This window comes from Ensifer sp. ENS11 (assembly GCF_014851895.1).
GTDB classification, from domain to species: Bacteria; Pseudomonadota; Alphaproteobacteria; order Rhizobiales; family Rhizobiaceae; genus Ensifer; species Ensifer canadensis.
This window is the reverse complement of record NZ_JACVAN010000006.1, coordinates 285,213-341,092: the sequence shown is the minus strand read 5'-3', so window position 1 is coordinate 341,092 and position 55,880 is coordinate 285,213. Positions and strand designations below refer to the sequence as shown.

General features: G+C 62.4%; 55 protein-coding genes and 1 pseudogene (1 of these 56 only partly in view). 25 read left to right on the top strand and 31 right to left on the bottom strand.

The annotated features are described in order from the left end of the window. Positions 1-61: 61 nt before the first annotated feature. Entirely contained in the window at positions 62-943 is an 882-nt protein-coding gene (locus IB264_RS14910) for an NAD(P)-dependent oxidoreductase (RefSeq protein ID WP_038576230.1), read from the top strand. A gap of 163 nt (positions 944-1,106) precedes the next feature. Here IB264_RS14910 and IB264_RS14905 read toward each other — a convergent pair whose 3' ends face one another. Together IB264_RS14905 and IB264_RS14900 are read right to left on the bottom strand one after the other, a co-directional pair. Next, positions 1,107-2,144 carry an MBL fold metallo-hydrolase gene (locus IB264_RS14905; RefSeq protein ID WP_025427577.1) on the bottom strand — a complete coding sequence of 346 codons (1,038 nt, stop codon included), beginning with the start codon at positions 2,142-2,144 and terminating at the stop codon, positions 1,107-1,109. Positions 2,145-2,405: 261 nt separating this feature from the next. Continuing rightward, a complete protein-coding gene (locus IB264_RS14900; RefSeq protein WP_025427578.1) occupies positions 2,406-3,065 on the bottom strand; it encodes a peroxiredoxin in 660 nt (219 codons plus the stop codon). Positions 3,066-3,487: 422 nt separating this feature from the next. Between IB264_RS14900 and IB264_RS14895 the strand changes: the two genes are divergently transcribed. Next, positions 3,488-5,272, top strand: a complete 1,785-nt coding sequence (locus IB264_RS14895) for an adenylate/guanylate cyclase domain-containing protein (RefSeq protein WP_057206253.1) — start codon at positions 3,488-3,490, stop codon at positions 5,270-5,272. 206 nt (positions 5,273-5,478) lie between these two features. Here IB264_RS14895 and IB264_RS14890 read toward each other — a convergent pair whose 3' ends face one another. Beyond that, a complete protein-coding gene (locus IB264_RS14890) occupies positions 5,479-7,788 on the bottom strand; it encodes a rhodanese-like domain-containing protein (protein WP_025427580.1) in 2,310 nt (769 codons plus the stop codon). Between the two features lie 228 nt (positions 7,789-8,016). Here IB264_RS14890 and IB264_RS14885 point away from each other — a divergent pair. Then, a pseudogene (locus IB264_RS14885) lies at positions 8,017-9,391 on the top strand (transposase). 398 nt (positions 9,392-9,789) lie between these two features. On the opposite strand, the gene IB264_RS14880 reads toward IB264_RS14885, so the two are convergent. From IB264_RS14880 to IB264_RS14870, 3 genes are all read right to left on the bottom strand, one after another. Further along, positions 9,790-10,746, bottom strand: coding sequence for an MYG1 family protein (locus tag IB264_RS14880; RefSeq protein WP_025427581.1), 957 nt, complete (start codon positions 10,744-10,746; stop codon positions 9,790-9,792). A gap of 335 nt (positions 10,747-11,081) precedes the next feature. Then, positions 11,082-12,044: a helix-turn-helix domain-containing GNAT family N-acetyltransferase gene (locus tag IB264_RS14875; RefSeq protein WP_025427583.1), complete on the bottom strand. Its 963-nt coding sequence runs from the start codon at positions 12,042-12,044 to the stop codon at positions 11,082-11,084. An 83-nt stretch (positions 12,045-12,127) separates the two neighbouring features. Continuing rightward, positions 12,128-12,760, bottom strand: a complete 633-nt coding sequence (locus IB264_RS14870) for a LysE family translocator (protein ID WP_025427584.1) — start codon at positions 12,758-12,760, stop codon at positions 12,128-12,130. A gap of 325 nt (positions 12,761-13,085) precedes the next feature. Here IB264_RS14870 and IB264_RS14865 point away from each other — a divergent pair, with 325 nt between their 5' ends. Then, entirely contained in the window at positions 13,086-13,469 is a 384-nt protein-coding gene (locus IB264_RS14865; protein ID WP_025427585.1) for a hypothetical protein, read from the top strand. A 401-nt stretch (positions 13,470-13,870) separates the two neighbouring features. Then, the gene (locus IB264_RS14860; RefSeq protein ID WP_025427586.1) at positions 13,871-14,116 is read left to right on the top strand and encodes a helix-turn-helix domain-containing protein; all 246 of its coding nucleotides are present in this window, start codon (positions 13,871-13,873) and stop codon (positions 14,114-14,116) included. Between the two features lie 289 nt (positions 14,117-14,405). On the opposite strand, the gene IB264_RS14855 is transcribed toward IB264_RS14860, so the two are convergent. The 3 genes from IB264_RS14855 to IB264_RS14845 all read right to left on the bottom strand — a co-directional run bounded on the left by IB264_RS14855 (position 14,406) and on the right by IB264_RS14845 (position 17,036). Further along, on the bottom strand, positions 14,406-15,083 hold the full coding sequence (locus IB264_RS14855) for an NUDIX domain-containing protein (protein ID WP_225906316.1): 678 nt from the start codon (positions 15,081-15,083) through the stop codon (positions 14,406-14,408). A 37-nt stretch (positions 15,084-15,120) separates the two neighbouring features. Then, positions 15,121-16,140, bottom strand: a complete 1,020-nt coding sequence (ilvC, locus tag IB264_RS14850) for a ketol-acid reductoisomerase (protein ID WP_025427588.1) — start codon at positions 16,138-16,140, stop codon at positions 15,121-15,123. 248 nt (positions 16,141-16,388) lie between these two features. Continuing rightward, the gene (locus IB264_RS14845) at positions 16,389-17,036 is read right to left on the bottom strand and encodes a TetR/AcrR family transcriptional regulator C-terminal domain-containing protein (protein WP_025427589.1); all 648 of its coding nucleotides are present in this window, start codon (positions 17,034-17,036) and stop codon (positions 16,389-16,391) included. 487 nt (positions 17,037-17,523) lie between these two features. Between IB264_RS14845 and IB264_RS14840 the strand changes: the two genes are divergently transcribed. Both IB264_RS14840 and IB264_RS14835 read left to right on the top strand, forming a co-directional pair. Beyond that, a complete protein-coding gene (locus IB264_RS14840) occupies positions 17,524-18,432 on the top strand; it encodes a tyrosine-type recombinase/integrase (protein ID WP_025427591.1) in 909 nt (302 codons plus the stop codon). A 3-nt stretch (positions 18,433-18,435) separates the two neighbouring features. Next, positions 18,436-19,629: an IS91 family transposase gene (locus IB264_RS14835; RefSeq protein ID WP_057217712.1), complete on the top strand. Its 1,194-nt coding sequence runs from the start codon at positions 18,436-18,438 to the stop codon at positions 19,627-19,629. A 521-nt stretch (positions 19,630-20,150) separates the two neighbouring features. Here IB264_RS14835 and IB264_RS14830 read toward each other — a convergent pair. The 5 genes from IB264_RS14830 to IB264_RS14810 form a co-directional block, all read right to left on the bottom strand. Next, positions 20,151-21,389 carry an NAD(P)/FAD-dependent oxidoreductase gene (locus IB264_RS14830; protein ID WP_025427593.1) on the bottom strand — a complete coding sequence of 413 codons (1,239 nt, stop codon included), beginning with the start codon at positions 21,387-21,389 and terminating at the stop codon, positions 20,151-20,153. A gap of 243 nt (positions 21,390-21,632) precedes the next feature. Beyond that, a complete protein-coding gene (locus IB264_RS14825; protein WP_025427594.1) occupies positions 21,633-21,899 on the bottom strand; it encodes a DUF2277 domain-containing protein in 267 nt (88 codons plus the stop codon). 174 nt (positions 21,900-22,073) lie between these two features. Next, positions 22,074-23,006: a ribose-phosphate pyrophosphokinase gene (locus IB264_RS14820; RefSeq protein WP_025427595.1), complete on the bottom strand. Its 933-nt coding sequence runs from the start codon at positions 23,004-23,006 to the stop codon at positions 22,074-22,076. A 223-nt stretch (positions 23,007-23,229) separates the two neighbouring features. Further along, on the bottom strand, positions 23,230-23,679 hold the full coding sequence (locus tag IB264_RS14815; protein WP_025427596.1) for a VOC family protein: 450 nt from the start codon (positions 23,677-23,679) through the stop codon (positions 23,230-23,232). Between the two features lie 290 nt (positions 23,680-23,969). Further along, positions 23,970-24,302: a TetR family transcriptional regulator C-terminal domain-containing protein gene (locus tag IB264_RS14810; RefSeq protein WP_025427597.1), complete on the bottom strand. Its 333-nt coding sequence runs from the start codon at positions 24,300-24,302 to the stop codon at positions 23,970-23,972. Between the two features lie 201 nt (positions 24,303-24,503). On the opposite strand from IB264_RS14810, the gene IB264_RS14805 reads away from it, so the two are divergent. From IB264_RS14805 to IB264_RS14790, 4 genes are all read left to right on the top strand, one after another. Further along, positions 24,504-25,838 carry an efflux RND transporter periplasmic adaptor subunit gene (locus tag IB264_RS14805; RefSeq protein ID WP_025427598.1) on the top strand — a complete coding sequence of 445 codons (1,335 nt, stop codon included), beginning with the start codon at positions 24,504-24,506 and terminating at the stop codon, positions 25,836-25,838. Positions 25,839-25,846: 8 nt separating this feature from the next. After that, positions 25,847-27,790 carry a MacB family efflux pump subunit gene (locus tag IB264_RS14800; protein WP_025427599.1) on the top strand — a complete coding sequence of 648 codons (1,944 nt, stop codon included), beginning with the start codon at positions 25,847-25,849 and terminating at the stop codon, positions 27,788-27,790. Between the two features lie 52 nt (positions 27,791-27,842). Next, a complete protein-coding gene (locus IB264_RS14795; RefSeq protein ID WP_225906317.1) occupies positions 27,843-28,361 on the top strand; it encodes a hypothetical protein in 519 nt (172 codons plus the stop codon). 77 nt (positions 28,362-28,438) lie between these two features. Further along, a complete protein-coding gene (locus tag IB264_RS14790) occupies positions 28,439-29,131 on the top strand; it encodes a Type 1 glutamine amidotransferase-like domain-containing protein (RefSeq protein WP_210335626.1) in 693 nt (230 codons plus the stop codon). A 148-nt stretch (positions 29,132-29,279) separates the two neighbouring features. On the opposite strand, the gene IB264_RS14785 is transcribed toward IB264_RS14790, so the two are convergent. Beyond that, positions 29,280-29,528: a DUF1127 domain-containing protein gene (locus IB264_RS14785; RefSeq protein WP_128090489.1), complete on the bottom strand. Its 249-nt coding sequence runs from the start codon at positions 29,526-29,528 to the stop codon at positions 29,280-29,282. A 74-nt stretch (positions 29,529-29,602) separates the two neighbouring features. On the opposite strand from IB264_RS14785, the gene IB264_RS14780 reads away from it, so the two are divergent. Continuing rightward, positions 29,603-30,508, top strand: coding sequence for a LysR family transcriptional regulator (locus IB264_RS14780; protein WP_025427603.1), 906 nt, complete (start codon positions 29,603-29,605; stop codon positions 30,506-30,508). 49 nt (positions 30,509-30,557) lie between these two features. Here IB264_RS14780 and IB264_RS14775 read toward each other — a convergent pair whose 3' ends face one another. Together IB264_RS14775 and IB264_RS14770 are read right to left on the bottom strand one after the other, a co-directional pair. Continuing rightward, positions 30,558-31,091, bottom strand: a complete 534-nt coding sequence (locus IB264_RS14775; protein WP_025427604.1) for a hypothetical protein — start codon at positions 31,089-31,091, stop codon at positions 30,558-30,560. A gap of 135 nt (positions 31,092-31,226) precedes the next feature. Further along, positions 31,227-31,634, bottom strand: a complete 408-nt coding sequence (locus IB264_RS14770; protein ID WP_025427605.1) for a GFA family protein — start codon at positions 31,632-31,634, stop codon at positions 31,227-31,229. Positions 31,635-31,946: 312 nt separating this feature from the next. On the opposite strand from IB264_RS14770, the gene IB264_RS14765 reads away from it, so the two are divergent. Together IB264_RS14765 and IB264_RS14760 are read left to right on the top strand one after the other, a co-directional pair. Then, positions 31,947-32,948 carry a threo-3-hydroxy-L-aspartate ammonia-lyase gene (locus tag IB264_RS14765; protein ID WP_025427606.1) on the top strand — a complete coding sequence of 334 codons (1,002 nt, stop codon included), beginning with the start codon at positions 31,947-31,949 and terminating at the stop codon, positions 32,946-32,948. A gap of 587 nt (positions 32,949-33,535) precedes the next feature. Continuing rightward, positions 33,536-34,285, top strand: a complete 750-nt coding sequence (locus IB264_RS14760) for an SDR family oxidoreductase (RefSeq protein ID WP_025427607.1) — start codon at positions 33,536-33,538, stop codon at positions 34,283-34,285. A gap of 112 nt (positions 34,286-34,397) precedes the next feature. Here IB264_RS14760 and IB264_RS14755 read toward each other — a convergent pair whose 3' ends face one another. Beyond that, complete coding sequence (locus tag IB264_RS14755) at positions 34,398-34,850, bottom strand: Lrp/AsnC family transcriptional regulator (RefSeq protein WP_025427608.1); 453 nt, start codon at positions 34,848-34,850, stop codon at positions 34,398-34,400. A gap of 114 nt (positions 34,851-34,964) precedes the next feature. Between IB264_RS14755 and IB264_RS14750 the strand changes: the two genes are divergently transcribed. Next, complete coding sequence (locus IB264_RS14750) at positions 34,965-35,948, top strand: nucleoside recognition domain-containing protein (RefSeq protein ID WP_025427609.1); 984 nt, start codon at positions 34,965-34,967, stop codon at positions 35,946-35,948. A 21-nt stretch (positions 35,949-35,969) separates the two neighbouring features. Here IB264_RS14750 and ftrA read toward each other — a convergent pair whose 3' ends face one another. After that, positions 35,970-37,025 carry a transcriptional regulator FtrA gene (gene ftrA, locus IB264_RS14745; RefSeq protein WP_051509172.1) on the bottom strand — a complete coding sequence of 352 codons (1,056 nt, stop codon included), beginning with the start codon at positions 37,023-37,025 and terminating at the stop codon, positions 35,970-35,972. Between the two features lie 73 nt (positions 37,026-37,098). Here ftrA and IB264_RS14740 point away from each other — a divergent pair, with 73 nt between their 5' ends. The 3 genes from IB264_RS14740 (at position 37,099) to IB264_RS14730 (ending at position 38,996) form a co-directional block, all read left to right on the top strand. Further along, a complete protein-coding gene (locus IB264_RS14740) occupies positions 37,099-37,530 on the top strand; it encodes a rhodanese-like domain-containing protein (protein ID WP_025427611.1) in 432 nt (143 codons plus the stop codon). Between the two features lie 177 nt (positions 37,531-37,707). Further along, positions 37,708-38,178, top strand: coding sequence for a GNAT family N-acetyltransferase (locus IB264_RS14735; RefSeq protein WP_025427612.1), 471 nt, complete (start codon positions 37,708-37,710; stop codon positions 38,176-38,178). A gap of 398 nt (positions 38,179-38,576) precedes the next feature. Continuing rightward, positions 38,577-38,996, top strand: a complete 420-nt coding sequence (locus IB264_RS14730; RefSeq protein ID WP_025427613.1) for a DUF1801 domain-containing protein — start codon at positions 38,577-38,579, stop codon at positions 38,994-38,996. 350 nt (positions 38,997-39,346) lie between these two features. Here IB264_RS14730 and IB264_RS14725 read toward each other — a convergent pair whose 3' ends face one another. The 5 genes from IB264_RS14725 to IB264_RS14705 form a co-directional block, all read right to left on the bottom strand. Beyond that, positions 39,347-40,579: an HlyD family secretion protein gene (locus tag IB264_RS14725; RefSeq protein WP_025427614.1), complete on the bottom strand. Its 1,233-nt coding sequence runs from the start codon at positions 40,577-40,579 to the stop codon at positions 39,347-39,349. Between the two features lie 3 nt (positions 40,580-40,582). Then, complete coding sequence (locus IB264_RS14720; protein WP_025427615.1) at positions 40,583-41,047, bottom strand: hypothetical protein; 465 nt, start codon at positions 41,045-41,047, stop codon at positions 40,583-40,585. Positions 41,048-41,306: 259 nt separating this feature from the next. Further along, positions 41,307-42,575: an NAD(P)/FAD-dependent oxidoreductase gene (locus IB264_RS14715; RefSeq protein WP_025427616.1), complete on the bottom strand. Its 1,269-nt coding sequence runs from the start codon at positions 42,573-42,575 to the stop codon at positions 41,307-41,309. A 430-nt stretch (positions 42,576-43,005) separates the two neighbouring features. Beyond that, positions 43,006-43,947 (bottom strand): HlyD family secretion protein, encoded by a 942-nt coding sequence (locus IB264_RS14710; protein ID WP_025427617.1) that lies wholly within the window; start codon positions 43,945-43,947, stop codon positions 43,006-43,008. After that, positions 43,944-44,189 carry a DUF3302 domain-containing protein gene (locus tag IB264_RS14705; RefSeq protein WP_025427618.1) on the bottom strand — a complete coding sequence of 82 codons (246 nt, stop codon included), beginning with the start codon at positions 44,187-44,189 and terminating at the stop codon, positions 43,944-43,946. The genes IB264_RS14710 and IB264_RS14705 overlap by 4 nt, the downstream gene beginning before the upstream one ends. 587 nt (positions 44,190-44,776) lie before the next feature. On the opposite strand from IB264_RS14705, the gene IB264_RS14700 reads away from it, so the two are divergent. Further along, positions 44,777-46,465, top strand: coding sequence for an autotransporter outer membrane beta-barrel domain-containing protein (locus IB264_RS14700; protein ID WP_156408091.1), 1,689 nt, complete (start codon positions 44,777-44,779; stop codon positions 46,463-46,465). A 159-nt stretch (positions 46,466-46,624) separates the two neighbouring features. On the opposite strand, the gene IB264_RS14695 is transcribed toward IB264_RS14700, so the two are convergent. Further along, on the bottom strand, positions 46,625-47,116 hold the full coding sequence (locus IB264_RS14695) for a MarR family winged helix-turn-helix transcriptional regulator (protein WP_025427620.1): 492 nt from the start codon (positions 47,114-47,116) through the stop codon (positions 46,625-46,627). 154 nt (positions 47,117-47,270) lie between these two features. Between IB264_RS14695 and IB264_RS14690 the strand changes: the two genes are divergently transcribed. The 4 genes from IB264_RS14690 to IB264_RS14675 all read left to right on the top strand — a co-directional run bounded on the left by IB264_RS14690 (position 47,271) and on the right by IB264_RS14675 (position 49,866). Continuing rightward, positions 47,271-47,666 (top strand): Ohr family peroxiredoxin, encoded by a 396-nt coding sequence (locus IB264_RS14690; RefSeq protein ID WP_025427621.1) that lies wholly within the window; start codon positions 47,271-47,273, stop codon positions 47,664-47,666. Positions 47,667-47,738: 72 nt separating this feature from the next. Then, positions 47,739-48,767: a DUF3095 family protein gene (locus IB264_RS14685; protein WP_025427622.1), complete on the top strand. Its 1,029-nt coding sequence runs from the start codon at positions 47,739-47,741 to the stop codon at positions 48,765-48,767. A gap of 438 nt (positions 48,768-49,205) precedes the next feature. Then, positions 49,206-49,472 carry a hypothetical protein gene (locus tag IB264_RS14680; protein ID WP_025427623.1) on the top strand — a complete coding sequence of 89 codons (267 nt, stop codon included), beginning with the start codon at positions 49,206-49,208 and terminating at the stop codon, positions 49,470-49,472. A gap of 124 nt (positions 49,473-49,596) precedes the next feature. After that, on the top strand, positions 49,597-49,866 hold the full coding sequence (locus IB264_RS14675) for an antibiotic biosynthesis monooxygenase (RefSeq protein WP_025427624.1): 270 nt from the start codon (positions 49,597-49,599) through the stop codon (positions 49,864-49,866). A 17-nt stretch (positions 49,867-49,883) separates the two neighbouring features. On the opposite strand, the gene IB264_RS14670 is transcribed toward IB264_RS14675, so the two are convergent. After that, complete coding sequence (locus IB264_RS14670; protein ID WP_038577231.1) at positions 49,884-50,465, bottom strand: isochorismatase family protein; 582 nt, start codon at positions 50,463-50,465, stop codon at positions 49,884-49,886. 8 nt (positions 50,466-50,473) lie between these two features. Further along, a complete protein-coding gene (locus tag IB264_RS14665) occupies positions 50,474-50,938 on the bottom strand; it encodes an Lrp/AsnC family transcriptional regulator (RefSeq protein ID WP_025427626.1) in 465 nt (154 codons plus the stop codon). Positions 50,939-51,137: 199 nt separating this feature from the next. On the opposite strand from IB264_RS14665, the gene IB264_RS14660 reads away from it, so the two are divergent. Continuing rightward, positions 51,138-51,857 carry an aspartate/glutamate racemase family protein gene (locus IB264_RS14660; RefSeq protein ID WP_025427627.1) on the top strand — a complete coding sequence of 240 codons (720 nt, stop codon included), beginning with the start codon at positions 51,138-51,140 and terminating at the stop codon, positions 51,855-51,857. Between the two features lie 267 nt (positions 51,858-52,124). Here the strand turns inward: IB264_RS14660 and IB264_RS14655 are convergent, their stop codons facing one another. From IB264_RS14655 to IB264_RS14645, 3 genes are all read right to left on the bottom strand, one after another. Continuing rightward, positions 52,125-52,499, bottom strand: a complete 375-nt coding sequence (locus IB264_RS14655) for a VOC family protein (protein ID WP_025427628.1) — start codon at positions 52,497-52,499, stop codon at positions 52,125-52,127. A 201-nt stretch (positions 52,500-52,700) separates the two neighbouring features. Further along, a complete protein-coding gene (locus tag IB264_RS14650) occupies positions 52,701-53,972 on the bottom strand; it encodes an NAD(P)/FAD-dependent oxidoreductase (RefSeq protein WP_025427629.1) in 1,272 nt (423 codons plus the stop codon). An 18-nt stretch (positions 53,973-53,990) separates the two neighbouring features. Further along, complete coding sequence (locus IB264_RS14645; RefSeq protein ID WP_025427630.1) at positions 53,991-54,395, bottom strand: helix-turn-helix domain-containing protein; 405 nt, start codon at positions 54,393-54,395, stop codon at positions 53,991-53,993. A 162-nt stretch (positions 54,396-54,557) separates the two neighbouring features. On the opposite strand from IB264_RS14645, the gene IB264_RS14640 reads away from it, so the two are divergent. Continuing rightward, positions 54,558-55,445: an NmrA family NAD(P)-binding protein gene (locus IB264_RS14640; RefSeq protein WP_025427631.1), complete on the top strand. Its 888-nt coding sequence runs from the start codon at positions 54,558-54,560 to the stop codon at positions 55,443-55,445. A 270-nt stretch (positions 55,446-55,715) separates the two neighbouring features. Here the strand turns inward: IB264_RS14640 and IB264_RS14635 are convergent, their stop codons facing one another. Beyond that, a protein-coding gene (locus tag IB264_RS14635) for a multidrug effflux MFS transporter (protein WP_025427632.1) crosses the window boundary here: on the bottom strand, positions 55,716-55,880 show its 3' portion. It continues 1,050 nt past the right edge of the window; only the last 165 of its 1,215 coding nucleotides appear in the window; the start codon falls outside the window, past its right edge — the gene reads right to left on this strand; it ends in the stop codon at positions 55,716-55,718.

Below are 55,880 nucleotides of genomic sequence, written 5' to 3'. Positions count from 1 at the left end.
ACCATACCTCTGGCCAGCGACGGCAAAAAAAGCGTCGCGCCAACGGATATGGAGTTTTGCAATGAAGCCATCAATGAGTGTTTTGGGAACGGGACGCATGGGATCGGCGCTGGCGCGCGCCCTGCTCCAGGCCGGGTATCGCACCACGGTCTGGAACAGGACAAGGGAGAAAGCCGAGCCGCTCACGGCACTCGGCGCCACCTTAGCGCCGACCGTCCGCCAGGCGATTGACGCGTCCGAGATCGTCATCGTCAATGTCAGCGACTATGCCGCCACCGCAGCGTTGCTGCGCGCAAACGACGTTGCGCCCGGCCTGGCAGGCAAGCTGATCGTTGAGTTGACCTCGGGGACGCCTGAGGGCGCGCGCGAAACCAGCGGGTGGGCCGCGACCCATGGCGCCCAATACATCGATGGCGCCATCCTGGCGACGCCCGACTTCATCGGCACCGATGCGGGCACGATCCTGCTATCGGGCGCGCTTGAACCCTTCACCGCCAACGAGACTGTGTTTCGCGCGCTCGGCGGCAATGTCCAGCACATCGGCACCGAACCGGGGCGCGCCAACGCGCTCGATAGCGCCCTCCTCGCGCTGATGTGGGGGGCGCTCTTCGGCGGGCTGCACGCGATCGCCGTCTGCCGAGCCGAAGACATCGACGTTGGCGAACTGGGACGCCAATGGAAGGCGACCGCGCCCGTCGTCGAAGGGCTGGTCGCCGACCTGATCAAGCGGACCGGTGCCGGACGGTTTGCCAGCGACGCGGAAACGCTGTCGTCGATCTCGCCGCATTACGGCGCGTTCCAGCATCTCAAGGACCTGATGGAAGCGGGCAGCATCGATCGGACCGTAGTCGACGGTTATGACGCGATCTTCAGCCGGGCGATTGCATCGGGCCATCTGCATGACGACTTCGCCGCCCTCTCCCAGTTCATGGGCAAGGCGTAGCGCCCTCAAGCAAACAGGGAACATCTCACCTATTCCCGGACCGGCCGCCATTCCGAGCTGGCTAGGGATCAGCCCTTGGATCGGATCCGATCCAAGGAGAAATCATGCAGTAACTTTAAAGCGTTACAGCGTCGTTCGCGCGTCATGTTCGACGCGCGGCGCCTTAGCGCACCAGCGGCCCGTTTGCCTTTTTCCAGGCATCGATGCCGCCCTCGATATGGCAGGCGCTGATCAGTCCGGCGGCTTGCGCCGCCTGGACCGCCATCGCCGAGCGTTCGCCGAAGGCGCAATAAAAAACGATGCGCTTGCCCGTCGCAAGCGCCAGTTCATGCAGCATGCCGCCAGCGCCGATGTTTTCCCGCAGTTCCGGATAGGGTGCGTGCAGCGCACCGGGAATGGCGCCGTGCTTTTCCCGCTCCGCCTTCTCGCGCAGATCGACGATTGCGACATCCGAACGGCCCCTGAGCGCCAGGGCTTCCACCGCCGAAACCGCCCAGCCCTTGGCGGCGATCTCGTCCTGATGCAGGCCGACATGGATATTGGCCGGCACTGCCACATCCATCATCTTCGGGTTCGGCAGGTTGAGATTGTTCATCAGGTCGACATATTCGTCGACCGATTGCACCTTGAGGCGCGGATTGAAGCGCTTTTCCTCGCCGATGGTCGAGACCGTGTCGCCCTTATAGTCGTGGGCCGGATAGACCAGCGTGTCGTCGGGCAGCTTCAAGAGCTTGTTGAAGATCGAATCATATTGCTGGCGCGGGTCGCCGTTCTGGAAATCCGTGCGCCCCGTGCCGCGGATGAGCAGCGTGTCGCCGGTAAACACCCGCCCACCCGTCAGGAACGAATAGCTGTCGTCCGTATGGCCAGGCGTGTAGAGCACGTCGAGGCTGAGGCCCTCGATCGAAACACGGTCGCCCTCGGCCACCCGCATCGAAACCACATCGGCCGCCGTTTGCTCGCCCATGACGGTGATGCAATGGGTGCGATCGCGCAGCGCCCCGAGCCCGGTGATGTGGTCGGCATGCAGATGCGTGTCGACCGCCTTGACCAGTTTCAGGTCAAGCTCGCGCACCAGCTGCAGATAGCGGTCGACCTTTTCCAGAACCGGGTCGATGATCAGCGCCTCTCCCCCCTGCCTGGAGGCAATGAGGTAGGTATAGGTGCCGGACGTACTGTCGAAGAGTTGGCGGAAGATCATCGGTTTCTCCCTAGAGCATGTCGCGCAAAAGTGCTCAGCGGTTTTGCGATGACGACATGCGCAAAAACAAGAGCGTAAAGCGCAGCAAGCGAATCCTAGAGATCGCGACGCGCTTTAGTGCAAGCCCGCTGCATCCCGCGGGACAAATCTCATCCGCGGGATGTCTCGTACTTCAAGAAGCGGCTGCATGATCCTTGCCGAGACCGGCTCCGGCCCAGGGCGTCATGCAGTGGCGCGGGCGCGGCAGGCCGCCTCCCGCGATTACTTCGGCTGCGGCACGATCCGGATATAGGGTTTTGGTGCGCGCCAGCCTTCCGGATACTTCTGCTTGGCTTCCTCGTCGCTGACCGAGCCGGCGATGATCACGTCTTCGCCGTTCTTCCAGTTCACCGGCGTTGCCACCTTGTGCTTGGCCGTCAGCTGCAGCGAATCGATCACCCGCAGCACCTCGTCGAAGTTGCGACCGGTGGTCATCGGATAGATCAGGATCAGCTTGACCTTCTTGTCCGGCCCGACGACGAAGACGTTGCGCACAGTCTGGTTATCGGCGGCGGTGCGCTGCGTCGGGTCGCCCGATACCGGCGCCGGCAGCATGCCGTAGAGCTTCGACACGTTGTAGTCGACGTCGGCGATCATCGGAAAGTTCGGCGTGGCTCCCTGCGTTTCCGCGATGTCGCTGACCCAGCCGGCGTGGCGGTCGAGCGGATCGACGGAGAGCCCGATGATCTTTACCCCGCGCCGGTCGAATTCCGGCTTGATCTTGGCCATGTAGCCAAGCTCGGTGGTGCAGACTGGCGTGAAATCCTTCGGATGCGAGAACAGCACGGCCCAGGAATCGCCGATCCAGTCGTGAAACTGGATCTTGCCTTCCGTGGTTTCCGCCTGGAAATCCGGTGCGATGTCGTTGATTGCAAGTGTCACGATAGACCCCATCATTTGAATATGCTGGCTTCAGCCATACAAGGCGGGAAGTGTGCCACTTTTGGTGCGATAGGCAACTTCTAAAGATGAGGTAGAGAGACGAGAGGCGGCCGCCTTGCCGCTGTGGTAATCTGCGTCATATCAGTCTGTGCTGATATGACCGATTGCGTGGGACCGTGTGCGGTCATCCGGCGAGGAGCAGACCTCGGAGCGATGCCTTGGCATCGGTTAAGGATTGCGACGCGGCCGGTGGTCGACAGGCGGCCCACCCGAAGGGCCGGACACTTTTGGCCCGCTGATGGCGTCGACAATCCTTACCGGACCGCTTGGGTCCGGCTCCGGTTGTCTTCTTGCCGGAGAACAAAATCGCTCCGGCGCAGGAGGTCAATATCGGTGCAGGTTGGTATCAGGTCGGAGCTGCCATGAGCGATACGCGAAAAATTGCGGCCATCCTTGTCGCCGACGTGGTCGGGTACAGCCGGCTCGCCGGCGCCGACGAGGAGCGTATCCTGGCGCGGCTGCGCACGCTGCGCAGCGACCTGATCGACCCCACCATCGCCGTCTACAACGGCCGCATCGTCAAGCGCACCGGCGATGGCAGCCTCATCGAGTTCCGCAGCGTCGTCGATGCCGTGCGCTGCGCCATCGAGGTGCAGAGCGCCATGCTGGAGCGCAACGCCGGCGTGCCCGAGGACCGGCGCATCGAGTTCCGCATTGGCATCCACCTCGGCGATGTCGTCGAGGAAAGCGACGGCGACCTGATGGGCGACGGCGTCAACATCGCCTCGCGGCTGGAAGGCATCGCCCGCCCCGGCGCGATCTGCCTTTCCGAGGATGCCTACCGTCAGGTCAAGGCGCGGCTGGACCTTACGGCAACCGACCTTGGTGCCACGCAGCTGAAGAACATCGTCGAGCCGATCCGGATCTACGCGCTGGAGATCGGCGTTGCCCGCGCGGCCAATGGCCCCGCCCCTGCCCCGACGCCGGCAAAGGCGCAGCCGCCGAGCCCGTACCGCCTGCCGGAAAAGCCTTCGATCGCCGTGCTCGCCTTCGACAACATGAGCGGCGATGCCGAGCAGGAATATTTCTCCGACGGTATCAGCGAGGACATCATCACCGACCTTTCCCGGCTGTCGGAGCTGCATGTCATCGCCCGCAACTCGTCCTTCGTCTACAAGAACGCGGCGGTGTCCGTGCCTGAGGTCGCCAAGGCGCTCGGCGTGCGCTACGTGCTCGAAGGCAGCGTGCGCAAGGCCGGCAACCGCGTGCGCGTCACCGCGCAATTGATCGACGCCAACGATGGCGGCCACGTCTGGGCCAATCGCTTCGACCGCGATCTCACCGATATCTTCGCGGTGCAGGACGAACTGACGCGGGAGATCGTCACTGCGCTGAAAGTCCAGTTGACCGGCGGCGACAAAAGCTCACTTGCCGGCGGCCGCCCGGTCGACGTCAAGGCCTACGAGCTGCTCTTGCGCGGCCGCGAGCAGGCGTCTGCGCACACGCTGCTCGCCAATGCTGCCGCACGCAGCCTCGCCGAAGCCGCTGTTGCCATCGACCCCGACTATGCCGCCGCCCATGCGCTCATCGCCTTCACCCATGTGCTCGACTATATCAACGACTGGAGCGCCGATCCCGAGCAGTCGCTGAGCACCGGCCGTGCGCTTGCCGAACGGGCAGTCGCGATGGCGGACGACCAGCCCGACTGCCACTGCGCGCTCAGCGTCGCCTGCATGTGGATGAGAGAGCTGGACCGGGCGCGGGACGAGGCGCATCTGGGGCTGGCGCTGGCGCCCAACTCGGTGCAGCTCCACATGGCGCTCGCCCATGCGCTGATCTTCTCCGGCGAACCGAAGGCAGCGCTCGACGAACTCGACATCTCCATGCGGCTCGACCCGCTCTATCCCGAAGTGCTTTTACAGTTCCTCGCCGACGCCCACTTTTCGCTCGGCGCTTACGAAACGGCGATCCTGGCGATCGAGGCCCGACTGATGCGAAACCCGCATTCGGAAACCGCCTTTGCCCTGCTCGCCTCCTGCCACGGCCATCTCGGCCATCTGGACCAAAGCCGCCAGGCCTGGAACCGCGCGCTGGAACTCAACCCCAATTTCTCCATCCCCCGCCGCCGCCGCGTCCTGCCCTTCCGCAACCCGGATGATTTTGAGCGTCGAGTGGAAGGGTTGCGCAAGGCGGGGCTGGTGGAGTGAGAGGCCGGGAAGCACTTTGCGTGCCTGGCTCGGCACATTCAAGACATACAGACTGTTTGCGAAAGTAGCGCAGCTAACCGTTCGGGTCACAACACGTGTGAAGGTCATCTCTGCAAGACATTGAACGACTGGATTGCGCCAAAGGTGGTCACAATGATCCGGATTGCGTTTGGTGGCCACATGGTTTCATGTGGCTCTTGCTCAATCTATCTCTTGACCTCGATTACAAGTGGATAGCCCTCGTCGTCCCACTCCAAAAAACCGCCGGCAAAATAGTAGATGTGCGTGTAACCCCAGGCGATCGCCTTGGCCGAAGCATAAGCGGCATAGGTGCAACTCTTGCCCTGACAATAGAAGGCGACCTCACCTTCCTTTCCCCCCACCATGGCAAGGCTTTCCTTTGATAGGCCGGTGACGAGGGATAGGTTGATGGCCTTGGGGATATGGCCATTGTCATAGTTAAGCGAAGCACGCACATCGATGAAGGGCACGCCGCGTGCGAGCAGCGCCTTTGCTTCCGTGACATCGATTTTTATGGTTCTGTCGACACTGAGTTCGCCCTTGGTCAGCGCCATAAACTTCACGTAGTCGTCAAGGGCGAGGTCTGTGCCAGCCCCCTCGGGCAATCCGGCCTTGCGGAGTCCCTCCTGCAGGCGCGTGATGTAAGGCCTATGGTAGCTGAATGCGCTACCATACCAATCATAAGCACTTTCCTGGACGGTGAGCGGATCGCCCAAGAAGGACATGGCCAGCGTGTTATACTGGTCGATCAGCGTCTGAATGCCGTCAGTGCGCCCGAGATGTCCGTAGCTTGCTATCAGGGTGGCGTAATCTGCCCGGAGATCGGACTTTTTGCCGATCACGCGTTCAAAGGTGTCGACGGCTTCGACATATTTTCCCTGGGAAAAGAACGAGACTGCGAGCATGCGCAGCGTTGCACGCGAGGGATGGGGATCGAACCTCATCGCCAGGCGGGCCTGCTGTTCCGCCTCAGTTGCGCGTCCCTTCGCGTTGAGAATCCGCGCCAGGCCGACATGGTTGTCAGGATCATTCGGCGCAAGCTTCATCGCCCGGTCGATGGCAGTGAATGCTTCGTCATAGCGACCCTGCTGCGCAAGCACCTGCGCCGATATCGCATAGGCAAGCGGCGTCGGCTTCTCCATAGCCTTTGCTAGATTTCTGATGAGGTTCTTTGAAGCGGTCTCCCGACGGTAAAAATCCCAGGACAAGATGCTCGTCCGCCAGTTTGCTGCTGCCAGTGACGCATAGGCGCGGCTATAGTTTGGATCGAGTACGATCGCCTTCTGGAAGAAGTCGGAGGCCGTGGCCGTTTCGGCCTCGCTGTCCCGGCGAAGATGATCCCAACCCCGCAACAGCGAATCGTAGGCTTGCGGATTCGTCGTTTCCGGCACCGCTGCCACGCTTCGCTCGGCACTCGTCAGCTTCACTGAAAGAGTTGAAACGATCTGTCCGATCACCCTGTCCTGCAGCCCGAACACGCCGCTCATTTCCCCATCATAGCGCTCGGCCCAGAGGTGATGTCCGTCGATCGCGTCAATCAACTGGGCATTGACACGAACATGGTTTCCCTCTCGACGTACGCTGCCCTCCAGGATGTAATGGACGCCCAGTTCCTCGGCCACCTGCTGAACTTTGGTGGGCTTGCCCTTGTAGGTGAAGGTCGAGTTGCGCGCGATCACGAAGATGCCAGACAGTTTTGAGAGTTCGGTGATCAAGTCGTCGGTCATCCCGTCGGCAAAATAGCTCTGCCCCGCATCAGAGCTGAGATTGTCGAATGGCAGGACGGCGATGGAGGGCGTTTGGGGTAGCGGAAAAGCCATCCGCGCAACGGACGCCGCGTCAGCACTTTCGCGCGTTTGGGCCAGCCAAACTGCTGGAACGCTTATCAGGAGCAGGAAGGCCAAAGCAGCCGGGATTCTCCAACGGCGAAAGCTTTTGAGGTTGAAGCGTCGCAGCCGAGTATTTCCCTCGAACCTCACCCGGTAGACACGGACGGGCCGCTGGATATTCTTCACATGCTGCTCGCCGATAAATTCCAGCGGCAATTCGAACTTGCCCTGCAAGTGATCGAAAGCAGTGCCAGATACGAAAAGTCCCCCTGGCTCACACATCTGCTCAAGGCGAGCCGCGACGTTGACGCCATCGCCCAGCAAATCATCCTCGTCGACAACCACATCTCCGAGATTGATGCCCATGCGGAGGAGAAGTCGACGCTGGACTGGGACATCCACTTGGCACGCAGCGACCTTACTTTGTGACGCGACTGCGCAAGCCACGGCGTCGACGACGGAGCCAAATTCCACGATCGCACCATCGCCCATGAGTTTCACGATGCGTCCGTGATAATCTTCCATAAAGGGATCGAAGATTTCGGAACGCCATGCCTTGATTGCAGCCAGGGTCCGGGCCTCGTCGGCTTCGATGAGTCGCGAATAACCGACAATGTCGACGGCAAGAATTGCCACCAGCCGCCGTTCTGCGCGAACTGCTTCCATAGCCACCTCTCCCAAAGGTGTAGAGAAGGCCTCGCTCTTGCGTTGGTCAGGGGCGGGAACTCTAGCTTCCGAAGCTACGCTTGTTTCCTCGCTCGTGCCAGATTTATTGCCTGACTCGGGACCTTGCCGGAATGGCCGCTTCGGGCCGATACTGTTGAAAAACTCGGTATTGCCGGTACTTGGGACGCGTGATTCAATCCTCTGAGTGATTTGCAGGGGATCAGGTGAATGATGGGATGTCAGGCGGCTCCGGCGCAGCTCTTCTACGACTTCTGCCTCAAAGATCACGTCCCTGCTGACCATCTGCTGCGCGGGATAGACCGCCATCTCGACCTCGACAGCGTGCGAGCACCGTTGAAGCCGTTCTACAGCAACACAGGTCGTCCTTCGGTTGCCCCTGAGCTGATGATGCGGATGCTGATCATCGGCTATTCGATGGGTATCCGCTCGGAACGGCGACTTTGCGAGGAAGTCCACCTCAACCTTGCCTATCGTTGGTTCTGCCGCCTCGGACTGGACGGCAAGGTACCGGATCACTCCAGCTTCTCGAAGAACCGTCATGGCCGGTTCCGGCAAAGCGACATCCTGCGGCACCTATTCGAGACGGTGGTGGAACGCTGTCTTGCCCAGGGACTGGTGGGCGCGGAAGGGTTTGCCGTCGATGCCTGATCGCCGCAGACGCCAACAAGCAGCGTTCTGTGCCTGGTGCGGAGTGGGAAGTCAAAGACGATGCCAGCCGCTCGGTCCAGGAATACCTTGCAGTTCTTGATGATGCCGCTTTCGGTGCGGCATCGCCGGTGACGCCGAAGTTCATCTCGCCTTCCGATCCAGCAGCGCAGTGGACGGGTGCCCACAAAGGCCATGCCTTCTTCGCCTACGCCACCAACTATCTGATCGATACCGATCATGGCGTCATTCTGGACGTGGAGGCGACACGTGCGATCCGCCAGGCAGAGGTCGGAGCATCCCGCACAATGCTCGACAGGACCGAGAACCGCTTCGGCTTGAAGCCAGACTATCTGGCAGCCGATAGCGCTTATGGTTCTGCCGACAATCTGGCCTGGCTGGTCAAGGAGAAGAAGATCGCGCCGCACATTCCTGTCTTCGACAAATCGAACCGGACGGACGGGACCTTCTCGCGTTCGGACTTCACCTGGGAGGCCGAGAATGATCGCTACGTCTGCCCTGCGGGAAAGGAATTGAAGCAGTTCCATCGAACCTATGCAACGCCCAGATCAGGGATCACGAGCGAAGGAACACGACTCTATCGCGCCAGCAAAAAGAACTGCGACCCGTGCGAATTAAAGCTTCGCTGCTGCCCGAACATGCCTATGCGCAAGGTGCCGCGTGATCTCAACGAGGATGCCCGCGATGTTGCCCGAGCTATTGCCACCACACCTGAATACGTGCAGTCCGACATCGTCGCAAGAAGGTAGAAATGCTCTTTGCCCACCTCAAGCGCATTCTGCGGATGGCGCGTTTGAGGCTAAGAGGACCGTGCGGTGCGCGAGACGAATTCTTGCTGGCAGCAACCGCCCAAAACCTCAGGAGGCTCGCGAAACTCAGGCCGCAAAGGTCGCTATACCGCGCCATCGCCGCATGAGCGCGGCATACATCGATACCTTGCGCTAAGGCGCAGGGCAGATAACCGATGACCCCGCGCCCAAAAGACCAAATCGGGCGGATGGGCGGAAATCCATCGAGTTTTTCAACGAAATCGGCCGACTGCGGACGTAATGATTGCAAAGCGCCAGAAAGAAAGCCAGTCCGGCAAAGACGACGACAGGCAGATACTGCGGCCGCTTCGCGAATAGGTTGGTGCCATCAGCCGGCTGCGGGCGGGAACTCTCTCCCCACATAAGCCGTATCCCGCATGCCGGACACAGAGAGTGCTTGGCCGTTTCTGGTCACTTCGGCCAAGTCCGACGAGTGGTGCAGCGCTTCCTCAACAAGCCCATGGCAGCAAGTGGTCGGACTGCACCACAATCGTCACTCGATGGCTCACGCCACCTGAGCAGCCGTCGCTTGCCCTTGCGCGACAGAGACAGCCTCCGTTACCGCCAGTTCCGCCATCGCCAGCGCTGCCTCGCGGGTTTTGGCGGCGGCGATGAAGCGGCCGTTGTGGCAGAAGGTGGCGCCCGCAACGCCGCAGGCGGCCTCGAGGTCGGCGTTGGTGAGGCCGGCCCAGGCGGCCGGCAGGTCGGCGCGCAGCTCGAAGCCCTCGTCGGCGCGGCGGATGCCGGTCAGGCACCAGTCCTTGTCGCGCGGGTGGACGACAAACAGCAGGTGATCGGCGCCTGCCTTGACGATGGCGGGACGGAACGGCATGCCCATCGGCAGCTCCAGCACACGGGCCTCGCCGGTATCGACGATCGCCTGGTGCACGACGGCTTCCGCACGCAGTTTTGCGGCGCTACGGCCGATGCTGGCCTCGACGAAACTGCGGGCGATGGCGAGGGCTGAATGGAAGGCGCGATCATCGGCGCCGGGATCGGTCTCGTCGAAAACCGGTTTCAGGGTTTCGAGCAGCGCCGGCAGCGTCAGTCCGGCGAGCGGCCCGGCAACGGAGGGGCTGAGCGCGCCATTGTCCACCAGATCGATTGGCAGCACGAAGCTCTTGTCGAAGGAGGCGTGCACCGCCTCGACATGCGCTTCCGGGACACCGGAGGCGGCGAGATAATCGCGGCCATAATGCTTCCAGATCAGGCCGAACGAGCTGTAGGGCTGGCCATCATCGCGCAGCGGTGCGCCGCGCTGGTGATGGTCGAAGATCCTGGTTTCAGCGTCATAGGCGCCGCCGACGTCGTAGATGATGCGGTCGGTGCCGGGTGTGATCCACTCCGGCGCCCGGCTGCGCACGATCTTCGCCTCAGGGAACAGCCGGGTCAGGATGACGCTCGACATGAGCTCATCGGCATGGAAGCCACCGGAATGGGTGACGAGGAATTCTGGGCTCATGCCGGGATACGCCTTGTGGTTTTCTGAAGAAAGTTCGCCCGAGGGGCGTTTGCGATGGCACCAGATAGCCTTTGCCAGACGCCATCTCAACCCTCTGATCGCTTATTCCGGGGTTCGCGCCCTCATCCGGCACGGCCTTGCGTTTCAGACGGAGGTGCTTTCGGTTCCGGCCCGGAACACCAAGCGGCGGCCCGATCCGGAGGATTTCGCCGCACGCGGATAGGCCGCCGTCAACCCACAACGGATCTGCCGCCGGGGCGCAGCCCCGCGCCGTTGCCCCGCTATGCGGGACGATGGATGGGAACCACGCGGCGCGGACAGAAGACCTGTGCCTCTTATCGCTCGCCGGCCACTTTCCGTTTCACCCCCTGCCCGAGATCGAGCGACCAGGTCTGGCCCACCAGGTCCTTGCCGAAGGAATGGTGCGGCGCCTCCTCGGTGAGCGTGAAGCCGGCGCGCTCGTAGATGCGCCGGGCCGAGGTCAGCACGCTGTTGGTCCACAGCACCAGCGTGTGATAGCCGACAGTGCGGGCGCGCTCGATGCAGGCGGCAACCAGCGCCGCCCCGACGCCGCGTCCGCGCGCATCCGGCTCGACATAGAGCAGCCGCAGCTTGGCCACATCAGGCTTGTCGCCGGCCACGAGGAAGATCGAGCCGACGACGCGGCCGTCGATTTCGGCGATCCAGGCGGCCTCGCGGGCCGGGTCGAAGGATTTTACGAAATCCGCGAGGATGCCCGCAGCCAGCGCCTCATACTCCTGGTTCCAGCCATATTCCTGAACATACAGCACGGTCTGGCGATGGATGATCCAGCCGAGATCGCCCGGCTTCAGATCGCGCAGCATTAAGTCCCCGCCTGCCTTGTCCTCAAGGATCTCGCTGATGGTGCTGGTGGCCGCGATCAACCGCTTGCGCTCGGTCGATGGCAATGTATCCAGCAGCTTGCCGATCGCCTCGCGGGTGTTCTGCTCCAGGGCGGTGAACGCCTTGCGCCCGGCAGGGGTGAGCGAAATCGGCTGGCGGCGGCCACCCTCCGGATGGTCCGACTTCTCGACCAGCCCGCGATCGGAGAACCGCTTTAGCGTGCGGCTGAGCTGGGCACGGTCGACTTGAAGCGTCCGCATCAGCTCGGCCGCCGTCGTCTCTTGCCGATGGGCAAGCTCGTAGAGGATACGCGCTTCGGTGAGCGTGAACGGGCTCTGGTCGAGATGGGCGTTCAACAGGCCCAGACGGTTGGTGTAGAGACGGTTGAAGGCGCGCAGCGCCGCCACATCAGGGTGATCGTTGGTGAGTGCCATGGGAAATGATCCAGCATGAGTTGACTCAATCAACAACGGTTTGTTGATTGAGTCAACATAAAATGGCAATCGGTCGAGGCGTATTAGTTCCTGGCCCCGAGCGCCAGCCGGCAGGCAAGGCCAGCAAAGACGGTGGCGAGCAGATATTGCGGCAGCTTCTTGAAGCGGGTGGGCGACGTGAACCGGCTGCGGATCCGGCCGCCAAGCAGGATCACCGCGCCATTGACGAGAAAGCCGATGCCGTTCAGCACCGTCGCCAGCACCAGCGTCTGCACGATCATCGCGCCGTTTTCGGGCCGAATGAACTGCGGAAACAGCGCCAGCACGAACAGCGCCATCTTCGGGTTGAGCAGGTTGGTGAGCAACCCCTCGCCAAAAATCCGCCGGAGTGACAGCCGCTTCAGCGACGCGGACGGCGAAAAGTCGATCGCCTGCGAGCGCAGGGTCTTGAAGGCGAGATAGAGCAGATAGGCGCAGCCGACCCAGCGCACGATCTCATAGGCGATCGGCACGGTGGCGATCAGCTGCGACAGTCCGAGGGCGGCGGCAAGCGCATGGCAATAGGTGCCGAGCGCGATTCCGGCATAGGTGAGGAACCCCGCCCCCTGCCCCTGGCTGACGCTGCGTGAAGCGATCAGCAGCATATCGGGACCGGGCGTGGCGGTTAGCACCAGCGACGCGGCGGCAAAAAGTGCAAGTGTGGAAAAATCCGGCATGACATCTTCCTTTGAGGTGGCCGGAATTTCGGTTTAGCCGGATTCGTGGGAATGGCAAGGCCGGCGTGAAAGCCGCCTTACGGCCTGTGGGGATGCGGGGTCGGCAAAAGCGGGTGCATCATGCGGTTGCGAGCTCAAGTGCCAGCATTGTGGAATATCGGGCGCAAGGCTGATGATCGCCGTTCGCCCATCACTTGGACGCTTGCTTGCCGCGCGAAGAACCAATGCGGATTTCGGCATTCGACAACAAGACAGATCCAAGTTGTATTCGACATGATTTGACCGTAGGAGACGTTGTCATATTGTAATCAGGGGTTGAAACTTAATGACCATTTCATTCAAGCGATTGCTCGCAGCCACGCTGATCGGCTTTACCCTCATGCCGGGTCTGGCCCACGCGGAATCCTTGGCCCAGCTCGAAAAGCAGGGCTATAAGGTCAGCAAACTCACCAAGAACAAGGCCGGCCTGCATGGCTGGGTCGCATCGAACGGCGACAAGCGCTTCTTCTGCCGCATGAATGTCAGCATAGCCGTTGTCAGCAAGAAAGAGCTGGTCAGCATCACCTCGGCCGGTAACCTGGTCAAGCTGAACCGCGCCACCTTCGAAGCGACATTGGGTGGGCCTGATCCGTCCCTGCCCCTCTGGAGCGACCTTCAGGCCGGCCGCGTCAAGGCGCCTCACGTCAAGGGCTGCACGCCCCTTCGCTGACCGACACGGGGCAGGCCTGCTCCCTGCTCTGGGCGCGGGTCTGCTGCAGGATTGCCCGGCAGTACCCTCCGCAGACAGTGACGACGCAAAGCCAGCCACCGGCGATGTTCCTTTCACCGCAAAAGTCATGCCCGCACCAGTTTTTTTGAGCGGGCACACCCGTCGCCTCAGGCACTATATCATAAGGTTTCCAAACGATTTTTCATTGCGGCAGACGCTTGCCTGCCAAAGGGCCCAGCGGCTCTGTCCACTCAAAAATGCCGGGACCAGCTTGCCTTGGCGATCGCCCTGACTATATTAGCGAGGCCTGAACGCCTCTCATTATTCGAGTCGCACGATATTTTCGGGCCCCCTTCACCCGACGAAACTCCTTGTCGGTGGACGAACGAAGGAGACACTTCATGTCCTTTAAGAAAAATCTGAATAAGGCTTCCGACGCCACTGTTTCGCGTGTCAGCATCGGAGCCGCTGTAAAGCGTTCGCGTGAATCCCACGGCTACACCGTCGATGATATGTCGGTAACCACAGGCCTGACGGAAACGGAAATCTCCAAGGTCGAACTTGGTGCCGATACCGATCCCGTCAAGCTGCAGCGCATCGCTGCCGCCCTGCAAGTCTCGCCTACCACCTTCACCGCCACACACTAACGGCGGTGCCGGGCACATAGTGTCCGGGCCGGGCACATGCCCACCCCGAAATGCGACCTACGATAGACCATTCTCTTGCAGCAAGGCTCAACCGCCGCTGCTTCAAGCCGAGAGTCTGGACTGAAATCTGGCCCAGCGGCCATTGGCTCAAAAAGGGAAAGCCGGGGTTTTCGCCCCGGCTTCCTTCGTTTTTGGAAAGCTCTTCCGCAAAGACGTTCATTGCCGCAACGGACCCACCGTCATGCTCACCGCAATGTTTTGCCTCCCGTGACGTCGATCAGTGCTCTCCTCACCGTCCCGGTGAACGGACAAGGCGATTGGATCCCTGGGAGAAAAACGTGGAAACCGGATAAGGCAATGCGAGTGGCGGCATCTCGTCCGGCCCGAAATATCGAAGCGATCTTGTCTCGCTGTCTGTCCACTCCCCGCAGTCGTCAACGATCCGGCACCCGAACAGTGTGACGATGTATTCGACGTGATCGCCATTCGGATAGGTGTAGCGAAATTCCCGCCCACCGAAGACGCCGAGAATGGTTGCAGGCACAACCGTAAGGCCGGTCTCCTCCACCACCTCGCGAATGACGGCCTCCTGCGGCGTTTCGCCGGGCTCGATAGCGCCGGCAGGCAGGCTCCACCCCTCGCCCGAAGATTTCTCCTGCAGCAGCAGATTGCCCGCGTGGTCATGGATGACGGCGGCGACGGAGGGAAGCAGGAGCAAGCGGTTTCCGATCAAACCGCGCAGTTCCGCCAGATACGATCTCATCGGGCTCATCGGGGCGCTTTCCATGAGGTAGCGGGCCAATGTCGAACACCGGGACGAATTAGGCAAGTGCCTCCATGAGGCGTGGTCGCGCCCGACGTCGATCCTGGCATCCGTTTCCTCGACAGCACGCCGCGCAATGGTCGAGCCCGCCTGCGGCGGCGCGGCGACGATCGCTTGCTGCAGCAACGAAAAAAGCCGGAGCATGCGCCCCGGCCTTTCCTATGCATTTGATCGCTAAAACTTAGTTCTTCGCCTTGTCGACCAGCTTGTTCTTGCCGATCCACGGCATCATGCCGCGCAGCTTGGCGCCGACTTCTTCGATCTGGTGGTTGTCGTTGACCCGGCGGATGCCCTTGAAGCGGGCCGCACCCGACTTGTATTCCTGCATCCATTCCGAGGTGAACTTGCCGGTCTGGATGTCGGTGAGAACGCGCTTCATCTCGGCCTTGGTTTCTGCCGTGATGATCCGCGGGCCGGTGACGTATTCGCCCCACTCTGCCGTGTTCGAGATCGAGTAGTTCATGTTGGCGATGCCGCCTTCATAGATCAGGTCGACGATCAGCTTGACTTCGTGCAGGCACTCGAAATAGGCCATTTCCGGCGCGTAGCCGCCTTCGACCAGCGTTTCGAAGCCGGCGCGGATGAGCTCGACGAGACCGCCGCACAGAACTGCCTGTTCGCCGAAGAGGTCGGTTTCGCACTCTTCCTTGAAGTTGGTTTCGATGATGCCCGAACGGCCGCCGCCGACGCCGCAGGCGTAGGAGAGCGCGAGGTCAAGGGCGTTGCCCGAAGCGTCCTGGTGAACGGCAACGAGGCAGGGAACGCCGCCGCCCTTCTGGTATTCGCCGCGAACCGTGTGGCCCGGGCCCTTCGGTGCGATCATGACGACGTCGAGCGTCGCCTTCGGCTCGATCAGGCCGAAGTGAACGTTGAGGCCGTGTGCGAATGCGATGGCAGCACCGTCACGGATGTTGCCGGCGATGTCAGCCGTGTAGATTTCGGCCTGCAGTTCGTCCGGCGTTGCCATCATGATCAGGTCGGCCCACTTGGCAGCTTCGGCGACCGAAAGAACCTGGAGGCCATCGGCCTCGACCTTGGCAGCCGTTGGCGAACCCGGCTTCAGCGCGACGCGGATTTCCTTGGCGCCGGAATCCTTCAGGTTCAGCGCGTGGGCGCGGCCCTGGCTGCCGTAGCCGACGATGGCGACCTTCTTGGACTTGATGAGGTTGATGTCGGCATCACGATCGTAATAGACGCGCATTTGAATGGTCCTTCCCGTTGCTATCAGTTGTATTTCCGCTGCACGATGCCTGAACCGGGATCGATCCAGGCGCCATGCAGCAATTCCGTTTCTGCAGCGGCCTTTGCGCGTCTTCAACACGCGGCGCTGCAATTCAGTTCTGCAGCGGCCTTTGCGTGTCTTCGACACGCGCCGCTGCAATTTCAGTTCCGCAGCGACCTTTGCGTGTCTTCGACACGCGGCGCTGCAGGCGGAGATCTCCCCCGCCGTTAAACCTTCCGGCCGTAGAGCGTGAGAAAGGCGCTGACCGCCTGCTCCGCCTTGCGGCCGAAACTCTTTTTCATCTCGCCGGCCTCTTCGCCGAGCAGCATCTTCAGGTGCCAGTCGGAAACGACCAGCCCGTAAAGCGCGCCATAGGCTTCGTCGGCATCGTCAAACGCGAGCAGCCCCGCCTTGCGGCCGGCCTCCAGCAGAGCGGCAGCACGCCGCCCGATCTGCCGGCGTCCGCGCTCCTGCAGCATGTGGCCGAGCTTGGAGCCTTCGCGGCTCGCCTGGCCGATCGCCAGCCGGTTCAGCGCCAGCGACACGTCGCCGGCAAGAACCTCGAGCAGATCCTTGGCGAAGACAACCAGATGCCGGCTCAGGCTTTCGGCGTCGAGCGCGCTCGCGGCGACATCCAGCGTGCGCACCTTGCTCGCCTGGAAACCGATCATCGCCGATAACAGCCCGTCGCGATCGCCGAACCACTTGTAGAGGCTTTCCTTCGAACAGTTGGCAGCCCGCGCGACACCGGCGGTCGTCAGCGCCTTCTCGCCGCCGTCAACAAGCAGACGCAACGCCTCTTCGAGGACGACACCCTGACGCTCGGTCAGGCCGCTCCCGGCATTCGCCTCTTTTGTCGCAGCAACGCTTTGCACCTGGCTCCACCCATTTGAGTACCGTACGGTACGGTTCGCAGTGTTCTAATCAAGCGCGACGGAAGCGTCAAGGCGATTTTGTCGAGTGGGCGAAATTTCGACAGCGGCAGCGGATGTGGATCCTCATGGGCTGAGGATGCAAAACTGGAAGAGCTCGACGCCCCGCGGGATAGAAGGATGTCGTCGTGATCTTGTGCTTAACCAACGCTCCGAGTTTCAGGGACACCCGCTATTTCCGGCACGACAGCGACGCAATCTCTGCATGCCGCTGCGCGCTTGCCGGCGTTGGTGCGATGGCAACCATGCGCCACCAGCAGACATTCAGGTCCTCGCTTATCTTCGACTGGCTCGGGCCGTTGAACGAACCCGCTGCGCGGGAGGGCGTCTGCGGTTGAGGTAGAGGGCACAGGCTGAAGGTTGCGCCTGGATTGAACGTCGTCCGGCAAGGGCGGAGCATGACGAGCTTCTTCAACAAGGGAGCCTGACCATGCAGTACCCCCATCTCGACACGCCCGTCAGCCCGCTGCGCCAGCGGTTGATCGACGACATGAACATGCGACGTTTCTCACGCGAAACGCAGCGCAACTATCTCCGCGACATCGGTCGCCTGGCAACCTTCCTCGGGCGTTCACCAGACACGGCGACCGCCGACGACCTGCGCCGGTTCCAAATCGAGCAGCAGGAGGATGGCGTTCCCGTTCCGACGATGAACAGCATCGTGTCGGCGCTACGGTTCTTCTTCACCCAGACCCTCGACCGCCCGGACCTGGCGCGCAGGCTCGTCCGGCTGGCGCATCCTCGGAACCTGCCTGTGGTGCTGAGCCGCGACGAGGTTGCCCGGTTACTCAATGCCACCACCTGCCTCAAGCACCAGGCAGCATTGTCGGTCGCCTATGGCGCCGGCCTACGTGTTGCGGAGGTCTCCATGCTGAAGGTCGCCGACGTCGACAGCGAGCGGATGCTGCTGCGCGTCGAACGTGGCAAAGGCGGGCGCTATCGCAATGCCATGCTTTCGGAGGGCCTGCTCACCCTGCTGCGCCAGTGGTGGAAGGTGGGGCGGCAGCAGGGTGTGATGCATCGCGACGGCTGGTTATTCCCTGGCCAACACGCAATGAAGCCGATCAGCACGCGGCAGCTCTATCGCATCGTCGTTGAGGCGGCCCAGGCCGCCGACATCGCCAAGCGGGTCGGGCCGCATACGCTGCGCCACAGCTTCGCCACCCACCTGCTGGAGGACGGCACGGACATTCGGATCATCCAGGTCCTGCTCGGGCACGCAAAACTCAACAACACCGCCCTCTACGCCAAGGTGGCGACCAGGACGGTCCGCACAGTTACGAGTCCGCTCGACAAACTCGGCCTGTTCAAGCCGGAAGAAGCCTTCCCCGACGGTTGAGCCTTGCGTGCCTCGATCGAGGTCGCCGACATCTTCCGTGTTGCCGGGGCAGCGTACCGGCGCGCGCATGCAGGACATCTGAGCCTGCCGCAACTGAAGGTGATGTCGGCGATCGAGAACTGCCGCACTGCGGCCCTCGGCGGTCACGTCGAGGCCTGCGAGGACTGCGGCCAGTGGCGGATCGCCTACAACTCCTGCCGCAATCGGCATTGCCCAAAGTGCCAGGGCGCAGCGGCACGGACATGGCTTGCCGAACGCGAGGCTGATCTGCTTCCAGTCGGCTACTTCCACGTCGTGTTCACCCTGCCGGCCGAGGTCGCCGACATAGCGTTCCAGAACAAGGCGCTTGTCTATGACCTGCTGTTCAAGGCGGCGTCGGAGGCGATGCTGACCATCGCGGCCGATCGCAAGCACCTCGGCGCGCGCATCGGCATCACCGCCGTGCTCCACACCTGGGGATCGGCGATGACGCACCATCCGCATGTGCACATGATCGTTCCGGGCGGCGGCATCACGCCAGACGGAAGCCGATGGATATTATCGCGCCCGGCCTTCCTGCTTCCGGTACGCGTACTCAGCAAACTGTTTCGACGACTGTTCCTCACCCGGCTGGTCGCTCTGCACGACGCCGGGCGGCTCAGATTTTTTGGCGCACTTGCTCATCTCGCCGAGCGGCAGGCATTCTTGCGGCATCTATCTCCGGTCCGAAAGAAACGCTGGGTGGTCTATGCGAAGGCGCCGTTCGCGGGTCCTGAGGCCGTCCTTGCCTATCTGTCGCGCTATACCCACCGGGTGGCAATCTCGAACCGCCGCCTGATCACCTTCGACGAAACTGGCGTCACCTTCCGCTACAAGGACTACCGCCGCGGCTGCGCGGACCGGCAGCAGATCATGACGCTCGCGGTCGATGAGTTCATCCGCCGCTTCCTGCTCCATGTCTTGCCGCGTGGCTTCCATCGTATCCGGCACTACGGCCTGCTCGCCGGCTCAGCCCGCAAGACCAGCCTCGCGCTCGCACGCGAACTCCTGCACGTCGCCGCACCAGCCGACAACGGCACACCAGGCGAACCGGATGACTTCCGCCCGCCATGCCCCTGCTGCGGCGGACGAATGATCGTCATCGAGGTGTTTGAACGCTGGAGGCAGCCGCGCGGGCCGCCGGATGCGCCGGCGACGAACCGGGAGACAGCTTCATGACCCGGCATGGCATGGTCAAGACTTCAGTCGCAGGCGCCCCGCCTCCGGCAACCGACCCGCACGCGTCCTTGGTGATCATCGCCGCCGACAGGGTCGCGGCGAGCCTCGGCCAGGCCCGGAAAGCAACGCGGGCGCGCAAAGAAGCGACCTGCCCGCCATCTATCATCCCACTCCCTGACTGCGATCCTGGTACCGCGCACATGAGCCGCAGACTGAAATCTCCATAGCCTTCGACTGGGGTCCGCGGGTTCCTTCCTCGGGGACTTTCGTACGCCTCGCGGCGCCCGAAACTCTTCACGGAAGTGGACGCACTGCTTCCAGCGGTAATCGATGGCAGATATTCCCGCGCAGAAGCGAAGTCCTTGGCTGATCCCTGGAGACCATTGCCTTCGCCCAGTCGGAACGTCGCCAAGGGGCGAGACGTGACACTGGTGGTGGCGGCGCAAAACAGCGGCTGACAATCTGTCGGCCTCTGATCCCGGCCCTGACCGTCAGGAACTTCTTGACCATGCCGAAGGCGGTCACGAATGCCCCGCGATATGGTCGACAAGGCGAGGCGCTTCCTCGGCGATCGCCAGGATGATGCCTGACTTGCGTGTGGAGGCGAAGTCCAGCCCTGCGAAATAGAGGCCCGGCAGGGCGGCCACGCCATCCTCATGAACAGGCTGTCCCGCGCTGTCGAGCACACCGGGAAGCCTCATCCAGCTGAAATCGCCCTTGAACCCGGTGCACCACACCACGCTCGCTATGCCGGAGCGGGAGAGATCGAGCGAACCGATCGGCGGGTTCTGTCGACGCAGCGCGACCGTCTCCGCCGGGTCGGGCTCGGCAGGGGGCGCATCGATCCCGGCGCGGCTGATATAGTCGTCGACATGGCGTTTGACAGTGTCGGAGGCTTCATCCGCAAAGCGGACATTCGCTTCGAGATCGTCGGCAAACGAGAGGTTGCCGCCATCCTCGATGCCGGTGAGACGCCCAAGAAGCGCGACACCTTGGGCGCTCAGCGCCTGAAGGCTTATCGTATGCACCGAGCCGAGCACACCGCGCGGCGGGATGCGTCCCGCAAGTCGAATGACCTCCTCTCGCCGCACGTCGAGAAACCCGCTTTCGAGCAGCCAGACCATGATGTCGCGACCCCGGTAGCGCCGCGGGAGCCGCCCGACACGACTGGTCGCAAGGAAGACCTTTCGGCCCGCTTCCGCCAATTCCTCGGCGATCTGAGCACCCGATTGGCCGCTTCCGACCACCAGTACCGATCCATCTGGCAAATCAGCAGTGCTGCGGTAGCCGGAAGCGTCGATCTGATGGAGAGCCGGCGACAACGCGGGCGCCCAGACCGGGCGCACCGGGCAATTCAAGCAGCCGCTTGCGACGATAACGTTGTGCGCCCAAAGCGTGCCGTGTGAAGTGGTGAGCCGATAGGCGCCATTCTCGTGCGCGAGTTCGCTTACCGCGGTATCCGGTTCGATCGGCAGCGTGTTGCGCCGGGCGAAATCCTCAAGCAGAGCGACGAACTGCTCGCCCGTCATGGCACCATCCGGATCCGGACCGTCATAGCAGTCGCCCGGCATGACGGTCTGCACATTGGGAGTATTCATCCGAAAGCAGTCCCATCGCTGTGTGCGCCAGGTCTCTCCGATGCGGCCCCGCTCCAAGACACTGTGGCGCAGGCCCCGTCGTGCCAGCCAATAGCTGACACCCAGGCCGGCCCAGCCGGCCCCGATGACGACAGCATCGAGAACATCGCCGTCATCAGTCATCTGCTGCGGTGATCCCATAATCGCCCCCGGCAATCCCGCCATCCCCGCGCAGCATTAAGCCCTGTCGACGGCAACGAGTCCAGCACCGCCGATTTCCGCGCGGCTGGCCGTTCGCATTCCGGTTCGCGGCCCTCTCGCCAGACCGCAAGGCGATCCCGCCTGATGCGAAGCAGATCGCTTCGTCGCTGGTGCGGTGACTGTGAAAGAGCTCCCGTCGATCTCCGGTGCGTGACAGGACTCCCCTTACGCGAACCGGGCCGCTGTTCTCGCGCGCGCCCTTGCCGCGACTTCCTCGCGATCGCGAGGGGGTTGAGAAGTCTCCAGCGAATCCAGCAGCTCGCGGGCGCATGCCGCGACTGAATTGACCGCGCGCTCGAACGCAGCCTCATTGCGTTTCGATGGTTTGTTCGTGCCGCTCACCTTGCGCACGAACTGTAGCGCGGCGTCACGAATCTCCTCGTTCGTCGCAGGCGGATCAAAATTGAACAAGGGTTTGATATTCCGGCACATGACTTGCTCCCGGGCGTGTCACTGACAGGAGGGTGGCGAAGCATACGAAAATAGTCGCGTGAGCGCCAATTGCAACGGACGGGCCAAGCCGGGCCGCGTGGGAACGCTGCGCACTGCATGCCCGGAAAACGAGCGTGATCTTGGCTGACGGTTGCAATCGCGCCATGAGCCGGATCAGTTGAAAAGGGTTGAAACGCTTTGCTCCCTGGCGGTGCGAGCGAGGGCTTCGCCGATCAGCGGCGCAATTGTGACGCGTCGGATATTGGCGGTCTGGCGGTGAGCTTCGGTTTCCTGAATGGAATCGGTCACGACCAATTCCTTGAGGTTGCTGGCGCCAATGCGTTCACAGGCGCCTTCGGAAAGCACACCATGGGTGATGTAGGCAGAAACCTCCTTGGCACCAGCCTCCAGCAGGGCTTCCGCCGCATTGATCAGCGTGCCGCCGCTATCTGCGATGTCGTCGATCAGAAGACAACTTTGCCCGGACACATCGCCAATGATGCCCATCACTTCCGAGACACCGGCGCGGGGTCGCCGTTTATCGACAATGGCAAGATCGGCACCAATGCGCTTGGCGATGGCGCGAGCCCGCGCCACGCCGCCCACGTCGGGCGAAACGATCGTCAAGTTCTTGGTGTCGTAGTGCTTTTCAATATCGCGGGTCATCACCGGCGCTGAATAAAGATTATCGGTCGGTATATCGAAAAAGCCCTGAATCTGGTCGGTATGGAGATCGACGGTGATGACGCGGTTAACACCTGCACCGGCAATCATATTGGCGACCAGCTTGGCCGAGATCGGAGTGCGGCCGGTGGCGCGGCGATCCTGGCGAGCATAGCCGAAATACGGGATCACGGCCGTGATCCGGCGGGCAGACGAGCGGCGCAGTGCATCGGTCAGGATCAGCAACTCCATCAGATTGCCGTCGGCGGGGGCGCTCGTTGACTGGAGAATGTACACGTCCTCGCCGCGCACATTCTCATGGATTTGAACGTAGATTTCCTGGTCGGCGAAACGCTTGACCGTACAGTCTATGAGGGGAAGTTCCAGGTGGCTGGCAATAGCCTGGGCCAGGGCGCGGTTCGAGTTACCGGTCACCAGCTTCATCAGCGCGATCCTGTTTCAAGGGGCCTTCGAGAGGAAAAGACCTTCCAGTTTCGCGGGGCACCTTCAGAGCCTTCCCCCAGACTCGCAACACGGCACCTCGCATTGCTTGCGCAATAGGGCGAAAACGTCGGGAGAAATCAAGATTTATCTGCCGCAGAGGCCTGTGCTTCGAGACTGATTTTTGCGGCAGCCCAATGACCGGTTTGGGCTCCACAAGCGGTCGTCAGCATCTCGGTCGATTACCTATCTGCTCAAGCTCAAGGACGTTTCCCTCCGGATCGCGCGCATAAGCAATAAGAAATGGCTTATCCGGCGTCCCAAAGTCCGTGATTTCGCCGATCTGCGCCCCGCCGGCTTGGATGATTTCCGCGAGCACCACGCTGATATCTTCCATCTGGAATGACAGGTGCCCGAAACCGGGCTCATTCACCCTTGGCTGGTCTCGATCATGAGTGACCTTGTGCTCATGTATCTCCAAGAATGGGCGTTCGAGTTCGGGGAATGTCAGCCAGATCGTATATATCTCAGAGTTCGAAATACCATTGCCGCGCGACACTTTTTCCCCGGACACCATCTTGGGTTCACGAAGGGATTCGCATTTCATGACATTCATGTAGAACGCTGCGAGCGCTTCCGCATTTCGGGCTACCAAGTTGATGTGGGCAAGTTTCATGACGGTCGATATCCTCGGCTATGAGGCAACCATATTCATTGGTCGGGAACAACGAAAGAAGTCTCCTTCAGGCCGTCAACGGTCATTGGAGGCATTTGCCAGGCAGGACCGCATTCATGCGCCTGGGGCTCGGCGTTTGTACCCCTGATCCGCCTGCCGGCATCTTCTACAACGAGTGTGGCGAGCTTGTCGCCAGATCCTCGCAACCTGAGCGCAGAGGACAGCCGCGTCCCCTCTTCCCGCCTGAGGCCAGCGCAAATCTCGCAAGGCTTTTGAAGCGCGCCCGCGCCTCAGGCGCCGGTGCGCCGGTGGGCTGGAATGACGCCGCCAAGGATGCCGCGCACCAGAATGCGTACCGCCTGCGCCCGGCCAGCATCATCCGCTGAACGCTCCAGAAGCTGAACCAGCGATAGCCCCTCCAAACCGGCGAGCAAGGCTTGCGCGTGGACGCGCGCCCCGCCCTCGCTCACGCCATCGCCACCCAACCGCTGCAAAACTGCCGCGAGCGCCTCGGTCCCCCGCGCCAGCCGGGCGGAGAAGATCGCTGCAATCCGCTCGCTGCGGTGGCTGGCGCCGACGATCTCGAGCCAGGCCGCCGCCTCGCCGGCGTTCCAATCCCGCATCTGACGGTCTCGGGGCTGAAGGGGTAACACCAGGGGCATCCTGGTTGCGGGGAGCACTCCGCCTCCCCGCAGCCAAAACATTACAATAATATAATGATCTCAATGCTTCCCGCTCCGGCCGTTTGTGCCTATTTGCTGCTAGGATGAATCGCGCCTGGAACGATGGCGCTGGCAAGGCCAGGTATGGGGCCGGGTATGGGCATGAACAAGACAGGCAAGACGGCACGCACCGAGACCACCGCACGCGAGGAAGCGACGCCCAACGTCACCTTCATTCCCGGTGCCACCCCCATCCGGCGCAAGCGACGCACGCGCACCTGGCTGTGGATCCCCGTCGTCCTCGCCGTCCTCGGCGCCGGCTATTATGGCTGGACGCGCTATGCGACCAATCCGACCGGGGCTGCCATGGTCACCCAGGCCGTTATGCGCGGCGACATCGAAAACAGCGTCACCGCCGTCGGCACACTTGATGCGGTCAAATCGGTCGATGCCGGCGCCCAGGTCTCCGGCCAGTTGAAGGCCCTGCATTTCGATATCGGCGACAAGGTCGAGCAGAACCAGCTCGTTGCCGAAATCGACCCCGCCACCATCGAAAACCGGATCGAGATCGACCAGGCCGAGCTTGCCAATCTCCAGGCGCAGCTCGTGTCGAAGAAGGCCCAGCTCGTGTTGAAACAGGCCAATATCGATCGCCAGCGCAATCTGGTCGCCGCCAACAGCATCGCCCAGTCGACGCTCGACCAGGCAATCGCCGATCTTGCCGCCGCCGAGGCCGACGTCAACGCCATCGAAGCGCAGATCCGCAAGCAGCAGGCGACCCTTGCCGGCGACAAGGTCGATCTCGGCTACACCAAGATCTTCGCGCCGATGGGCGGCACCATCGTCGCCAACCCGGCCAAGGAAGGCCAGACGCTGAACGCCAACCAGACGACGCCGACCATCGTCACCATTGCCGATCTCTCGACCATGACCGTCAAGGCGCAGGTGTCTGAGGCCGATGTCGGCAAGCTCAAGGTCGGCATGGACGCCTATTTCACCCTGCTCGGCCAGCCGGGAAAACGCTTCGAAGGCAAGCTGCGCCAGATCCAGCCGATGCCGGACACGGCAAACAACGTCGTGCTTTATTACGCCCTGTTCGACGTTCCCAATCCTGATGGCGAGTTGATGATGTCGATGAGCGCCCAGGTGTTCTTCGTTCAGTCATCAGCCAAGGACGTGCTGATCGTGCCGAGTGCTGCGCTGCGCATGACCGGCGAGAAGGATGGCGGCCAAGCGGCCGGCAAGCGTGGCGGCAATGCGAACGCCGCCGGTGGCAAGGCAGGCGCTGCCGGCGGCAGCGCCGAGCTCACCGTGGTCACACCCTCGGGCGCGCCCGAAACCCGCGCCGTCGACGTCGGCATCCGCAACCGCGTCAACGCCGAGATCACGAGCGGCCTCAATGAAGGCGACACCGTCGTCGTCGCCACCGGCACCGATACCCCGGCGGCGAGCACCCGTGGCAGCCAGCGCGGCATGCGCATGCCGCCGATGTTCTGAGACCGGCCATGACCCCGCTCCTCTCGCTCCGGCACGTCAGCAAGACCTATTTCAACGGCGATCTCGCCGTCGAGGTGCTGCATGGCGTCTCGCTCGACATCGAGGCCGGCGAGTTCGTCGCGATCATCGGCCAGTCCGGCTCGGGCAAGTCGACGCTGATGAACATTCTCGGCTGCCTCGACCAGCCGACCGAGGGCGACTATCTCATCGACGGCGAGCGGGTGTCGGGCTTCGACACCGACGAACTGGCGGCGCTCAGGCGGCGCACCTTCGGCTTCGTCTTCCAGAGCTACAATCTCATCCCCACCGCAAGCGCACAGGAAAACGTCGAGGTGCCGGCCGTCTATGCCGGCATGTCGGCACGAGACCGTCACGATCGCGCAGGCGCCCTGCTGCATCAGCTGAAGCTCGGCGAGCGGCTCGACCACCGCCCAAACCAGCTTTCCGGCGGCCAGCAGCAGCGGGTATCGATCGCCCGCGCGCTGATGAACGGCGGCCGCGTGGTGCTGGCGGACGAACCGACCGGCGCGCTCGACAGCCAGAGCGGCTCCGACGTCATGGCGCTCTTGCGCGACATGAACGACAATGGCCATACGGTCATCGTCATCACCCACTCACGCGAGGTCGCCGAACAGGCCGACCGGCTGATCGAGATCCATGACGGCCGCATCGTCGCCGACCGCACCAAGAAGAGCCGCAGCAATCCGGACGCAGCCCATGCGCTCAGCCGGACGGTGAGCGAGGGCTCGGCTGCGATCGCCGACGTCACCGAAGCGGTGAAGATGGCGTTCCGGGCGTTGCGCGCCAATCTCTTCCGCACCATCCTCACTTTGCTCGGCATCGTCATCGGCGTCGGCTCGGTCGTCGCCATGCTGGCGATCGGCACCGGCGCGCAGGATTCCGTGCTCAGCCGCATTTCCTCCATGGGCTCCGACCTCCTGGTGGTCAGGCCGAGCATGGCCAATTTCCGCGGCAGCGCCGGCGGCAGCAATGTCACCCTTGTTCCTGCCGATGCCGACGCCATCCTCGAGGTACCGAATGTCGCCTTCGCCGTGCCCGAGTTGACCAGCACCGTCACGGTCCGGCGCGGCAATGTCGACTACCAGACCAGTGCCAACGGCACGGTGCCGCAGTTCACCACCGCCAAATCCTGGAAGATACAGCAGGGCGAATTCCTCACCCAGGACGACATGGACACCTATGCGCCGGTGGCGGTCCTCGGTCAGACCGTGGTCAAGACGCTGTTTCCTGAAGGAGACAATCCGCTCGGGCAGTATGTGCTCGTCAACAAGATCCCCTTCCAGGTCATCGGCGTGATGGCGGAAATGGGCGCCACCTCCTTCGGCAACGACCAGGACGACGTCGTGCTCGTGCCGCTGACGACGGGCAGCATGCGCCTCTTCGGCCAGCGCAACGTGCGCACCATCACCGTGCAGGTGAAGGACGCGGCCGCCATCGACATCACGCAGCAGACCATCCAGGCGCTTCTCAACCAGCGGCACAAGCGCGAGGACACCCAGATCACCAACATGTCGTCGGTGCGCGAAGCCTTCACCGAAACCTCCAATACGATGAAGCTGTTTCTCGGCTCGGTCGCCGCCATCTCGCTGCTCGTCGGCGGCATCGGCGTGATGAATATCATGCTGGTCTCGGTCAGCGAGCGCACCCGCGAAATCGGCGTGCGCATGGCAACCGGCGCGCGCCAGCGTGACATCCTCCTGCAGTTCATCATCGAGGCGCTGGTCGTCTCGGCGATCGGCGGCACGCTCGGCGTCGTCCTCGGTCTCGGCACCGGAGCGCTCGCCGGCCAGTTCGGCATGCCCGTTTCGTTCACGCTCGGCCCCGTCGCACTCGCCTTCGCCTGCGCCTTTTTGACTGGCCTCGTCTTCGGCTTCCTCCCCGCCCGCAATGCTTCCCGCCTGCAGCCGGCGGTGGCACTCAGTGCCGATTGAGGCAAGCGGAGATTTTTCAACGAAATCCGCCCATTGCCGACACTCTTGTGTCATGCAACAACAACGCGAAATCCCTTATCAGGCGCATTTAGCACTCGGCATGCAACGCAAGAAACCGCTTTATCGCAAGGTGAACACCCGAACGCACGGTGTGCGGCACGGTGACGGCGGCGAGTGGCGAGAGTCACGAGGCACAAAGGCCGTCAAACTGGATCTGTCTCATAACGGCTCGATGCACTCTCACCACCGGCATGGATTGGACTACACACCGCTGTTCCGGTTTCTCCTTTCACGCGTTGGCAACGATTGGAACGAAACCTACAGCGAAGCCGTCGCTCGGATTGATCGCTCTGATCCCATCTTTTGGCTGGTCGCCCGAAGCGAAGATGAACGACAGCCGTATGTGCGCCTCGGCGAGAGCTCATACTACAGCGGCCTATATGTTGATGAGAACAAGCACCTGGCATTGGTGGACCCGACGCTCACCGTCGACAATATGAAGCCCACTTGCAGATGCTGTACACACACTTTCAACGGGGAACGCTTCACACAGCCGTATGACGAGAGTTGAAGCGGCATCATGTAGCCACCGAGACTTTGCCAATCTTTGCATTCTGACCGGATCGCTTGACAAACCAAGAGGATTACTTGCTCAACCTCATATTCTACAGCAACCAGCTTTTCCCCGAATGTTCGGCAATCGACCTCCGGCTCGTGGACTTGCTGAAGGCCCGCGGCGGCGGAAACCGCATCGCCTATGTCGCCTCCGGCCCGGAACCGGACCGCAGCTTCTTTCTGGCCGGCCAATCCTATTATGGCAGACACGATCTCGATCTCGCGCTGTTCTACGATCTCGACGAGCCGCATCCCGCCGAAGATATCGCCGGGCTCTTCGCCTCAGACGCCATTCACCTCGCGGGCGGCCACACCGGTGAATTTCTGCAACGGCTGAAACGAAGCGGGATGCTCGGGCCGCTCCGCAATTGGGCGCCCTCCGGCGGCATCCTCATCGGCGTCAGCGCCGGCGCCATTCTCATGGGCCCGACGATCGCCACCGACGCGCTCTTCATCGGCCGCAGACCGGAGGAGATAACGGACGGCAATGCCCTCGACCTCATGCCATTCGAGTTCTTCCCGCATCTTAGTGACGAGGACACCTACCTGCCCGACCTGCTGCGTTACAGCACCGGCACGGCGAGGCCGATCGTAGCATGCAACGATGGCGACGGTGTCGTTGTTGCGGGTGGAAAGATTGAGTGCGTGGGAAATCCGCTGTGGATCTCCGGTGGCGCCGTACGCGCGCCAGGCGAAATCGAGCTTGGCGGCTTTTCGATAGCGTAGCCCTCAGTTCGCGGCACTCGCGCTGGCGCTACGGCATGCCGCGCAAAACTGAACAGCGAAAAAACAAGAGCCGCGAGCGCGGCAAGAAGATCCTGAGATCGCGGCGCGTTTTCGCGCCGACGAGGCCGTCGCAGATGCCTTTCGTCGTCTACATCGCCCCCGCACGCGCGGCTTCGGAATATCGCGCAGTCGCTGCGGTTCCTCGCGACGACGCCGGCGCGCTTTCGGTGCGCCTTCCCTGCCACGCTTCGGCAGGTGTGACGCCGATGTCGTCCAGACGCTCCGCGTCCAGTTCGCGCAGATTTTGCAACTGCCAGAGCCGCGAGCGCGGCGAAGCGGCGAGAAAGAGGCCAAGTTCCCTGAGCATGTCGAACACCCATGTTTTGCTGCTGATCATGCTCGCATTGTGCAAGGCATCGATCTATAAATGAAGCTTGGATGTTCTATGCAATGCATAAGGATTTCTTTGGTATGGCAACCCTCAACCTGGACTACCTCAAAACCTTCGCGCTGGTCGCCGAACTCGGCAGCTTCTCCGCCGCCGCGGAGCGCCTGGGGCTGACGCAGCCGGCCATCAGCCTGCAGGTGCGCGCGCTGGAAAAGCAGCTCGGCGTGCGCCTCGTCGAGCGCGTCGGCCGCACTGCAAGGCCAAGTGCCGCCGGCGCCGAACTGCTTGCGCATGTTGGCCGCATCGAGGCCGCGACAAACGAGGCTGTCGACGCGGTGGCACGCCACTCCAAGGGCGTTCTCGGCCGCGTGCGGCTCGGCACCGGCGCCACCCCTTGCGCCTTCATGCTGCCGCCGCTTCTCGCCGATCTCAATTGCCGCTTTCCCGATCTCGACATCACCGTGGCGACGGGCAACAGCGCCGACATTGTCAGGGCTGTCGACGACAATCTGCTCGACATCGGGCTGGTCAGCCTCCCCGTCTCCGGCCGCATGTTCGAAGTCACCCCGCTTTTCGACGAGCGCTTCGTCGCCATCGCTCCGGCGGAGACCTCGCTCCCCGACACCGTGACGGCGGAGACATTGGCGCAACGACCGTTGATCCTTTACGAGCCGGGCGCCAACACCCGCCGGCTCACCGATGAATGGCTGGCGGCAGACGGCGGCACCGCCGTCAAACCGGTGATGGCGCTTGGCAGCGTCGCCGCGATCAAGGAGATGGTCGCCGTCGGCCTCGGCGCGGCGCTCGTTCCGGAGATCGCCTTGCGCGCGCATGATCGCGAACGGCTGGTCGTGCGACCGCTGTCGCCGCCACTCTCGCGCCGCTTCGCCCTCGTGCTGCGCCGCGACAAACGGCTTGATCGAGCCCTGCGCGAAACGCTGGCTGCCTTGAAGACGCTGGCGGCGCTGGAGCCGGAGCCCCTGATATAGGCTGCAAGGTTGCGGCCACGAGACCGGCGCATTGTTCCAGCCTTTCAAATCATGCAAGCGCGTCCAGTTGCCGCAAGAGCTTGAAGCCTACGTAGTCGCTGCACCGGAACTGCCGACGGTAGTAGCAGTCCCAATAGCTCATCACCCGGTCACAGGTGAGCTTATAAAACGCCGGATTTGCCTTGATAAATGTTGAGACAACGTCCCGCTCCAAGTCGGGCAGAGCCGCGTAGATGTCATGGATGATCTCGACGACGTATTCGCCGATCAACGCGATGACGAAAGGAATGGACCAGGGCTTATTGATGTGAAGGATTTCTTGCAGAGCGGCCTGACGTCCGAAGCCATCGGAACTGCGCGTCAGCATGCACAGTGCAATTTGGCGCCGTTGCAGGTTCAGCCCTACAAACTCCGGCTTTGTCGAGGGAAGAACCCGACCAGGTATGTGCAGGATCTCGCCGAGAACGTTGACCGAAAACGGTTCGGAAACGTAGTCGGAATTCAGTTTGAGTGCTGAAACAGCAATCGCGGACTGGGAGCGGAGTGCACTCGGGAAGGCTTCTGGAAACGTCTTTTCCACCATCAATCAACTCCAGAAATGCAGCCCCACCAGGGACATGTGGCCGCAACATTATCCGCGAGGCAATATCCCCGCAAAAGCTGACGGCTGCATCAAGAACTGCGTAACACAAGGGGTCAGGATTTTCAGAAACGAGCCCTACAGATGCCGCACCTCTGATGGTGTCGAGCCCCAGTCATCGTGCAGTCCGTCGAAGTAGGTGACGGGTGCGGCCATCAGTTCGTCGATATCGACGCCGTCGAGGCAGGCGACGTTGATGTTGTAATAGGTGTGTCCCGTCATGTTCGGTGCGTCGATCCGCTCGAACGGGCGCACGCCGCAATGGCTGCAGAAGAAATGATGGGCGACCGGGTTGCGACCGCGATAATCCGCTAGCGCCTCTTCGCCGGCGATCAGACGGAAAGCCGACGGCGCCACCTCCACCGACCACAGCCGCATCTTGGTACAGAGCGTGCAGTTGCACTTGCCGGTCCCGGCGCTGAGATCGACATCTGCCTCGATGTAAACTGCGCCGCAATGGCAGCTGCCAGTGTAGGTCTTCAGCATTCCGCCCCTCCCGCCTTGCCTGAAAATCCCAAATCCAAGGTCCTGCGGCGTGTGTGCGTCCCATCTGACGCGACGCTGCCAAGCCGCGCAAACTATGCCACCGGCCGCCGTTGTTGAAAATCGCGGAACTGTGCAGCAGATGCCTTAAAGCCGGTACAATGCGGCCTGGCCCGTGTCAGCGGTGTCATAAGGCAGATGGCGCCAATGGTTCTTCAACCTGGCTCGTGCAAACGCCGGCGCGATGCTACATTGCCGTGCCTTGGAAAATTCCCTCTCGGCCCAGGGCCACCGCGTGCGCAATGGAGGTTTCTCGTGGTCAATCCTGCACCGGCACCCGCTTCGCTGCGCATCCCGACCTTCGACGATGTCCAGACCGCCCGAGCACGCATCGCCGGCGCGGCGCACCGCACGCCTGTGTTGACATCGCGAACTGCCGACGCCCAAGCCGGAGCGACCGTATTTTTCAAGGCGGAGAACCTGCAGCGTGCGGGCGCTTTCAAATTCCGTGGCGCGTACAACGCCATCGCTGCGCTGGACGCACGCTCCCGGCAGAATGGTGTCGTCGCCTTTTCCTCAGGCAATCACGCCCAGGCACTCGCCTATGCCGCGAGACTCCAGGGTGTTTCGGCGACAGTGGTCATGCCGCGCGACGCTCCGGAGATAAAGGTGGCGGCGACCAGGGGCTATGGAGCCGAGATCGTCTTTTACGATCGATATACGGAAGATCGTGCGGAGATAAGCCTGCGCCTTGCCGCCGACCGGGGCGCAGCGCTGATCCCTCCCTATGACCACCCGGATGTCATCGCCGGACAGGGTACCGCAGCACTGGAACTGATCGAGGATGTCGGGGAGATCGATTTGCTCGTCGTTCCGCTGGGCGGCGGCGGTTTGCTTGCCGGCAGCGCGCTCAGCGCCAGGGCGCTTTTGCCCGCCTGCTCCATTGTTGGCGTCGAGCCCGAGGCGGGAAACGACGGCCAGCAATCATTGCGCAAGGGCGAAGTGGTTCAGATCCCGGTGCCGAAGTCGATCGCTGATGGCGCGCTTGTCACCCATGTCGGCAACCACAACTTCGCCATCCTGAAAGACACGGTCGATGACATCGTCACGGTTACTGATGGGCAACTGGTCGAGACGATGCGGTTCTTTGCCGAGCGCATGAAGATCGTCGTGGAACCGACCGGCTGCCTGGCCGCGGCGGGCGTTTTGCAGGGGGCAATCGCCTGTGGCGGAAAGCGGGTGGGTATTCTGTTGAGCGGCGGCAACATCGATCTGAAAACCTTCAGCGCACTTCTAGAGCGCCGTGCGTTCAGATGAACGCACAAAGGACGCTCTAGCACTTTGATCCTAGAGCATCTTATCCGATTTCAGCGATTCCACTTGAAAGCAGGATGCTCTAGGCGGGCACTGAAGCGCGCACCCGCTTACCCTTCGGTTGCATCAATGCTAATATGCCCTCGATCGGTGAATGGGGATCGCCGCCATGATCGAGGGTCAAGCTTTCTACTATGTCCTGGTTTGGATGCTGGCTTTTGCCGTCTGGTTTTTCTTCTTCCGATGAATGTGAAGGATAGTCGGCCCTACAGCGCCGCGCGTCTTTTAGGATGCGCCAAGGTCGCTGTAGCACTTTGATTGACTGCATGTTTTTGCCCTTTGATCGGATAGGAGTAAAGGAAACATGCAGGTGCTTGAGCAGTCATCTTTGCCGCGGCGAACTTTCCAGGGTGCAGGGCAAACACGAGATCGTGGCAGATGCTACGCTTCGATCCGCTCAACCCTGACATCCGGACCGACCCTTCAAATTTTCGATGACCACCATCATTCAGTTGTCCCCATCGCAAATCGGGTGGGCGCTGCTTCTTGTCGGCGATACTCAGTGCGCCTCAACCAAGAGGAGCAAGTCCATGTCCATGCTGCAAGATAAGATCGCAATCGTCACCGGCGCGTCGTCGGGTATCGGCCGCGCGGTCGCAGAACTCTTCGCCACCGAAGGCGCGAAGGTGGTTTTGAACGCCCGCACCCAAGCACCACTCAATGCCGTGGTGGAGGCTATCCGTGCCGAGGGCGGCGAAGCGATCGCCGTCAGCGGCGATGTCGCTGACGAAGATACCCATGCCCGGCTGATTGAGGCCGCCATCAGCCGGTTCGGCGGCCTCGACATTGCCGTCAACAATGCCGGCGCCGTCGGCGCGGTCAGGCCGCTTGCCGAGATCACGGCCGCAGAATGGCAGGAGGTGCTGGCCGCCAACTTCACCTCCGCCTTCCTCGGCGCCCGCCACCAGATCCCGGCAATGCTCAAGCGCGGCGGCGGATCGCTGGTCTTCACCTCGACCTTCGTCGGCACCAGCGTCGGCATCCCCGGCATGGGCGCCTATGGCGCCTCCAAGGCGGGGTTGATGGGGCTGGTCAAGGGCATCACCGCCGACTATGGCGCGAGCGGCATCCGCGCCAATGCCCTGCTCCCGGGCGGCGTCGACACGCCGGCTGCCGGCAGCCAGGAGCAGAAGGAATGGGCCGCAGGCCTGCATGCGATGAAGCGGATCGCCCAACCGGAGGAAATCGCCCGGGCGGCGCTATTCCTGGCAAGCCCGATGGCAAGCTTCGTTGCCGGCACCGCGCTCTACGCCGATGGCGGCAACGCCGCGGTCAAATGACCATAGCGGCAACGCCGTTGTTGCGCGCCGGAGTAGATCGCCCCGGCGCCTTCGTTTGATGCCGCAGATCGGGGTGCAGTGCCTGCGAAGCTCGTCCAGTTACATCGAAGCTTCAAAGCGGGATTGCCGTCGTCTCCTTGCCGGTGCGGATCACGAAGCTGGTGTAGTATCGCGCGACATTGCTCCCTTCCCCGAACAGTCGCTCGGTGAGCGCGTCGAGTTCGTCCATGTCCTTCAGGCGCAGCATCAGAAGCGCATCGGTCGCGCCGCTGACGCTATAGGCCTGGGTCACCGCCGCCTCGGCGGCGACCATATCGAGAAAACGGCGCACATATTGTTCGCCGTGGCGCTCCAGCTCGACGGTGATGATCGCCTTCACCCCTCGGCCCGCTTTTGCGGGATTGAGAACGGCAACGACGCGGTCGATGATACCAGCGGATCTTAAGCGCCTGATGCGCCGCAGGCAGCTCGACGGCGACAGCCCGACCTCGGTGGCAAGATCAGCGTTGGTTCGCGACGCATCCTCCTGCATCAGCTTGAGCAGCTTTCTGTCGATCCGATCCATTCCATCCCCCAATTTATGCGCGTGCAATTTTATTGCACATATTCGCATATTTTGACCACAACTGCGAATGGCCCCGCGCTAGTCCTTGGACAACCCATTCAAGGAGGCATCGCCATGACCGTTCACATCATCCTCTACCGCAAGACGCTCGCCACTCTCGAAATCTACTGGGACCTGGTGCGCATCATCGTTCCCGTCACGATCGTCACCCATGTCCTGCAGGAACTCGGCGTGATCCGGGCGGTCGCACCGGCCTTCGAACCGCTGATGACGCTCGTCGGGCTGCCGCCCGAGCTCGCCTTCGCCTGGCTCACCGGCCTCTTGGTCGGCATCTGGGGCGCGGTCGTGGTCGTCTTTGCGCTGGTGCCGGTTTCGGAACTGACGACCGCCGACATGACCATCTTTTCGGCGCTGATGCTGGTGGCCCACGCCATCCCGATCGAACAGCGCATCATCCAAAAAGCAGGCCCTGGCTTCCTGGTCACAGGGGCGCTCAGGATCGGCGGCGGCCTCATCTTCGCGGCACTGCTACACCAGGTCTTCGCGGCAACCGGCTGGCTCGCCACGCCGCTCAACCCCACATGGATACCGGTCAACGAAGGCTCCGGCTGGATCGCTTTCGCGCTCAGCACGCTGAAGACGCTCGCCACCATGCTCGTCGTGCTCTTGGCCTTGAGCTGGACGATCGAGATCCTCAAGCTGGTGGGCCTCCTCGGCTGGCTGAACCGGGGCATGGCGCCGCTCTTCCGCCTTGCGGGCATAAAGCCGCAGACGGTGCCGTTTGCCGCCGTCGGCGTACTCTTGGGGATCTCATATGGCGGCGCGCTGCTGATCCGTGAGGCACGCGAGGCGAATGTCGAGCCGCGCCAGGTCTTCCTCGCGTGCGTCTTCATGGGCTTTGGCCACAGCCTGGTGGAGGATACGCTGGTCGTGGTTGCCCTCGGCGCCGATTTCACCAGCGTGTTCTTCGGTCGCCTAGTCTTTGCCATAGCGGCAACGGCGATCGTCGCCCGGGTCATCGTCTCGGCGCCGGACGCCGTGTTCTTCAAGTCGTACTTCCGCAGGAACGGCAGCGAACTTGCCCCGTCGGAGGCGTAGTGGCAGCAGGGCGCGGTCCGGCTACTCGGCCGCGACCTCGGCCGGCGCACCCGCTTGCGCTGCCACCCGCCCGAACATGGCGCGATAGGCGGCGGGCGTCGTCGAAAGCTGCTGGCGAAAGTGATGCCGCAGCGTCTGGGTCGAGCCGAAGCCCGAGCCTTCGGCCACCTGTTCCATGCCAACAGTGCTTTCCTCCAGCAACTGCCGGGCCCGCGCCAGCCGCTCGCCAAGCAGCCAGCGCGCCGGCGTTGTGCCGGTGGCCGCCTCGAAGCGGCGCAGGAAGGTGCGTTCGCTCATGCCCGCTGCTTTCGCCAGCGCCGCGATCGAGAAATCCTCACCGAGCCGCGCGCGCATCCGGTCGATCAAGGGCCCGAGGCGCGCGCTCTCGTGCACTTCCGGCACCGCCCTTTCGATAAATTGCGCCTGCCCGCCATCGCGGTGTGGCGGCACGACGAGGCGCCGCGCCACCCTGTTTGCCGCCTCGCTGCCGAAATCGCGGCGAATGAGATGCAGGCAGAGATCGATGCCGGCGGCACTGCCGGCAGACGTCAGCACCGCGCCGCTATCGACATAGAGCACGTCGGGCACCACCTCGACATCAGGGTAGAGCGCCCTGAGCTTGTCGGTGTAGCGCCAATGGGTCGTTGCCCTGAGGCCAGAGAGCAGACCGGCCGCCGCCAGCACGAAGACGCCGGAGCAGATGGAGAGAACCCGCGCGCCGCGCGCATGTGCCGCCCGCAGGGCCTGGCACAGGGCTTCAGGCACCGGGGTATCGGCACCGCGCCAGCCGGGCACGATGATGGTTCCGGCCTCAGCCAGGAGATCGAGCCCGCCATCGGCCGTCAGCCTGATGCCGCCGGTGGCCCTCAGTTCCCCCGGTTCGATCGCCGCAACGGCGAAGCAATACCACCCCTCGCCCATCTCAGGCCTGGGCAGGCCGAACATCTCCACCGCCACGCCGAACTCGAAGGTGCAGAGACCATCATAGGCGAGAGCGACGACGAGTGGATTGGCTGGTGATGGCGATGTGACAGACGGTTTTGGCATGATCTTGAGCATATATGGCAAACCTGCCATCTGCCAGCCCCTTTCCGACATTGCTACAACCCTCCTCGTCAACCGCCCAAGGCCAGAGCCACAGGAGAGAAAGATGAGCTACGTCACCGAAACCCAGGCCGCAGCACCCGAGATCGCCATTGCCCATTTCGCCCGCCGCCTGAGCGTCGAGACCGATTGCTCCGACGTTGCCGCCGCGCTGAAGAAGGGCGAACAGGATTTCGTGCTGCTGCACGTGGTCGGAACCGAGGCCGCCTATGCCCGCCGCCATGTGCCGGGCGCGATCCACCTGCCCCACCGCGAGATCAGCGCAGAGCGTTTGGCCGAATGGCCGGCCGACACCCTGTTCGTCCCCTATTGCGCTGGGCCGCATTGCAACGGCGCCGACCAGGCGGCGCTGAAGATCGCCCGGCTCGGACGACCGGTGAAGATCATGATCGGCGGCATTACCGGCTGGGAAGACGAAGGCCTGGCCTTCGCTTCAGGCGCCGCCCCCGGCGAACCCCGGCTGCTGCTTGCCGCCTGAGCGCTACTCCTGCGATGCAGATGGCCCGCGGATCAGGCGGGCCATCGCTGGCTCCCCGGGCCGGATTCGATTGTGCGCGTATCCATGCACTCCACCAAACGGCCACCTTGGCGGATCGGCGCAAACACGCCAAGGTAGCCGGCAGGATCACCCCTGCCAGCCCCCTTGAGGAGCCCTATGACGATTGCCATTTCCACGCGCCCATTCGAGCATCGCGATGTCGCCACGGTGCTGGCGCTGATGCGCGGTCTTGCCGTCTTCGAAGGCTATATCGACAAGTTTGCCGTCACTGAGCGGGACCTGATCGACCACGGCCTTTGCGACAGCCCGCGCTTCGGGGTCTTCGTGGCGGAGCTCGACGGTCGCGTCGTCGGCATCGCCGTCCAGTATGTCATTCCCTGGACCTATGACCTGAAGCCAACGGTGGTTTTGAAGGAACTGTTCGTCGAGGAAACCGCGCGCTCTTCAGGCGCGGGCGCTGCCCTCATCGAAGCGCTGAAGCGCTACGCCGCCGAAATCGGCGCGCCGCGCATCAACTGGACCGTGCTTGCCGGCAACGCCCCGGCCAAACGCTTCTACCGGCGTCACGGCGGCGGGCCCGACGAAGTCTGGGAACCGTGGACGATGCCGGTGCCGTCAGGCAACTAACCGACATCGCGGCAGTGAGCGCGTTCGCAAGCGCACGCAGACGCGGGTGACAGCACCTGTGCGGCGCAACGGCCGCTCGTTGTATGGGATGGTCTATCGTTGCAATTCATGCTGCCCCCTCGACCTAGCGCCCGCCCGCACCATATTGCCGCGCAAGCCGGAAAATGGCGTCACGCGGTGTCCTCCCGTTGCGGAAACGACGGCGCTGCGCTTCACGCCGCAACACATTAATCCCGCTGCATAATACCTTGAATCGATTCCGATTTGAGGCATTGTGCGGTGGCAATTGCGCCGCCCAAGCAGTCGAGGAGCCAGGACGGCGTTTCTGGCACGAGCAAAGTAAGCGCAGTTTTTGCCGGCGGAAGAAACGGAGCCGGAAGTCGGAGGATAGAGGCCCAATGAATGCATCGGAACACATCGACCAGTTGATTGCCGGGATTAGCGACTGGCGCGGCAAGACACTCGCCAGCCTGCGCAAAAGCATCCTTGGAGCAGACAAGGAGATAGCAGAGGAATGGAAGTGGATGGGAAGCCCGGTGTGGTCTCGCGATGGCATCATCGCGGTCGGCAACGCCCACAAGGATAAGGTGAAGCTTACCTTCTCTCACGGCGCGAGCCTGCCGGACCCTGAAAATCTGTTCAACAACGGCTTTGGCGGCAAGGTCTGGCGCGCGATCGACGTCTTTGAAGGTGACGAGATCGACGAGCGCGCGCTGCAGAACCTCGTCCGCGCCGCCATCGACTACAACCAGGCCAAGGCGAAGAAGAAGGCGTCTTCGGGCAGCCGGGCAAAGGCGGCCAAAAACACGGACGCATGATGCGGCCGCTTGTCCCTGCCGGCGCCGACACAGGACTGGCGACAAACCGACTGTTCGCTATTTTGCAAGAATGGAAATGGCGTTGCGAAGCGGCACAAGAATTGCGCTCCGGTGCGTTTGGTCATGCCCGCCGGATCGTTGCCAGGGCGCGCCGCATATCCACCTAGAGCATTTCCAGGAAAAGTGCGAAGCGGTTTTCCGTCAGGGAATGCGCAAAAACAAAGAGATAGAGCGTGTCCGTGACTCCGTTTAAACCGGAAACGCTCTAGCCCCTCCCGCGTGCCGACCGACGGAAAAGGTGGCGCGAACACGCGCCGCGCCGTTTTGCCGTCAACAGATGCGGCGGACCGTCAGTGCCCGCCGAGCACCAGTGTCTGCACCGGCAGCATCAGCGCCTGCATACGCAGGATCATCGCATGCACCAGGCCGACCGTGTCGACAACGTGCAGATAGATCCCGCGCAGCGTGCTGGTGCCGGGTGCTTCCAACTCGTCATGGCTGTTGGTGTAAGCGTTGGCGATGCAACTGCTGCCCGGTGGAAGCCCTTCGAGGCCGCCGGGATAGAGCGGCTCAAGGTAAACGGTGATCGTGCCGGGCGCCGCCAGTTGCGAGAGGTCGATCAGTTGATCGCTCGCCCTCAGCTGTCCGCCGGCGATCACGGCCTGCACCTCCGTCACCACCATCGGGATGATGGTGAAGGGTTTGCCGACGCAGGTGGCCTCGGCAATCATGCCGACTTTCAACACCTGCGCCTCGATCTGGCCGAACCCGGCGATCAGCGCCACGCGACCGGCCTCAGACGGTACCATAATGCCCGCCGGGCGCAGCATCGGGTTGACGACTTCGCCGACCCTGAGCGTGAATTGCTGCAGCGTGCCGGAAAAGCCGGCGCGCACGGTGGTCTTGTCGAGCTCCACCTGAGCCTGTTTGAGGGCTGCCTCGGCGCTTGCCTTCTGCGATGGCAGCAGCGACGCGATCTTCGTTTCCAGCGTGCGCTTGTTGGCAGTGGCCGCGTCGACCGCTCCCCTGCGGCCGTCAGCCGCCACCTGCAGCCGCTCGATCTCACGCGGAGCCACGACATTGGGGTTGCGGCGCATCAGCTCCGTCTGGGTCTCGAGCTGGTCCTGTGCCTGAAGAAAGGCGCCTTGCGCCTGCTGGATCAGCCCGTCGGCGGCGGCAAGCTCAGTCTGCGCCACCGTGGTTTCGGCCTCGACCTCGGCAATCTGCCGACGTGCAAGCTCGATCGCCGCTTCCTGTTCGGTACTGTCGAGCTTGAACAGCGGCGCACCAGCCTCCACCATTTGATGGCGCTGGACATAGACCTCGGCCACACGCCCGCCCGTCTCCGGCAGAATGGTAACGGTGCGGAACACCGAGGTGACGTTCTTGGTCGACGGATGGAAATAGAACACCAGGGTGATCAATGTCAGCGTCAGCATCAGACAGGCGGTGATGCCGTACCGAAGTTCGAACCAGACGGAATAGAGCGTGATTTCGTGGCCGAACCTCTTGCCCTGGACATACCGGCGAAAGAGATAGTCGGGAAGGATGGTCAGCATCGAGCAAAGCAGGAACTCGAACATGGCTCATGCCCTCCCATCATTCGAGGTCGGCTCGACCCTGGTTTCGACAGCCGACGCCGCCGGCTCGGGAACAACAGGGTGATCGACACGGACGTGCCCATGGGCGTCCAGCTCCGGCTCCGGTTCGCGGCCCGACATTTTCTCCAGCGAACGCGCGATCGATCTGAGCGGCGACCAGATGTCGGGCAGATCCACCAGAGCCAAGATCAACCCCGCGATCCAGAAGAGATGATTGTGCGTAAACAGCGCGATCAGCGCCAGCACTGCCACGACCTCGAACTTCGCCTTGCTCCCCCCGTGGGCCATCTGCTCGGGCAGGGCATGCAGGCGCAGGTAGAGCGTGCCGATCCCGAAGATTGCGAGCAGCAGGAACACCACGACGAAATTGAACAGAAGGTCAGACTGCCCGGGCGGCGTGACGAACATCGGCAGATGTTCGATCGCTTTTGGATGTATCAAGTCTGCCATCTCCGTCTCCCCCAACGCATGTCAGGTTATAGTCTCGATTTCAGAGAGTTAGCACACAATTTGCGCTTGTAAGCAAAGTCTTTTTTACCGTATCCCCGATCACGGTTGATATCAGCCGGTCGCGTCCGGCGGGCCTTGCCGGCCACCGCCCCTCCATCATTGCGTCAGGAGCCAGCGAGCCCTTGTAGAGGCACACTCACCTGTAGAGGCACACTCACCACCCGCGATGCTCAGGCCCGCCGGCTGTCATGCCGCACCGCTATTGCCCGTCGCGCAAAGTCTCTTTCTGGGTAATCAACCGGGCGCTGTGCTGGCCACTCAAATAGGTCCAGAACCAGCTCCAGGCGACGGCGAAGCGGCTGCGCGTGCCGATCAGGAAATAGATATGGGCGATGCCCCAGATCCACCAGGCAAGCGCACCCTTGAGCTTGAAGCGGCCGAAATCGATGATCGCCGCCCGCCGACCGATCGTCGCCAGGCTGCCCTGATGGCGGTAGCGAAAATCGCCGGGCGGCTTGCCGCCACCAAGGCGTGCGCGGATGACCTTCGCGACATAGGCACCCTGCTGCTTTGCGGCCGGCGCGATCCCCGGCACCGGCTTGCCTCCGTCATAGGTGACGGAGGCCGTATCGCCGATGACGAAGATATCGTCATGACCTGGCGCCTCAAGATCGGCGCCGACGATCGCGCGGCCGGCCCGATCCTCGGCAATGCCGAGCCAACGGGCGGCGGGCGACGCCTGGACGCCGGCGGCCCAGACGAGCGTCCGGCTGGCAACGAAAGTCTCGCCGATCGTCACCCCTTCGGCGGTGCAGTCCGTCACCGGCGTTCCGGTCCGGACCTCCACGCCCAACCTTTCCAGTTCACGCCGGGCATAATCGGACAGGTCCTCGCTGAAGGCAGCCAGAATGCGCGGCCCCGCCTCCACCAGGATCACCCGGGCCTTTCGGGTATCGATGCGGCGAAACTCGCTCGGCAGCGTGCGGTGGGCCATTTCGGCGATGATGCCGGCAAGCTCGACGCCCGTCGGCCCGGCGCCGATCACGGTGAAGGTCAACAGCGCCTCGCGCACGGCCGGGTCTTCCTCGAGTTCCGCCTTTTCGAAAGCGATGAGCACGCGGCGACGGATGGTGGTCGCGTCCTCCAGCGTCTTCAGACCCGGCGCCACCGGCTCCCATTCGTCATGGCCGAAATAGGCATGCGTCGCGCCGGTGGCGATCGCCAGCGTGTCGTAGCCGATCGCCTGCCCGCCCTTGAGCGTCACCGTCTTGGCGGCAGCATCGACGCCGGTAACCTCGCCCAGAAGCGTCGTTACCTCCGGCCGGTCGCGATAGAGATTGCGGATCGGCCAGGCGATCTCCGACGTAGCGATCAGCGTGGTCGCGACCTGGTAGAGCAGCGGCTGGAATAGATGGTGGTTTCGCCGGTCGATCAGCGTGATACGCACCGGCGCGCCGGCAAGCCCGTTGACGAGCTGCAGCCCGCCAAACCCTCCACCGACGACGACGACATGATGCCTGTCCTGCATGGCCATGATCCCGATTTGACTTTTCTCAAATGTGGAGCGGCGCCGCGCCAACACAACCGCCGGCTTCGTATGCCACCCTTGCAAAATCGGTCATGGCGCTGGCACCGGCGTTGCAATAATGTGTTGGGCTACCGTAGACGGGTGCCGGAAGTCGGTGCTGGCAGGATCGTTTCCCCCTCTCCCTGCGAGGCGGCCTTCGGCGCCGTGTGGCTGGCGCAATGCCGCCCTTCAGCTGCTGCTGGTCATTTGCAGAACGCATTCGAGAGCAGTGGCAGCCTCACCTATTGGGCAACGTCGGCCAAGCATGGGTTCAGCACGCGATTTCCGAAAATGGACTCCGGGCATGGGACATGATTGCTTGCAGCTGGCCGCCCTACGCCCGCAGCCGTTTACACAAGCACTGATCGTTTCGCCCCGATCTAGCCCTCAGTCAGAAGGGGTTGATGTAGTTCGTGATCGCGATCTGCCGAAGCAGGACTTTCCGGATCACATGGGCCGCGCTGACATGTTCGGTAAAGATCGCCGCATCCCCCGTGCTTCCTGCGGGCAGACGATTGGCAAACTCGGCGTCATCAAGTTTTACCCTGACAACGAACGGCAGCGTCTCGATGGTCTTCGATGAAACGGCAGTGCCCGACGTCTGCGTCTGTCCGGTCGCCACCGCCTGGAGAATGCTCTCAACCTTGCCGCCGTAGACTTTTCCGGGCTCGTACTTGAACGTCACCTCAACAGGCTGACCGGGCTCGACATAGCGCGCATCGATCTGCGGCACCTCGACGCCGATGATCGTCTCCGAGGTATCGATGAAGGCCATGACCGGTGATAGCGGCAGATTGGCGACACGCGCGCCCGTGCGCAGCGCTAGGTTCGTCACGTAGCCATCGGCAGGAGCACGGACGATGGTTTTTTCGAGGTTCCAGTTGGCTCCCACCAACTGCGCCTCCAATTGATCGACCTCGGCCTGATATTGTTCGACATCGAACGCGCGTCCGGCGGGAGTCGTCTGCAATCTCGTTTTCTCCGCCAGCCGCAACTGGCTCAACTTGAGCTGGGCCTGCAGAGCATTGACCTGCGACTGATAGGGAGCGGGATCGATACGGAACAGCACGTCACCAACCCTTAGCGGCGAATTCGCCTTGACCGGCACCTCGACCACTTCGCCCGCGACGCTGGGCACTATGGCGACGGAATTGCGCACGACGAGTGCGGGTCCTTGCGGTGCGCCCCAGTTCATCGGGATGAACAGGCCGACCAGCAGGATGAGCAGGACCAGTATCGGTGAGACCTTCCAGAACAGATTGAACGGGACAATCCGAAACTTCACCAGGCAGAACAGGATGACCAGATAGACGTTGAGAAGAACAACGATCATTGTCCAAGCTCCACCTTGGAGACACGGGGAACGTCAACATAGGCCCAGATCAGGACGATCGGCCAAAGGGCGAAACCCAACAGCAGCGTCACCCAACCGCCCACCGTCACCGCTTCGGCCCACGGATGGTTCCGCTTTTTGGCGATCATCCCGGGCAGCATGGCCAGGAAGACGATCACCGCGACGGTGCTTAAGACCAGGACGACAAGCACGATCCACGCAAATAGGTCGATAAGGCTCATGGCCAAATCCCTTCGTTGAGGCGTAAACACTATTGAGCCAGGCATGGCCGTGGCCTCTGGCATGAGCGAGCCGACCCGCGCTGCCGGCAAGGACGCTGAACAGATCGGCTCAGGCTAGCCAATGCCGCTCGCGTGGGAAGTACGTAACAGTTAATCCGATGCCGACGTCGGCACGGCCGAGAAGACGGCATGACGGCCTTGGCCCGTGGCGGGCGCCCTCGCGCAACGACGGGTGCAACCGTGTCTCTTTCACCTTTGAACCGCCCGCACGGGCGGCTCCGCATTGTCCCCGACGACGTTGGTCGAGCATCGGCAACGGCTTTGTCGAGTTCGGCCCGATTGCCAGGCATGCGGGAAAAACCGCCATCGAACCACTAGAATTGCACGGTGGGAGTGCGGCAAGCTTTGAGGAAATATACAAATGGAGTCGGTGCGGCGGGGCAGTCGCCTGCCGCCTCGGGGGCAAGGGGAATAGCGCCAGGAAGCGGCTTGGAGCGATTGACGATACTTCGCTGCGGCAGGAATGTCGCAGAGCGTTTGGGGGAAGCATGCGCAGAGCTGATTTCCATGTCCGACAAGCGGCGTCGATGGCATATCTGGGTGCGGCGCTGATTGCCGGCCTCTGCAGTTTTGGGGCAGCCGGCGACGCATTAGCCGCGAACTGCAGTTCCCGCGGCGGCCTGGCCTATCTCGGCAACACGAAAGGGGCCACCCGCTCTGTCTGGCTTTCCGGAACCAGCGCCGGGTCTTTCGGCCTCGAGGCGGCTCAGGGCAATCAGACAGTCGACACCTGGAGCAAGAGCAAGCGCGGCCTCCATCTCTCGCTTTCGCCGGTCGTTTCAAACGGCAACGGTGGCACGCACAAGCTCTATGACACATCGAGCGGAAAACCGTGCCTGCTCGACACCCAGAACCAGGTGCGTAATATCATCTTTCCGAACATCGACTGGCCCGACGGCCGCCCGGATGTTGGCCCACAGCCGGTGTTTCCGGGTTTCAACTTGCCCGATGGCCGACCGGACGTCGGCCCGCAGCCGGTGTTTCCGGGTTTCAACTTGCCCGATGGCCGACCGGACGTCGGCCCACAGCCGGTGTTTCCGGGTTTCAACTTGCCCGATGGCCGACCGGACGTCGGCCCACAGCCGGTGTTTCCGGGTTTCCACTTGCCCGACGGCCGCCCGGATGTCGGCCCCCAGCCGGTGTTCCCGGGTTTCAACTTGCCCGATGGCCGCCCGGACGTCGGCCCGCAGCCGGTGTTTCCGGGGTTCACGCCGCGCACCCCGACCGCCATCAGAGGCGGCCGCGTGGTCGCAGCCCCCACGCCGGACACCTGTATCGACCCGCGGTCGATAAATTCCAACAAGCAACAGCGCGACCTGCCGATCTGCCGGGACCTCGCTGCCGAAGAAGCCGCCGCCCAAAGCGCCGACCGATCACAGGTGCCGTTGACGCCGGGCCGCGATCTGCCAGCGCCCTCGCTCTGGAACTTCTGGTCGGATATCCAGTTCGCAGACATATCCGACGAACGTTATGACCGCGACAGCGACACGCTCGCCCGCTCGTTGACGATGGGTCTCGATCGCCGCATCACCAACGACCTCGTCGTCGGCATGACCGTTTCCCTTGAGAACAGTTCGACCGATGCGTTCGACGGCACATTGGGCATCGACACCGACGGCTTCAGCTTCGGCCCCTATGCGGCCTACCGTCTGTCGAAACACTGGGCGATCGACGGATCGCTGACATACGGGCGCTACAACAACGATATCGACCTGAGCGTGCTGAGTGGCCGACAGGATTCGGAGCGTCTTGCCGGCGAAATCTCGCTCCACGGCCAATATAAGGTCGATGCCTATTTCATCCGCCCCAAGGTCTCCGTCAATTGGTCCCATATCGACAGCGGCGCCTACGACCTCTCGGGCAGCATCCTCAACATACCGGTCAGCGTTTCCCTTCCCGGCGACAGCTTCAATTATGGCGTCCTCGATCTCTCGACCGAGATCAGCCGTTATTTCCGTCTGCCGGACGGGCAGCCGTTTCTCGCCTTCGCCGAACTCGGTGCCGAATACCAATTCGAGCGGCCCAACGACGGCAAGATCCTGACCGGCGACCTGTCGGAAGTGACGCCCTCGCCCTGGGCGTTTTCGCTTCGCTCGGGCTTCCGAATGCTGGTGAACGACAACCTCCAGATCGAAGCGACGGGCGGCTATTTGAGCTTCGGCCAGAAAGATCTCGATGTCTGGGAGGGCAAGCTCCACGTCGCGTGGAGCTTCTGACAGGTCCTAGAGCATTTCCAGCAAACGTGCGAAGCGGTTTTTCGTCAGGAAATGCGGAAAAACAAAGAGATAGAGCGCTTCCGTGATTCCGCCTAACGCTCTGACTATCTCCTGCGAGCCGACAAGCGGCGAATCTGCCCGGCTCCTGGCTACCGAACGTCATGTTTTCTCAGGATGCGTCGCACGCAACAGGTTGTCGCGCAACTTCACCACGGTTTGCTGCACCACCGGAAAATCGTCTCCGAGACCGATCACATCCGTCAATGCTGCGCCGGGCTCCATTTCGACCAGTTTGCGTCCAGCCGCTGTCAGCGTCACGCGGACCTGCCTTTCATCGGCCGGATCGCGCCGGCGCTGCAGATAGCCCTCGGACTCGAGCTTCTTGAGGATCGGCGTCAGCGTGTTCGACTCCAGGAAGAGCTTCTCGCCGAGCGTGCCCACGGTCTGTTCGTCTTCCTCGGAAAGCGCCACCATGGTCACGTATTGAGTATAGGTCAGACCGAGCTTGTCCAGCAGTGGCTTGTAGGCGCGACCGAAGGCGAGGTTTGCCGAGTAGATCGCAAAGCACAGAAAATTCGAAAGCTTCCTGCCGCCGTATTCGGCCTGCGACGCGGAAACGTCGGCACCTTTTGCTGTTGGGGATTTGGGCATGGGTATATCCTGTTCCATTGTCCTCGTTGTCGACCCTTATATAAATCGCATCCGATTAAATCGCAATGGTATTGACATCCGGTTTGGGTTGGCATATTTACATCGCATCCGATTATAGTGGATGCGATAAAACTTAACCAGAAAGGATTTCACCATGACCGAGAAGCTCCTCTTCACCGGCAAGACCCACAACACCGGCGGCCGCAACGGCGGCACGCGCAGCGACGATGGCATGCTTGACCTCAAGCTGGCGCAGCCGCATCCGGCCGCTGAAAACCTCTTCGGTGCTGCCTGGTCCGCGTGCTACATCGGTGCGATCGAGGTCGCCGCCTCCCAGAGAAAGATCAAGCTTACGGCCGGACCCGAGGTCAACACCGAGATCGATCTGAACGTTAATGACGGCTCCTACTTCCTGCGCGCACGTCTCAATGTCAGCCTGCCGGGCCTCGACCGCGACGTCGCCCATGAACTGATCCATGCAGCCCACGAGATCTGCCCCTATTCCAAGGCGACACGCGGCAACATCGATGTCGAGACCAATCTGGTCTGAAGGCCATCCGGTCAGGTCTGGCCGCTCACCCGGCAGACCTGACCTCCCCTTATGCCCACTTGGAGAACACGGATGAGCAACAGCCACACCCAGCCGCCGCAAGCCTATAGTGAGTTCTCTGATGTGGTCGACCCGGCCATCTATGAGCCATTGCCCGACGATTGGCACATCGCCATTACCGATGTCGTCGACTCGACCTCGGCGATCAGGTCCGGGCGCTATGAGGACGTCAACTTTGCCGGCGCCTCCGCGATCGTCGCCTTCGGCAACGCCCGGGGGACGTTCGATTTTCCCTTCGTGTTTCGTGGCGACGGCGCGGCATTCGCCCTGCCGCCGGAGGCGGCCGCAACCGCGGCATCGACCTTGCGTCAGGTCGCGGCCTTTGCGAGCGACAGCCTTGGCCTGACGCTTCGAACCGGGTTGTTGTCCGTGCGCGAAGTCCGCGCCAACGGAAGCGATGTCAGGATCGCCCGCTACGCGGCATCGCAAGACGCCACCTATACCATGTTTGCCGGTGGCGGATTGAAATGGGCGGAACAGCAGATCAAGCGCGGGCGCTACCTGATAAGGCCGGACAGGGATACGACGCAACCGAACCTGACCGGTCTCCGGTGCGAATGGAAGCCGTTTCCCAGCCAGCGCGGTGAAATTCTCTCCTTGCTGGTAGAGCCGACCGAACAGACCGGCGCTCAGGACTTTGCCGCCCTGGCGAGAAGCGTCCTTGCCGTTCTCGAGGCCGGGCAGCGCCAGGCTCATCCGGTGCCGGAGGCGGTCGCGGTACCAAAGGATGAGCGGATGGATGTCGACCCGGCGCGCTGGTCGACGGTCGCGGCCAATTCGGATTTCCGCAAGTGCGATGACGGCTTGCGCCTGACGCTCGATTGCACGCATGAGCAGATCGACCGGGTCGAAGCCATCCTTGTCGCCGCCAGACAACGCGGCGAAGTCAGTTTCGGTCTACACCGCCAGTCTCATGCGCTGATGACCTGCCTGATCCCATCCGGCAGACCTGATTCACACCTACATTTTCTCGACGGAATGGACGGCGGCTATGCCAGGGCCGCGGAAATGCTGGCACCTGCCAAACAAGCTGCGGCGTGATTATTGGCGGGCGGCAAAGGCCATCCACTTTCATATCCACCTCCAGCAAACCGACATCCAGTAGATTCGCTAGGCAGTTGACAGAAACATCGCAAGCCCCGGACGGGGCCGTCCAAGCCCTCCATATCAAGCTTGCGATGGGCTACCGGATGCCGGCGCCCACAGCCGAGCCCTCACCCCGGTTTACCATTTCATTCTGTCGCGACCGCTCGTGAAGCATTCGACACCAGAGCGCGAGGGTCGCCAAGTGAAACAACCGAAAGCTCAGCCGCGACAGAACGACCCAATGAATGCGATTTTTCCGAATTAATCCAAAGTGATTGCAGAGATATCTTTCGGATGGGCGGGTCGAAAACAGCCACATTCGTAGCATCATTGAAATGAACGTTACCAAACGCAGCAGTGTAGTTGAATATTTGACCCACAAGGGAGGACATCATGCCTACCGTTATGGCTTATCACGATGTCAAAGACACCAAACACTGGCTCGCCTCGCCGCTCCGCAAGCAGATCTTCGAACCGATCGGCGTCACAAACATCCGCACATTTGTAGACCCTCAGGCATCCAACCGCGTCGGCTTGGTCATGGATGTTGCCGACATGGCAAAATTGGAGGCCTTCATGCAGACAAAAGCGGCAGCGGATGCGATGACGCATGATGGCGTGCTGCCCGAAACTCTGGTGTTACTCGTCCAATCCCAGTAACCGGGGTGCCGCATCCGACATCATGCCAAGACGGTCTTAAGGCGCTTGCGCCGATGTCTCGGCATCACAAAGGCCCCTCCGGGCAGGACACTCGTCCCAACCCAACCTGACGCAGGAGGATGATATGACGACATTGTTCGTAAGACACGAAGTCTTCGACTACGCGGCCTGGCGCAGGGTATACGATGCGTTTTCGCCGGTGCAGAAGGCAAACGGCGTTTTGGCGGAGGCGGTTTATCAAGCCCCTGACAATCCCAACGATGTTACCGTAACCCATGAGTTTGCCACGCTTGAAGCGGCTCAGGCGTTCGGCAACCTGGACGAATTGAAAACGGCAATGCGCAACGGCGGTGTGCAAGGCACGCCGACAGTGTGGTTTGCCAACAAGGCATGAGATAGCCCGGAGTGGCATCACCCCGCCTGCGCCATCGCCGGCTCGAAGCCGATTTCGTCGATGGTTCCGACCAGCACGATCTCGTCGCCGAGCGACCATTCGGCGGCCCGCGCCGCCATGTGCGCCGGGACCTTTTCCGAGCCGCCCGGCCCCGGTGGCACGTCATAGGTGGCGTGCGCGTCGTGGGCGAGGATCACCTGGAAGCCGAGGTCCATCGCCCGGCGCGCCGTTGCCGCCAAACACATTTCCGACAGCATGCCGCAGATGGCGATGGTTTCGACCCGATGGCTCCTCAGCCGCGCCTCCAGATCGGTGTCGTGAAAACCATCGTCGACGGACTTGCGCACGACCGTTTCACCGGGGCTCGCATCGAAGAACAACTGCCAGCCGTCCGTGCCCGGCTCGTCCGGCGCACCCTTTTCCCCGTCGTTCTGCACGAAGATGATGGGGACTGCCTTTTCGCGCGCGCGCTCAAGCAGCCGGCCGACGGCCCGCTGCAGCGACAGAAGATCCGGCACCGCATCCGCACCCGATATGAAGGCGCGCTGCACGTCGACGACCACAAGCGCCTCGGCCAGTTTGATGCCGTTCTCGCTCATCGTCTCAATCACTCCGCATAATCGACCGGCACCGCGGTGCCGCTCTTCAGGATCTCCATCGAGATAGACGCGGAAACGTCGAAGAGCTCCACCTTGCGCACGATCTGTTTGTAGACCACGTCGTAGTGTTCGACCCGCGGCAACACGACCTTGACGATATAGTCGTAGTTGCCGGTCAGGCGATGCGCCTCGACGATCTCGGGGATGTCGCTGATCGCCCGGCGAAATGTCTCGATCCACTCGTCGGAGTGATGCGCAGTCTTGATCATCGCGAACACGGTGGTCGGCACGCCCATGCGCTCGCGGTTGAGAACGACGATACGCTTGGCGATGTAACCTGCCTCTTCCAGCCGCTGGATGCGGCGCGAACAGGCGGACAGCGAAAGGTTCACCCGGTCGGCAAGTTCGCCGACGGCCATGCTCCCATCCTGCTGCAACAGCGTCAAAAGCTTCCTGTCTCTCTCGTCCAGCACGCTCACCACTCCCATTTCATCGAAACGATACGCTGCATATTTGCACAATCAACAGTCATTGCGCAATTCATTCGCGCTAAACGACCATTCTCGCGCCATCAAAGCGAACCATTGCGGACGAAGGTCCGGCATAGTTTCCCCATCGAAAACAGCTGGCCGCACTTCGGTGCGGATGGCGACAGGATCAGGGAAAGAAACGATGGAAATGCGCAAGATCGGTCTTATCGGCGGCATGAGCTTCGAAAGCTCGGTGGTCTATTACCGCATGGTCAACGAGGCCGTTCGCGAGCGGCTGGGCGCGCTGCATTCGGCCGAGGTGCTGCTGCACTCCGTCGACTTCCAGTCGATCGTCGACCTGCAGAAGGCCGGCCGCTGGGACGACGCCGCCAGGCGGCTTGCCGATGTTGCCCATGGGCTGAAGACGGCCGGTGCCGACTGCGTGCTGATCTGCACCAACACCATGCACCTGATCGCCGACGCCGTGCAGGCGGCCGTCGACATTCCGCTGATCAACATCATCGACGAGACCGGAGCCCGCCTCAAGGCCGCCGGCGTTCGCAAGCCGCTGCTGCTTGCCACCCGCTACACGATGGAGCACGGCTTTTACGCCGAGCGCATGAAGAGCCACGGCATCGAAGTGATGGTGCCCGACGCTGCTGGCCGCACGCTGACGCACAACATCATCTTCGACGAGCTTTGCGCCGGCAAGGTGCTGAGCCCTTCCCGCAAGGCGCTGATCGACCTGATCGACACGGCGGAGGCCGAAGGGGCCGATGCCGTCATCCTTGGCTGCACCGAGATCTGCCTGATCCTCGACCCGAAGAGCCTGCCGCTGCCGGGCTTCGACTCCACCGCGATCCACGCCGACGCCGCCGTCGAATTCGCCCTCGGCGTCGAGGATTTGCGCCGCGCCGCATAAGCCAGGATCGGGCGTTCCCCGATCCGCACCGACCGCAAACGAAAATGGCCTCCAGCCTGCGCTGTGGGCCATTTTCCGTTGATCCATGCGGCATGCTCGGTCCCTTACAGCGCCGCGCGTCTTATTAGACGCGCAAAGGTCGCTGTAGCACTTTGAATGGCTGCATGTTTTGATCCTTAAATCGAATAGGATTTAAGGAAACATGCAGTAGGCGCAATTGCCGCGCCGCGTGCTTGACGTTTGCCGCCGTTCAGGTGCGTCGGATGTTCAAGCCGTTTCCTGCCCGCTGCGTGGCCCGCGAAGGCCGATGCAGTTGCCCCAGGGGTCGCGAACCTGGCACATCCACAACCCGTCTTCGATCGCAAGCGGGCCGCGATAGAGCGGCGCGCCCAGACCGTTGAAATCGGCAAGCGCCCGGTCGAAATCCTCGACCTGCCAATAGACGACCGAACCGGCCGCGCCGCTCGCCACCTTCTCGTCCGCCGGCACGATTTCCAGATGGGTCGAACCGATCTTCAGATACTCGAAATCGAAGGCGTCCAGACGGCGACGTTCTGCGCTTGGGAAGGCGCGCTGATACCAGGAAAGCCCTGCATCCACATCGGCGACATGCACCAGAACCGCAGCCACAAATTCTGTCATCACAACACCTCGCCAACGCAAAGAACCATTTGAGGGTCGGCATTTCCGTCCCTCTACAGCGCCGCGCGTCCATGACGCGCAAAGGACGCCGTAACACCTTATATTTGCTGCATAATTCCTTAAATCGAATCCAACTTGAGGAATTATGCTGAGCGGGCCTTATACAGGGTTTGCACGCGGATGCGCGGTCTCGCGGTACGCTCAGGCGGGCACGGCGACAGCGCTTTCGGCGACCGGCTGCGCGCATATCGCCTGCCAGTCGCACTCCTTGAGGCCCGCGGCTGCAAAGGGGTCGATCAGCGTGCCCGAAACTATCGAGGCGAGCAGCGCCGGCGAAGGCGGAATGCGCGCGATCGTTGCCACCAGCCGGTCGCGCAGCCAGGCAAGCGCTGCGGAGTCCGATTGGTAGAAGGGCGTGAACGCCAGCGACAGCAGCTGGAACAGCGCCATATGGTTGCGCCTCGCCCGGCCATACGCGGCCAGCGCCGCGTCGATATCGTCGGTAAGCGACAAAGTGTGGGCAAGCGTCGCCGCATCGATCAGCGCCATGTTGGCGCCCTGCCCCAGTTGCGGGCTGGTCGAATGCGCGCTGTCGCCGACAAAAGCGACGCGGCCCGACGTCGGCGGGCGCAAGGTGCGGTGGGCATAGCGCGCCAGCGTCAGTTGGTCCCAATCGTCGATCTGGTCGAGCAGCGGCGCGCAATCCGGCCAGTAGTCGCGAATTGCCGCCTTCCATCTGTCCAGACCCGCCGCCTTCACGGCGTCGGCATCGCCGACCTTGACGCTCCAGAAGAAGGCAACATGGTCTCGCGCCTTCGGTCGCGCCCGGCCCGCCGGCAGGATGCCGATCATCACCTTGGCGCGGTCGTAGCGCTGTGTCAGTGCGTTTGGATCATGGGTCAGGCCGTCACTGTCGAGCGTCGCCCAGAAGGCGCCATAGGCAAGCTCGCGCACGCCGGGCGCCGTCGCGGCACCCGCCGCAATGGTCGAGCGGGCACCGGTCGCGTCGATGACGAGATCATAGCGCCCCGCCTCCTGGCCGGCGGCATCCGTCAGCACCGCCTTTTCGCCCGAGGTCTTGGCCGCGGTCAGCGTCATGCCGGTGCGAATGGCAATGCCGGCCGCTGTAACTGCATCATGCAACACGCCGAACAGCGCTGCGCGCTGAACGGCCAGCCCGAAGCGACCGCCCGCAAGCGCGTCATAGCGCACGTCGAGCACCGTGCGGCCGCTCCTGGCATCGGCGCCGTGCAGCCGGTCGATGCGGCTGCCGAGCGCCATGATCGGCTGAAGCAACCCGAGCGCGGCGAGCGCCGTCAGCCCCGTCGGCTGCAGCATCAGCCCGGAGCCGACCGGCGCGACGTCCGCGAAACGTTCCAGGATTTCAACGCGGTGGCCCTGCCGCGCAAGCAAAAGCGCCGAGGCAAGCCCGGCCGGCCCGGCGCCGGCAATACCGATATCGAGTCTCTTCATGCAGTCAGCAATAGCCGCTCAAGGCGCGCCGTCATAGGCCTGGCGCGAGGCGCGGATTGCCACATGGTTGGCAGCCGACCAATCGACAAAATGCTTCAGCAATTCGTGCAACGAGCGCCCGAGATCGGTCAGCGCATATTCCACGCTCGGCGGCTGCGTCGGAAAGACCGTGCGACTGATATAGCCGTCGCGCTGCAGGTCGCGCAGCGTCTGCGTCAGCATGCGCTGGGAGATATCGGGGATCAGCCGCCGAAGTTCCGAGAAGCGCAACGCCCCGTCGGCCAGCGACAGGATCATCAGCGAGTTCCACTTGCCGCCGATGTTGTCCATGACGTCGCGCACCGGGCAATTCTCGACATCCATCGGCACGCCGCAGACCATCGCCACGCGCTTGCCCTTCACATCACCACTGAGCTTGTTCATGGGCCGGTACCCTTTTTGTAACCACGGCAGAAAAAACTGCCTCCTTTACAGCTCTTACCAGATTACTAGATTAGAGCAACTCTCAAAAAGAGACCAACAACCGGCAGACGTGCTTTCCCTCCCGAAGCGTCGGCTGGCATCACAGAGAAAAAGGAAAAGTTCATGTCCGATACATTGCTCGTGACCGGCGCCACCGGCCAGCTCGGCAAGCTCGTGCTCGATGCGCTGCTTGCATCCGGCAAGGTCCAGCCGGCCAACATCATCGCCACCAGCCGCGATACGGCAAAGCTTTCCGACTATGTCGGCAAGGGCGTGCAGGCACGTGTCGCCGACTTCGACGATCCGGCCTCGCTCGACCGGGCCTTTGCCGGCGCCGACCGCATCCTGATCATCTCCACCGATGCGCTCGACCAGCCGGGCAAGCGCCTGCATCAGCATCTGGCAGCCGTCGCGGCCGCGAAGAAGGCCGGCGCCAAGCACATCCTCTACACCTCGATGCCGAACCCGGAGACCTCGGTCATCCCGTTTGCGCCCGATCATCTCGGCACCGAAAACGCCATCAAGGCAACCGGCATCCCCTACACGATCCTGCGCAACGGCTGGTATATGGAAAACCTGTTCATGGCGCTGCCGCATGCGCTGGAAACCGGACAGTGGTACTCGTCCTCGGGCAAGGGCCGCCTCGCCCACCTCGCCCGCGCCGATGCCGCAAAGGCCGCCGCAGCAGCCCTGCTTTCAGCCGGCGATGAAAGCCGCACGTTCACGCTGACCGGCCCGGAGCTGCGCTCGACCGACGAGATCGCCGCTCTCGTCTCCAAGGCTGCCGGCAAGCCGCTCGACGTCGTCCACATTTCCGACGACGCGCTGGCCGGCGGGCTGAAGGGCGCGGGCCTGCCCGACTTCCTCATCCCGATCGTCGTCTCCTTCGACGCCAACACCCGCGAGGGCCATATCGACATGGTGACGAGCGACGTGACGACCCTGACCGGCGCCACCCCCCTGCCGCTCACCGCCTTCCTCGAAGCCAGCAGGGCAAGACTTGCCGGCTGAATGGTAAGCGCCCTCATTCCTGTGCCTGTCACAGGAATCTAGCCAGCCCAAGTCTTTGGGCTGAAAGGTCTTTTGACCCGACAGACGTCGGGTCACTGGATCCCCGCCACAAGGGCGAGGATGAGAAGGACGGGATGTCTCTCGCATCAAACAGGGGATCTCGGTCGTTTGTCATCAGCCGGGCCGGCAAATGCCGGCTTTCGGTCCGCCAACACCCCATTGCTTCCAAGCTTTCCCCACGGCCTGCCCAATCTTCGCAGCCCTCTATCGTTATCGGACGGCCTCCACCGGCCCGACATCTCCCCGCACCGCGATCTCGGCCAGAACGAGAGCGCTGATGCCCGCGAGGAAGAAACCCGCCGACAGGTTCAGCGTCGTGCCGTTGTAAAAGGCGCCCAGACCGATGGCAAACAGGGTCGCGATCAGGCTCGATCC

Coding starts and splice junctions, on each gene's coding strand:
- IB264_RS14910 (WP_038576230.1), top strand. CDS start 62: ATGAAGCCATCAATGAGTGTTTTGGGAACGGGACGCATGGGATCGGCG.
- IB264_RS14905 (WP_025427577.1), bottom strand. CDS start 2,144: ATGATCTTCCGCCAACTCTTCGACAGTACGTCCGGCACCTATACCTAC.
- IB264_RS14895 (WP_057206253.1), top strand. CDS start 3,488: ATGAGCGATACGCGAAAAATTGCGGCCATCCTTGTCGCCGACGTGGTC.
- IB264_RS14890 (WP_025427580.1), bottom strand. CDS start 7,788: ATGGAAGCAGTTCGCGCAGAACGGCGGCTGGTGGCAATTCTTGCCGTC.
- IB264_RS14880 (WP_025427581.1), bottom strand. CDS start 10,746: ATGAGCCCAGAATTCCTCGTCACCCATTCCGGTGGCTTCCATGCCGAT.
- IB264_RS14875 (WP_025427583.1), bottom strand. CDS start 12,044: ATGGCACTCACCAACGATCACCCTGATGTGGCGGCGCTGCGCGCCTTC.
- IB264_RS14870 (WP_025427584.1), bottom strand. CDS start 12,760: ATGCCGGATTTTTCCACACTTGCACTTTTTGCCGCCGCGTCGCTGGTG.
- IB264_RS14865 (WP_025427585.1), top strand. CDS start 13,086: ATGACCATTTCATTCAAGCGATTGCTCGCAGCCACGCTGATCGGCTTT.
- IB264_RS14860 (WP_025427586.1), top strand. CDS start 13,871: ATGTCCTTTAAGAAAAATCTGAATAAGGCTTCCGACGCCACTGTTTCG.
- IB264_RS14855 (WP_225906316.1), bottom strand. CDS start 15,083: ATGCTCCGGCTTTTTTCGTTGCTGCAGCAAGCGATCGTCGCCGCGCCG.
- ilvC (WP_025427588.1), bottom strand. CDS start 16,140: ATGCGCGTCTATTACGATCGTGATGCCGACATCAACCTCATCAAGTCC.
- IB264_RS14840 (WP_025427591.1), top strand. CDS start 17,524: ATGCAGTACCCCCATCTCGACACGCCCGTCAGCCCGCTGCGCCAGCGG.
- IB264_RS14830 (WP_025427593.1), bottom strand. CDS start 21,389: ATGACTGATGACGGCGATGTTCTCGATGCTGTCGTCATCGGGGCCGGC.
- IB264_RS14825 (WP_025427594.1), bottom strand. CDS start 21,899: ATGTGCCGGAATATCAAACCCTTGTTCAATTTTGATCCGCCTGCGACG.
- IB264_RS14820 (WP_025427595.1), bottom strand. CDS start 23,006: ATGAAGCTGGTGACCGGTAACTCGAACCGCGCCCTGGCCCAGGCTATT.
- IB264_RS14815 (WP_025427596.1), bottom strand. CDS start 23,679: ATGAAACTTGCCCACATCAACTTGGTAGCCCGAAATGCGGAAGCGCTC.
- IB264_RS14810 (WP_025427597.1), bottom strand. CDS start 24,302: ATGCGGGATTGGAACGCCGGCGAGGCGGCGGCCTGGCTCGAGATCGTC.
- IB264_RS14805 (WP_025427598.1), top strand. CDS start 24,504: ATGAACAAGACAGGCAAGACGGCACGCACCGAGACCACCGCACGCGAG.
- IB264_RS14800 (WP_025427599.1), top strand. CDS start 25,847: ATGACCCCGCTCCTCTCGCTCCGGCACGTCAGCAAGACCTATTTCAAC.
- IB264_RS14795 (WP_225906317.1), top strand. CDS start 27,843: ATGCAACAACAACGCGAAATCCCTTATCAGGCGCATTTAGCACTCGGC.
- IB264_RS14785 (WP_128090489.1), bottom strand. CDS start 29,528: ATGATCAGCAGCAAAACATGGGTGTTCGACATGCTCAGGGAACTTGGC.
- IB264_RS14780 (WP_025427603.1), top strand. CDS start 29,603: ATGGCAACCCTCAACCTGGACTACCTCAAAACCTTCGCGCTGGTCGCC.
- IB264_RS14775 (WP_025427604.1), bottom strand. CDS start 31,091: ATGGTGGAAAAGACGTTTCCAGAAGCCTTCCCGAGTGCACTCCGCTCC.
- IB264_RS14770 (WP_025427605.1), bottom strand. CDS start 31,634: ATGCTGAAGACCTACACTGGCAGCTGCCATTGCGGCGCAGTTTACATC.
- IB264_RS14760 (WP_025427607.1), top strand. CDS start 33,536: ATGTCCATGCTGCAAGATAAGATCGCAATCGTCACCGGCGCGTCGTCG.
- IB264_RS14755 (WP_025427608.1), bottom strand. CDS start 34,850: ATGGATCGGATCGACAGAAAGCTGCTCAAGCTGATGCAGGAGGATGCG.
- IB264_RS14750 (WP_025427609.1), top strand. CDS start 34,965: ATGACCGTTCACATCATCCTCTACCGCAAGACGCTCGCCACTCTCGAA.
- ftrA (WP_051509172.1), bottom strand. CDS start 37,025: ATGGCAGGTTTGCCATATATGCTCAAGATCATGCCAAAACCGTCTGTC.
- IB264_RS14740 (WP_025427611.1), top strand. CDS start 37,099: ATGAGCTACGTCACCGAAACCCAGGCCGCAGCACCCGAGATCGCCATT.
- IB264_RS14735 (WP_025427612.1), top strand. CDS start 37,708: ATGACGATTGCCATTTCCACGCGCCCATTCGAGCATCGCGATGTCGCC.
- IB264_RS14730 (WP_025427613.1), top strand. CDS start 38,577: ATGAATGCATCGGAACACATCGACCAGTTGATTGCCGGGATTAGCGAC.
- IB264_RS14725 (WP_025427614.1), bottom strand. CDS start 40,579: ATGTTCGAGTTCCTGCTTTGCTCGATGCTGACCATCCTTCCCGACTAT.
- IB264_RS14720 (WP_025427615.1), bottom strand. CDS start 41,047: ATGGCAGACTTGATACATCCAAAAGCGATCGAACATCTGCCGATGTTC.
- IB264_RS14715 (WP_025427616.1), bottom strand. CDS start 42,575: ATGCAGGACAGGCATCATGTCGTCGTCGTCGGTGGAGGGTTTGGCGGG.
- IB264_RS14710 (WP_025427617.1), bottom strand. CDS start 43,947: ATGATCGTTGTTCTTCTCAACGTCTATCTGGTCATCCTGTTCTGCCTG.
- IB264_RS14705 (WP_025427618.1), bottom strand. CDS start 44,189: ATGAGCCTTATCGACCTATTTGCGTGGATCGTGCTTGTCGTCCTGGTC.
- IB264_RS14700 (WP_156408091.1), top strand. CDS start 44,777: ATGGCATATCTGGGTGCGGCGCTGATTGCCGGCCTCTGCAGTTTTGGG.
- IB264_RS14695 (WP_025427620.1), bottom strand. CDS start 47,116: ATGCCCAAATCCCCAACAGCAAAAGGTGCCGACGTTTCCGCGTCGCAG.
- IB264_RS14690 (WP_025427621.1), top strand. CDS start 47,271: ATGACCGAGAAGCTCCTCTTCACCGGCAAGACCCACAACACCGGCGGC.
- IB264_RS14685 (WP_025427622.1), top strand. CDS start 47,739: ATGAGCAACAGCCACACCCAGCCGCCGCAAGCCTATAGTGAGTTCTCT.
- IB264_RS14680 (WP_025427623.1), top strand. CDS start 49,206: ATGCCTACCGTTATGGCTTATCACGATGTCAAAGACACCAAACACTGG.
- IB264_RS14675 (WP_025427624.1), top strand. CDS start 49,597: ATGACGACATTGTTCGTAAGACACGAAGTCTTCGACTACGCGGCCTGG.
- IB264_RS14670 (WP_038577231.1), bottom strand. CDS start 50,465: ATGAGCGAGAACGGCATCAAACTGGCCGAGGCGCTTGTGGTCGTCGAC.
- IB264_RS14660 (WP_025427627.1), top strand. CDS start 51,138: ATGGAAATGCGCAAGATCGGTCTTATCGGCGGCATGAGCTTCGAAAGC.
- IB264_RS14655 (WP_025427628.1), bottom strand. CDS start 52,499: ATGACAGAATTTGTGGCTGCGGTTCTGGTGCATGTCGCCGATGTGGAT.
- IB264_RS14650 (WP_025427629.1), bottom strand. CDS start 53,972: ATGAAGAGACTCGATATCGGTATTGCCGGCGCCGGGCCGGCCGGGCTT.
- IB264_RS14645 (WP_025427630.1), bottom strand. CDS start 54,395: ATGAACAAGCTCAGTGGTGATGTGAAGGGCAAGCGCGTGGCGATGGTC.
- IB264_RS14640 (WP_025427631.1), top strand. CDS start 54,558: ATGTCCGATACATTGCTCGTGACCGGCGCCACCGGCCAGCTCGGCAAG.